Here is a 56,798-nt window from a genome sequence, read left to right on the forward strand (position 1 = left end):
CGGCGGGATGCGCGGCGTGCCGGTGGCGCGATCCGCGTCGGCCGTCGGAGGCGACGCCGGCAGGGCGGCCTCCGTCCGCACGTGGGCTGGCACGGGCGCCGCGGCCCCGCCTGGAGCGCGCCGCGCGAACACGTCCAGGCCCATCTCCCTGAGCCACTCCAGCTGCTGCGCCGACCAGGGCAGGCTCACCCGACGACCTCCGGCTGGTGCCGCAGGCGGCGCCAGATCCAGTAGCCGGGACCCGACAGCGCATACAGCGCGGTGATGCCCAGCAGCACGACCGGCGGGTCGATGGCGATCGCCACCAGCACCGCCACCGCCACCAGCAGCGCCAGGAAGGGCACCCGGTCGTTGCGCGGACCGCCGCCCTTGAAGCTGAAGTAGCGCAGGCGGCTGACCATCAGGATCGCGGCGGCCACCGTGACGGCGAGCGCGGGGTAGCGCAGGTCCTCGCCGCCGAGGCCGAAGCTGGTGCAGGCCCAGACGAAGCTCACGACCAGGCCGGCGGCGGCAGGGCTCGCCAGGCCGATGAACCATCGCTTGTCCACCTGCCCCACCTGCGAGTTGAAGCGCGCCAGCCGCAGCGCGGCGCAGGCGGCGTACAGGAAGGCGGCGGCCCAGCCGAGCTTGCCGGGCACGGGCCCGTCCAGCCGCATGGCGGCCAGCGCCCAGTGGTACATGAGCATGGACGGCGCCAGGCCGAAGCTGATCAGGTCGGCCAGCGAGTCGTACTGCACGCCGAACTCGCTCTGGGTGTTGGTCAGGCGGGCCACGCGGCCGTCGACGCCGTCGAGGATCGCGGCGACAAACACGGCGATGCTGGCGTCGGCCCAGTTGCCCTGCGAGGCGGCGATGATCGCGTAGAAGCCGGCGAACAGGCCGCCGGTGGTGAACAGGTTGGGCAGCAGGTAGATGCCGCGGGCGCGCGGCCGAGCCTGAACCTGCGGGGGCATGGATTCCATTTCGGCAGTGTATCGCTTGCCCCGCGCCGGGCGTGGTGCTGCAATCGGGCCATTCCGCGCCCTCCCGGACTCCGCCATGCGCCGGCCCGACCGCACCGCCCTGCTCCTCGCCCTCGCCCTGCTGCCGCTGGCGGCCCACGCCGGCGAGGTCTACACGTGGAAGGACGCCCGCGGCGTCACCCATTACTCGGACTCGCCGCCACCGGGCCGCAAGGCCACCACGCGCCCGATGAACGACCGGCGCCCGCCCGCGCCGGCGGCCCCCAAGCCCGTGGTGAATGCCGACTGCAGCAATGCCCGCAGCAACCTCGCGCTGCTGCAGGGCACCGCCAAGGTGGGCGTGGACGAGAACAAGGACGGCAAGCCCGACCGCGAGCTCACCGCGGCCGAACGGGCAAGCCGCCTGAAGCTGGCCGAGGCGCAGATCGAAACCTATTGCGACGCCCCTGCCGCGAACGCGGCCGGCGGCAAGCCCCGCGCGTGAGGGCCGCGCCCGGCCACGGCCGGGCCGGCGGCATCCGCGTGGCAGAATGGCCGGCTCCCGCGCCTTCAAAGCCACGCCGATGCGCCTGTCGCAGTTCCACCTCCGCACCACCAAGGAAACCCCCGCCGACGCCGAAGTCGTCAGCCATCGGCTGATGCTGCGCGCGGGCATGATCCGCAAGCTCGCCGCCGGCGTGTACACGTGGAGCCCGCTGGGCCTGCGCGTGCTGCGCAAGGTCGAGCGCGTCGTCCGCGAGGAGATGACGAACGCGGGCGCGATCGAGGTGCTGATGCCGTCGATCCAGCCGCGCGAGCTCTGGGAAGAGACGGGCCGCTGGGAAAAGTTCGGCGGGCAGCTGCTGAAGATCCAGGACCGCAAGGAGAGCTGGTACGCCTACGGCCCCACGCACGAGGAGGTCATCACCGACTTCGCGCGCCAGGAGCTGTCGAGCTACAAGCAGCTGCCGGTCAACTTCTTCCAGATCCAGACCAAGTTCCGCGACGAGATCCGCCCGCGCTTCGGCGTGATGCGCGCGCGCGAGTTCCTGATGAAGGACGCCTACTCGTTCCACGTGAGCGACGAGGACCTCGCCCGCGAGTACCGCAACATGTACGACACCTACGGGCGCATCTTCACGCGGCTGGGCCTGAAGTTCCGCGCGGTGTTCGCCGACACCGGCGCCATCGGCGGCAGCGCCTCGCACGAGTTCCACGTGCTGGCCGACTCCGGCGAGGACGCCATCGCCTATTCGACCGGCTCGGACTACGCCGCGAACGTGGAGCTGGCCGAGGCGGTTTCGCCCGGCGAGCGCGCGCCCGCCACCGAAACGATGCGGCGCGTGGACACGCCCACGCAGAAGACCTGCGAGGACGTCGCCGCGCTGATGGGCATCCCGCTCGCGCGCACGGTCAAGTCGGTCGCCCTGATGGGCCTGGACCCGGAGAACAACCCGCGTTTCGTGCTCGCGCTCGTGCGCGGCGACCACGTGGTCAACGAGATCAAGCTGGCCAAGCTGCCGGGCATGGGCGAGTACCGCCTCGCCACGGAAGACGAGATCCGCGCGCACCTGGGCGCCTCGCCGGGCTTCCTCGGGCCGGTCAGGCCGGCGGCGCCGATCTTCGTGCTCGCCGACCGTGCCGTCGCCGCGATGGCCGACTTCGTGGTCGGCGCCAACGAGGACGGCGCGCACCTGGCCGGCGTGAACTGGGGCCGCGACCTGCCTGAGCCGGGCCTGGTCGCCGACATCCGCAACGTCGTGGAAGGCGATCCCTCGCCCGACGGCACCGGCACGCTGGGCATCGCGCGCGGCATCGAGGTCGGCCACGTCTTCCAGCTCGGCCGCAAGTACGCCGAGGCGATGAAGTGCACCGTGCTGGACGAGACCGGCCGCGCCGTCACGCCCGCGATGGGCTGCTACGGCATCGGGGTCTCGCGCATCGTGGCCGCGGCGATCGAGCAGAACCACGACGAGAACGGGATCATCTGGCCGGAGGCGATCGCGCCCTGGCAGGTGGCGGTCTGCGTGATCAATCCCAAGGGCGTGGAGGCCGTCGACGAGGCCGCCCGGGCGCTCTACCGCGAGCTGCAGCAGGCCGGCGTGGACGTGGTGCTGGACGATCGCGGCCTGCGCCCGGGGGCGATGTTCGCCGACATCGAGCTGATCGGCATTCCGCACCGCATCGTGGTCTCCGAACGCGGCCTGGCCGCGGGAAGCTACGAATACCGCCATCGCCGCGCCAGCGAGGCCGAGCAGCTCGACCGCGAGGCCGCGATCGCGCGCGTGACGCGGCCGGGATAATCGCGCCGAGATTTACCGCATTAATCATGCCGGTTAGGATGGGCCGCCCGCGATTATCGGCGGCCCATTTTCATTTCCATTTCCGGAGAATCCCGTGGCATTCGATCTGAACAGCATGTCGGCGAAGGAGCTCGAGGCGCTGATCGCGCAGGCCAACAAGCGCCGCGCGGTACTCAAGAAGCGCAAGCCGGTGGCCACCGTGCGCAAGCGCCTGGAGCAGATCGCCCGCGCCGAGGGCTACTCCATCGCCGAACTCTTCGGCAGCCGCGGCACCGCGGCCCCCGCGCCGGCGCCGCGCGCCGCCAAGGGCACGCGCAAGCCCTCGAAGATGGCCGGCAGCAAGGTCGCACCCAAGTACCGCGATCCGGCCAACGCCGCCAATACCTGGAGCGGCCGCGGCAAGCAGCCCCGCTGGCTGGCGTCCTACACGGCACAGGGGCGCGCGCTGGAGGAGTTCCGCATCGCCTGAGGCGAGGCGGACCCGATATTCGACGCCGGCCCCGGGCCGGCGTCGTCGTTTTCCGGGCCGCGACGGGCCGCTCACCGCCGGCGCGCCAGCCTCGCCAGGGCCTGCTTCGCGGCGCCCGGGCGCGCCGACCGCCCCCGCGTCCCGCCCGCGTCCGGAGTTCCGCATGCTCGACCGCCTCCGCCCCATCGCCCGCCGCCTCAAGGCCCAGGCGCTGGTCGTGCATTTCGCCGCGCGCGATCCGCGCCTGCCCTGGACGGTCCGCCTGCTCGCCCTGCTCGTGGCCGCCTACGCGCTGAGCCCGATCGACCTGATTCCCGACTTCATCCCCGTGCTGGGCCTGCTCGACGACCTCGTGCTGGTACCGCTCGGCGTGGCGCTGGTGATGCGCCTGACGCCGCCCGAGGTGCGGGCGGACGCGCGCCGGCGTGCCGAAGCCGCCGCCGAACGCCCCGTCGCCCGCGGCATGGCGGTGGCGATCGTCGCCCTCTGGCTGGCGGTGGCCGCCCTCGTGCTGGCGTGGACGATGCGCCTTTCGCGCCCGGGCTGAGCTAGAGGTTGCGTCGCGGGGGCAGCAGCAGGTTGCCGAACAGCACGCCCGCGATCAGCGCGGCCAGCGCCGTCAGCACCGCCACCACCGCGGCCTGCCCGGCCCCCATGTCCTGTTGCTGGATCAGGCTCAGCAGCCCGCGCAGGCTGGTGCTGCCGGGCACCAGCATGATGATGCCCGGCACCCGGATGATCGCGCCCGGGCGATGCCACCAGCGCGCATACGCGTTGCCCGCCGCGGTCATCGCCAGCGCGGCGAGGAAGACGCCGGCTGGGCTGCCGGCCACCTCGCCCACCCAGCGCGCGATGAGGTAGCCCGAGGCCGCGGCACACATCACCCGCAGGTAGTCGCGCCGGCTCGCCCGGAACAGCACCGCGAAGGCCAGGGAGGCCAACGCCAGCGCGACCCATTCCACCGCGTCCGGCTGCGGACGCAAGCCCCGCACCTGCGGCTCCAGGCCCAGCAGTACGGCCAGCTCGATCGCCACCAGCGTGCCCACGGCCAGCTTGAGGACCGTGGTCAGGGCACCGGCGAAGCGCGCCGTGCCCGATACCAGCTGCTGGCCGGTGAGCTCGTTCAGGGCGTTGGTCAGCGCCAGGCCGGGAAGCAGCACGATGAGCGACGCGATGATCACCGTGTTCTGGTTCAGCGGCGCCACCAGGCTCGCCACCAGCACGGCGATGCCCGCGGCCAGCATGCCGGCGACCGCCTCCAGCCCCGAGGCAAGCCGCGGGCGCGTCGCCGAGGCCACCGCGAGCACGCCGATCAGCACCCCCGTCGTGCCGGCCACGCCGATGTCCAGCCAGGGCAACCGCAGCAGCCCTGCCACCGATGCCGCCGCCAGCCCGAACGCGCCCACCTCCAGCGCCTGCGTCGCACGCGTGGGCGGCGCGTCCAGCGCGCGCATCTGCGCCAGCGCGCCGGGCAGGTCGAGTTCGCCCGCGAGCACCTGCTCGGCGATACGATCGGTCTCGGCCAGGCGGTGCAGGTCGTGCTCGCCGGGCGACAGGCGCAGCACGCGCGTGGTGTCGCGCATGCCCGTCGCCCGCACCGGGTCGCTGAAGGTGAGGATCAGCCCCGTCGGGTTGGACCACGGCTCGCAGGCCAGGCCCAGCCGCGAGGCCACGGCGGTGAGCGCACCCTCGAGGCGGTCGGCCGTGGTGCCGTAACGGTGCAGGCGCTGCGCCAGTTCGACCATGAAGTCGACGCGTTCGGCGTAGCTGGCGGCGCTCAGGGGTTCGGGCATGCGGACAGGATGTCATGCAGGCGGCGTGTTCTGTACGTCCACGGCCGCCCTGTATGCTCCGCGCGAACGCATGACGACCTCCCTCCGCCCGCACGCGCCGCCCGCCGCCCACGTCGACGACGCGACGCCGGGGCACCTGCGCCTGTCGGGTGACTGGACGATCGAGCACGCCACCGCCCTGTCGGAGGCGCTGACCGCCGCGCCGACGACGTTCGATGCCGTGGACGCCACGGGCATCACGCGGCTGGACTCGCTGGGCGTGCTGCAGCTGCTGCGCTTCGCCCACCGCTGCGGCACCGATTTCCAGGCCTTCGACTTCCGCGAGGAGCATCGCGCCCTGGTCAGCGCCATCGAGGACGTGGCCGACGATCGCCCCCGCCGCCGGCGCGAGTTCGGCGTCGCAGCCGCGCTCGGGCGCATGGGCCATGCGGTGCAGGACAACGCACGGGAGGTGATGGCGCTGGTGGGCTTCCTCGGCGAGACGCTGGTCAAGCTCGTGCGCACGGCCAAGGAGCCGACGCGTTTTCGGCCTACCGCGCTGGTGCACCACATGGAGCAGGTCGGCTTCGACGCGGTGCCTCTGGTGGCGGTGCTCTCGTTCCTGGTCGGTGCCGTGATCGCCTTCCTCGGCGCCGACGTGCTGCGCGACTTCGGCGCGGAGATCTACGTCGTCGAACTGGTCAACGTGGCCTTCCTGCGCGAATTCGGCGTGCTGCTCACCGCGATCATCCTGGCGGGCCGCACGGCGAGTGCGTTCACCGCGCAGATCGGCTCGATGAAGAGCCGCGAGGAAATCGACGCGATCCGCACGCTGGGCATGGACCCCATCGACCTGCTCGTCATACCGCGGCTGCTCGCACTGCTGGTGATGCTGCCGCTGCTCACGTTCGTGGCCAACATCGCCGGCCTGCTCGGCGGCCTGGTGGTGGGCGCCTATGCGCTGGACATTCCGCCGGAGCAGTACCTGGCGCGAATGCACGACACCATCAAGGTGCGGCACCTGTGGGTGGGGCTGGCGAAGGCGCCGGTCTTCGCCGCGGTGATCGCGCTGGTGGGCTGCCTGGAGGGCCTGCAGGTTCAGGGCACGGCGCAGTCGGTCGGCGAACGCACCACGTCGGCCGTCGTGCAGGCCATCGCGCTGGTGATCGTGCTCGACGCGTTCGCGGCGTTGTGGTTCATGGTGATGGACTTCTGAGGCGGGGATTCGGGATTCGTGATTCGGGATTCGACAAAGCCAGAGCACGCCGCGACCTCGCGCGATATGCCGCGTGGGGAAGGCATCGTTTCCCCGGATCCCGAGTCCCGCACCCCCGCTTCCGTCGACCACGGGCCCGACCACCCCGGCTCGCCCGTCATCCGCATCCGCGGCCTGGTCAACCGCTTCGGCGAGCAGGTGGTGCACGACGGGCTCGACCTCGACGTCATGCCCGGCGAGATCATCGGCGTGGTCGGTGGCTCGGGCACCGGCAAGTCGGTGCTGATGCGTTCGATCCTGCAACTGCGCACGCCCGACGCCGGCGAGATCGAGGTGCTGGGCGTGGACGCGCGCAGCGACGATGCGCAGGCCCGCCGCCACATCGAGCGCAACACGGGCGTGCTGTTCCAGGACGGCGCGCTGTTCTCCTCGCTCACCGTCGGCGAGAACGTGCAGGTGCCGCTGAAGGAGCACCATCGGGAACTGCCGGACTCGCTGCGCTACGAGCTCGCGCTCCTGAAGGTCAAGCTCGCGGGCCTGCCGGCCGATGCCATCGACAAGCTGCCCTCGCAGCTCTCCGGCGGCATGCGAAAGCGCGCGGGCCTGGCACGTGCGCTGGCGCTGGACCCGCCGCTGCTGTTCCTCGACGAGCCCACCGCCGGGCTCGACCCCATCGGCGCGGCGGCCTTCGACCACCTGCTGCGCACGCTGCAGCAGGCGCTGGGCCTCACCGTGTTCCTCATCACACACGATCTGGACACGCTCTACGCTATCTGCGACCGGGTGGCCGTCCTCGCCGACCGCAGGGTCGTGGTGGCGGCGCCGATCGGGGACGTGGAGCGGTACGACCATCCCTGGGTGCAGGAATACTTCCACGGCCCGCGCGCTCGCGCCGCGCGCACGGCCCGCGAGAACGGGGGAACGCGCTGAATGGAAACCAAGGCCAACTACGTGCTGATCGGCGCGTTCACGCTGATCGCCTCGGTGGCGCTGCTGCTGTTCGCGCTGTGGGCGGCTAAGTATTCCTCCGAGAAGGAGTGGCAGCAGTACGCGGTGATCTTCGACGAGCCGGTCACGGGCCTGTCGGAAGGCAGCTCCGTGCAGTACAACGGCATCTCGGTCGGCACCGTGCAGACGCTGCGGCTCGCGCCCGAGGACCCGCGTCGCGTCATCGCCACGCTGCGCGTGCAGGCCGATGCGCCGATCAAGACGGATACGCGCGCCAAGATGTCGCAGAGCGGCATCACCGGCCCGCCCTTCATCCAGCTCACGGGCGGTTCGCCGAAGGCGCCGCGCCTGGTGGCGGTCGACCGCAGCGACGTCCCCGTCATCCGCACCGAAGCCTCGGCGCTGCAGAACATCGCCGACACCGCCAACCGCCTCGTCGCCCGGCTGGACGCGGTGCTGAGCGAGCAGAACATCCAGCGCGTGTCGAACACGCTGGCCAATATCGAATCGCTCACCGGCTCGCTCGCCGCGCAGCGCGAGGATCTGCGCCTGATCATCGCCGACGCCCGCGTGTCCAGCGCCGAGCTCAGGTCCACGCTGACGCGCGCCGACGACGTGGTGGCCGACGTGGACCGCGAACTCGCGGGCAAGCTGCCGGGGCTGGTGGGCAAGCTCGACAGCACGCTCTCGAAGCTGGAATCGGCCGCCGGCGGCGCCAATGCGATCGTCAACGAGAACCGCGCGGCCATCAGCGACTTCACCACCGACGGGTTGAGCCAGGTCGGCCCGACGCTCACCGAGTTGCGCGCACTGACGCGTGACCTGCGGCAGGTGACCGATCGCCTCGAAGGCGGCGCCGCGGGGTATCTGCTGGGCCGTGATTCGCCCAAGGAGTTCGAACCGGAATGAAGACGGTAACCGGGAACCGGAAGGCCGAGCGCGCACGCGCGTGGCCGCATGCAGCACTCGTGGGCGCGCTGGCGATGGCCTTGGCCGCGCCGGGCTGCGCGCTGCTGGGCGGGGGCAAGGACCCGGCGACGCTGTACGCGCCGCAGCCTGCGGTGCAGGCCGATGCGGCTTGGCCGCAGGTCGACTGGCAGCTGGTGGTGGCGTCGGTACAGGTCGCGCGACCGGTCGACAGCGTGCGCATCGCCGTGCGCCCGACGCCGCAGGAGCTGCAGGTCTACAAGGGCGCGCAGTGGGCGCAGCGCCCGGCGGAGATGGTGGAGCGCACGCTGCTGCGCCTGCTGGAGGACTCCGGGAAGATCCCCGCGGTCGCGCGCGCCGGCGCGGGCGTGGGTGCGGACTACCGGCTCGTGCTCGACGTGCGGCGCTTCGAGGCCGACTACGCCGGCGCGCAGGTGCCGTCGGCGGTCATCGAGGTCAATGCCAAGCTGCTGCACGCGCAGGACCGCGACGTGGTGGCCAGCCGCACCTTCCTCCGGGCCATGCCGGCCGCGGGCACCGCCGTGCCGCAGGTGGTGGAGGCGTTCGAGAGCGGGCTGGGTGCGATCGCCCGTGACGTGGCGGGCTGGACGCTGGCCACTGGCAGCGCGCACGACGGAACGGGGCACCCGTAAAGCGGGCAGGCATCGGGCTGGGGCAAGGGCGCGGACGTGTCCTTGCCCACCAGGTCGCTGCGGCGCCGCCGTGCCGGCGCTGTAGCGCGCATCGCGATCGGCGCCCCGCCGTAGCGGTGGGCCGTCGCAACCGATGCGCGTCCCCGATCCGCGTGGCTCTGCCTCGTAAGTGCGTGTCGTCCTCCAGCCGCGGGTCGGCTCACCTCCGCGGCGCGCCCCGCCCGGGGCTCCGCGGATGCGAACCTGCCCGCCGTCACGCATCCGCGTCATGCACGACGTGCCGGAACGTGAGGTTGATCCGCGGCCCGACGGGCCGGCGCGTACGCGGCAGCGCATGCCGACAGGCCGCCTGCGTGGCGCCGGCCATCACCAGCAGGCTCCCGTGCGGCAGGTCCAGCGCCAGCCTCGCAGGCCCCTGGCGCGTACGCAGCAGGAACCGCCGGGTCGCGCCGAGACTCACCGAGGCGATCACCGGGGCCGGGCCGAGTTCGGCCTCGTCGTCCGCGTGCCAACCCATGGCGTCCGCGCCGTCGCGGTACAGATTCGCAAGCACACTGTTGAAGGGCACGTCGAGCTCGGCCGCCAGGCGCGCGCGCAGCGCATCCAGCGCGGGCGTCCAGGGCCGGGGCGCGCGCACCAGGCCCGAATAGCGGTAGGCGGCGTCGCCCATCCAGCAGCTCAGGCGGGGCGCAGGCACTTCGCGGCCGAACAGCCGCACCGGGTGGTTCTCCCAGGGCAGGCCCGCGTGCAGCAGGTCGAACAGGCGGTCGGCCTCGGTGGCCGGCAGCCAGGCGGGATCCAGGCGCAGCTCGGCGCCCGGCAGTGTCAACGGCTCGAGCATGCGGCGACGCTAGCACGCGCTGCGGGCCACCCCACCGGCCACCACAGCCCCGCGCCGTCCCGTGATTGGCGCCCACCGCGCAAGGCGCGACAATGTCCGGCCAGCCCGCGGAGAGCCCCATGAGCCAGCCCGATATCGAACGCGACGTGATGGAGTACGACGTCGTCACCGTCGGCGCGGGGCCGGCGGGGCTGTCGTTCGCGATCCGCCTGAAGCAGCTCAACCCCGACATCTCGGTCTGCGTGATCGAGAAAGCCTCCACGATCGGCGCCCACATCCTGTCGGGTGCAGTCATCGAGACGGGCCCGCTGGATGCCCTGCTGCCCAACTGGCGCGACAACCCGCCGCCGATCTGCGTGCCCGCCACCGAGGACGAGTTCTGGCTGCTGTCGAAGACCGGCGCGCGCAAGCTGCCCGTGCCGCCGGGCATGAACAACCACGGCAACGTGATCGTGAGCCTGTCGGCGATGTGCGCCTGGCTCGCACCGCAGGCCGAGGCGCTGGGCGTCGAGATCTACCCGGGCTTCGCCGCGGCCGAAACGCTGCACGACGAGTCCGGCGCCGTGATCGGCGTGCGCATCGGCGACATGGGCGTGGCGAAGGACGGCTCGCACAAGCCCGGCTACACGCCCGGCATCGACATCCGCGCCAAGGTCACCGTGCTCGCCGAGGGCGCGCGCGGGCACCTGACCAAGCGTCTGGTCAAGCAGTTCCGGCTCGACGAAGGCCACGACCCGCAGACCTACTCCATCGGCATCAAGGAGCTCTGGCAGGTGCCGGAGGAGCGCGTGCAGCCCGGCAAGATCGTGCACACGCTCGGCTGGCCGGCCGACACGTCTACCTACGGCGGCAGCTTCCTCTACCACCTCGACAAGGGCCGCATCGCGCTCGGCTTCGTCAGTGGGCTCGATTACAAGGATCCGAACTACAAACCGTGGGAAGCCTTCCAGCAGTGGAAGAACCATCCGATGGTGAAGCCGCTGCTCGAGGGCGGCACGATCGTCTCCGCCGGCGCGCGCGCGATCGTCACGGGCGGCTGGCAGTCCCTGCCCACGTGCGAGATGCCCGGCGCGATCCTGATCGGCGACACCGCGGGCCTGCTCAACGTGCCGAAGATCAAGGGCACGCACCAGGCGATCCGCTCGGGGATGCTCGCCGCCGAACACCTCGTCGCGACGCAGCTCTCGCCCGCCGGCTGGGACGCCACCCTGCGCGGTTCCGCCGCGATGGCCGAGCTGCATACCGTCCGCAACGTCAAGCCCGGCTTCAAGCGCGGCCTCTGGTTCGGCCTGCTCAATGCGGCCTGGGAAACGGTGACGCGCGGCAAGTCCCCGTGGACACTGCGCAACAAGCCCGACTGGTGCCAGATGGAGAAGCTGGCCGAGTACGACAGCCCCGACCGCGGCTGGGGCGAACGCACGCTCCCCCCGCGCGACCGCCTCGCCGGCGTCTACTTCGCCGCCACCGAGCACGACGAGGACCAGCCCGTGCACCTCAAGGTGCTCGACACCTCGATCTGCGTCTCACGCTGCACCGAGGAGTACGGCAACCCCTGCACCCGCTTCTGCCCCGCCGGCGTCTACGAGATCGTCGAGGACGCCAGCAGCGAAGGCACCGGCCGCCGCCTGCAGATCAACGCGGCGAACTGCGTGCACTGCAAGACCTGCGACATCAAGGACCCCTACGAGATCATCAACTGGGTGACGCCGGAGGGTGGAGCGGGGCCGAATTACCAGATGCTCTAGCCATCGGAGCGGGGGCTGACCGGCGCGCATCCACAACAGGCATGTGCGCGATCTCTCGCACCGATTCGAAGCGCTGGGCATCCGCATCGATCAATGGCGCCGCGTCCGAGCCGCCGATGCTGCGGCGCGTCTGTTCGTCGCACACGTAAGGCGAGGGCGCGCGGGCACGCAACGTGATCGGTCATCAGCTGGTCGTGCACGCTGCGACGAACGCCTGACCGAACTCCGGCAGAACCGAAACCACCGAAGCCGAACCAGCGGACGCGTTCTAGCCTTTACGGACTACGCCGCGTTGAGCAAGCCCGCGCGCCGTGTCTTCACCGGATGCGCGGCTCGATCAATTGCCAAGGTGCCGCAGGCAGGACCTTGGTCGCTCGGGGTGCGAGATAGATTCCCGATGACGTCGCCAGGTAGATGTTGACGCTCCGGCTGGCATTCGGATTGAGCAGGTCGGCGAGGCCGTCACCGTTGGCATCGATAGCGCCATTCCAACGGCCGTCGACCGTCGTGCCGCCAGTCGCTGTATAGGTGGTGCCGTTCATTAGCCAGCTGTAAGCGTAGTTGGACAAGCTGAACGAACTGCGCGCCGTAAAAAACAGGTCGTCGCGGCCGTCGCCGTTGGCGTCACCCAGACCACCATACGAGTGCTTCTCGTATGGGTCATACATGCCCCGCGTCGGATACCAGTTGTGCTGGCCGACATGCACGGACGGCGCGAAGCTGCCGGTTACGAGCGATAGCGAGACGTTGTAGATGCTGTTGTACAGGCGGCTGAACCCGTTGGGTGGCGGGTTGGCGGCATCCACCCAACTCGACTCGTTGTCCACCGTCAGCACGTCCGCCATGCCATCGCCATTGAAGTCGCCAAGGGCAAGCGGGCGATGCGCCGCCTGCAGGAAAGCGTTGCCGCCCTTTCCGCCGACGATCTCCGCCCCGCTCATCAGCCAGGCATAGATCTCCTTCTTCTCCGTGTCGAACCAGAGCACGTCGACACGGCTGTCTGCATCGAGGTCGCCCAGCCCGCCGAACGACCATTTCGATTCGGGTCGATCGGCGACGCGGACGCTCGCAGCGAACCCCCCGTCCGGACGCGCGAGCGAAAGGCGTACCTCCGCGCCGTCGGTGGAGAACACGTCCACGCGGCCATCGCCGTTGAAGTCGCCGGTGGCCAGCGGTGCGAAGCCCGGCGGCAGGACCGTGCCGCCCTGCTCCTTCGCCACCGTGGCGCCGTCGAGGATCCACGCATACAGCTCGCGCGTCTGCGTGTTGAAGAACAGCATGTCGCCCTTGCCGTCGCCATCGACGTCGCCGCGCACGGCGGGCTTCGGGCGCTCGACGTCGTCGACGAACTTCCAGCCGGCGAACGGCACGCGGCCGATCGTCGTGGCTGCGCCGAATCCGCCGTCCGCGCGCGCGGTGGCGACGCGGATGTCGCCCTCACCCGTGTAGACCAGGTCCGCGCGGCCGTCGCCGTCGACGTCGCCGGTCGCCATCGTGCGGCCCCGGTCAGGCAGGAACGTGCCGCCCTGCCCACCCACGATGGTCGTGCTGGACATGAGCCAGCTGTAGACCTCGCGCGTGGCGGTGTTGTGCCAGAGCACGTCGGTGCGGCCATCGCCATTGAGATCGCCCGTGCCGCCGAAACGCCACTCCGACGGCGGACGCGACTGTACGAGTATCGGCTCGCCGATGATCCAACCGGTGCCAGCCCGAGGGCCGAAGGAGATGCGCACCTCGCTCGGGCTGGCGGAGAGGATGTCGCCGCGACCGTCGCCGTCGAAGTCGCCGCCCGCGAGCGCGGTATAGCCGGCCGGCAGGTAGGCGCCGCCCTGGCCGGCGAAGATCGCAGCGCCGTCCATCAGCCAGTAGTACAGCTCGCCGGAGCCACGGTGATGCCAGACGAGGTCGGACTTGCCGTCGCCATTGATGTCGGTGATCCCCGCGAGCGTCCACACGCCGGGTGGCCGCGCGGCCACCACCTGGCTCGCGGCGAAGGTCCAGCCCGATGCCAGGGCGATGCGGACTTCGCTGCTGCTCGCTGAAACCACGTCGGCGCGGCCGTCGCCGTTGAAGTCGCCGCTGCCCAAGGCGGTGTGGCCGATCGGCAGATGCGCGCCGCTGTTCTCGCCCACGACTCCACCGGGGCCCATCAGCCAGTAATAGAGCTCGCCGGAGTTGACGTTGTGCCAGACGATGTCCGATCGCGCGTCGAGGTTGACGTCGCGCGCCGCGCCGGCTGGGCGGGCCGCCATGGCGGTGCCGGATTTGGAAACACGCGCGTTCGCGACGATCGTACGCATGTCCGGGCCCGGCATGGGCACCGACTGCGCGGGGGACAGTGCGCGGGCACGGGACTGCATGGCCCGGCCGCCCTTCTCCTGGACCGATGGGGCCTCGCCCGGGTTCCCGGGACAGCCGGTGAGCAACAGCACGCCGGCGAAGACTACGAGCACGGGACGCATCATCTGCGGACCTTCCATGGAGGACTGCTCCGGATACTGCCCCGCGGCAGCTTCGGCTGCAAACCGCTTCAGTGCGGCCGACCACTCGGGTCGCAGCCGGTGATGGGCCGTAGATGGCCCTGCACCTGCAGTAAGGCGCTGAGTGCGGAGTCACCGTGTCGACGCCGCAGCGCTGACAGCGCCCGTGGACCTGCGGCACCCGCATGAAGAGAAGGGCGCGCCGTCCAGCGCGCCCTTCTGTCTTTCCGGTCGGACGATCAGCGCGGCGCCACGAACCGCCACGTCGACGGCGGGCGCACACGCACGACCGTGTGAGTGCCGAAGGACCCGTTCTGCTGCGCGAGCGAGACACGCACGTCCGCGGCACTGCCCGACAGCACGTCGGCACGCCCGTCGCGGTTGAAGTCGCCCAGCGCGAGCACCGCATGACCGACCGGAATCGCCGCACCGCTCGGCCCCGCTGTGGCGACGGCGCCGTTCATCGTCCAGTAGTACAGCTCGCCAGAGTTCCCGTTATGCCACAGCACGTCGCTGCGCGTGTCGGCATTGATGTCCGCCACGCCGGCAAAGACCCAACTTCCGGCCGGTCGCGCCGCGACCGCCGTCGACGGGCCGAAGCTTCCGCTCGCGAGCGCCAGCGAGACGCGTACCTCCGCTGCGTTCGCGGAAAGGGCGTCGGCCTGCCCGTCGCCGTTGAAGTCACCCATCCCGATGACCTGGTGGCCGATGGGGACGAATGCACCACCTTGCCCGCCGACGATGCTCGCTCCGCTCATCAGCCAGTAATACAGCTCGCCGGATACCGTGTTGTGCCACAGGATGTCGCCGCGACCGTCGGCATCGATGTCGGCCACTCCACCGAAGGCCCAGCTCGACGGCGGCCGGTTGGCGACGACCGTGGCAGGGCCGTAGCCACCGGCAGGCAACGCCAGTGACACCCGGATCTCGGCACCGTTCGTGGAAACGATGTCCGCACGACCATCGGTATTGAGGTCCGCGGTGCCGATGCTCGTGTAACCGGGGGGAAGGAACGTTGCACCGCGCTCGTAGGTCACGGCGCTGCCATTGAGGAGCCAGTAGTACAACTCGCCCGAGTCGACGTTGTGCCAGATGACGTCGGAGCGCCCATCGGCGTCGACGTCGTTCAACGGCATGCCGCGGTTACGCTCCACGTCGTCGACGAACTTCCAGCCGGCGAACGGCCTGGGATTGATGAGCGCGGCACTGCCGAATCCAGCAGCCGTCTGGGCAAGCGATACCCGCGTCTCGGTTGCGGATGTCGCCACGACGTCGGCGCGACCATCGCCATTGAAATCCCCCAGCGTTACGACCTCGAATCCGGCGGGTAGGAAGCTGCCGCCTTGGGTACTGGCGACCGCGGAACCGTTCATGACCCAGTAGGACAGTTCGCCACTGTTGACGTTGTGCCAGACGATGTCGGCGAGGCGGTCGCCGGTGACGTCACCCGCCCCCGCGAAGGCCCAGCCGGCTGCCGGCCGGTTGCCCACGATGTTGGGCGCCGTGTAGACACCGTTCGGGCGTGCGAAGGAGATGCGCACGTCGAACGCGTTCGCCGACAACACGTCACCCCGGCCGTCCCCATCGAAATCGGCGGTCGCGATCGCCGTATGGCCGATCGGCAGGAAGGCATTGCCATTGCCGCCGACGATGCTCGCGCCGTCCATCAGCCAGTAGTAGAGCTCGCCGGATCCGCGGTGATGCCAGATCATGTCGGTGCGGCCGTCCCCGTTGACGTCGGTGGCGCCCGCAAACGCCCATACACCTGGCGGGCGACTGGCGACCACCTGGGTGGCGCGGAACGAATTGGACTGACCGAACGAAATGCGCACGTCGGCGCTGCTCGCGGACACGACGTCCAGGCGGCCGTCGCCGTCGAAGTCGCCCGACCCGATCGCGGTATGACCAATGGGAAGGTACGCGTTGCCCTGCCCGTCGGCGATCGCGGCGCCATTCATGAACCAGGAATACAACTCACCCGAGTTCACGTTGTGCAGAACGATGTCCGAGCGTCCGTCCAGATTGACGTCGCGCATGGCACGGGACGGGTCAGGCGTCGGAGCCGGCGCGACGGCGGCGCGGAATGCCGCCACGGACGCGAACGTCTTCGTGATGCTCTGCGCGTTGTCCGCGGAGTTTGGGACGCCGCAGGCGATCCCGCCACAGTAGCTGATGCGTGGATTCGAGAACACGCGGTAACGCGTTTGCCCCGAGTCGCCATAAGCCATCACCGTGTAGAAGTTTCCGGCGGCGGCGGTCGTCTTGTAGCCGAACGAGTACTCGAAGACGCCGTACTCGTTGCTCTGCAGCACGTTGTCGTCGCCGTCAGCGGTATCGCGGTCGTGCGCCGAGCCCAGGTTGTGCCCGATCTCGTGCGCCAACGTCTCGTCGCGACAGAAATACGTCTTGCCGTCGGTACCCGCATCACGGCCATCGGCAACCACCGAATAGCCGAAGTACTCGCTGCTGGCGCTGATGCTGCCCCGACGTCCGCCCCCGATCATCCAGGCGATACCACATCCTTCGTTCTCGGGCGTGTTGAATCGCCGCACGAGCGATACCAGGTCAGCGCCGTACTGGTCCCTGGCGGCACGCAGTGCATTGAAGGCCGGATTGGGCGTGGTCTGCGTGCTTGGCGCCTTGAAGCCAGTAAGCTCCTCCAGCGCCGTGTCGTTGGCATTCGCGTCGGTGTAGTTGACCACCAGCGTCTTGACGAGGCGGACGCGCGTGTCCATCTGGCTGTTGACGTAAGCCTCGTTGGTGATGTCCACCATGTTGTTGAGGCGGGTCACGGCCTGCGACTCGCCACCGTAGTAGCTGACGAACCCCGGTGTGTACCCGAGCAGCAGATCGACCTGACCGGTCGATGTCACCGTGGCCGCCTCGGCTGACGCCGCCGCGGCACCCGGCGTCCCAACGCGTTCGGCCGGAGCGCCCATGGCACGCGGTGCGATCTGTGGCGGGATCAGGAAGTCGGGCTCCGCAGGACGCGTCGCGGCGCTGTCGATGAGCGCAATGCGCCGCGGATCGGTTTCGACCAGCCACGCCACGCCGTCGCGGATCGTCAGGCGCAACGCCTCCCTGCCGGGCTGCGCGATCGAGCCAAAGGCCGCCTTCGGGCCGAAGGTGATGATGGCCTCGTTGGCAGCCGCGCCCACCACGGAGCCGATCCAGGTCCAGTCACCGGAGGCATGCTCGACATGCCGCTCGTATCGAAACTGGAGGTGCTCTCCGGCAGGGCTGGTAAAAGACAAGACTCCGCCTATGGCGGCACGGGCGTGGGACTCGCTGAGGTCGGCGCGATGCCAGGTATATGCCCCGTCGCGGCGAACGACCCGTGCCTTGGGATAGGCGACGAGGCTCCCGCGGTCGGGCACCGCTGCGAACCGGCGCGACGACTGCGCATCGAGGATCGATGCCGAGGACGGCCGGGGGACGGCCGCGGCCGGCCCTGGCGCTTCCGCGGCAGTCGCAGAGGGGGCCTGATCGGAGGGTCCACCCCCCGAACAGCCGGCCATTGCCAGCGCCGCCGCGAGCAGCAGCAGGGAAAGACGTGCCGTCATGGTGGCCCCCGGAGGTCAGAACTGGGGGCATCTTCTCGTCAAGGGATGGTGAATTCAATGCCACACGTCGCAACTGCACGGCACCACGCAAGGTAGTTGCCGCCAGTTCATCCGCGTACCGGCGGCACGCACGGCTGCGGCGGGCGTCCTGGTCAGCGAACCACGAAGTCGGCAATCCCGATCGGTCGGTTGCGGACCTGGACCTCGACGTTGTAGCTACCCGGCTTCATGCCATTGGCCTGCGAGAACCGGTAGTGGGCGAAATCCCCACCGGCGGGCAGCTTGGTGCGCTCCTCATGGTGGGTTCGGCCGTCCTGGTAGGTCCAGAAGACCGTAACGGGCGCCCCGGGGGGCTGACCGCGCATCACGAAGGACACATGGACGGTGTCCGAAACCGCAAAGGTGTTGGTGGGCTGGGCGACCGCGCCGTTCGGGCCAACGGCAGTGCCGAGCTTCAGGGCATCCGCAGGCACCGTGGCCGGGACCGCGCCTGCCGGATCCTTGCGGGGATCGGAGAAGAACTCGTCGTCACTGTCTCGGGCCGCGTCGGTCTGTGGCGCGACCACCTGCTGGTCGTCCGAACCGCAGCCTGCGAGTGCGAACACACAGATGAGTGTACCGAACACGGCATTGCGCAGCTTCATCGAGATCTCCAGCGTGGGGCGAGGCATGATGCGGTCAGTGCGCGATTATGCAGCCGGTGCGGGCGGCAAGCTCGTCCGCCGTGACCCCCGGCGCCAGCTCCACCAGCCTCAGCCCCTGCTCCGTGACGTCCATCACCGCCAGGTCCGTGATGATCCGGTCGACCACACCCACGCCGGTCAGCGGCAGCGTGCACTCGGGCAGGATCTTGTGCTCACCGTTCTTGGCGGTGTGCTCCATCAGCACGACCACGCGCTTGACCCCGGCCACCAGGTCCATCGCCCCGCCCATGCCCTTGACCATCTTGCCGGGCACCATCCAGTTGGCGAGGTCGCCCCTGTCGGTCACCTGCATGGCGCCGAGGATGGCGAGGTCGATGTGGCCGCCGCGGATCATCGCGAAGGAGTCGTGGCTGCCGAAGAAGCTCGCGCCGGGGATGGCGGTCACCGTCTGCTTGCCGGCGTTGATGAGGTCGGCATCGACCTCGTCTTCGGTCGGGAACGGGCCGATGCCCAGCAGGCCGTTCTCGCTCTGCAGCCAGACGTGCATGCCGTCGGGAATGTGGTTGGCCACCAGCGTCGGCAGGCCGATGCCGAGGTTGACGTAGGCGCCGTCGGTGAGTTCGCGGGCGGCGCGCTGCGCCATCTCGTCGCGGGTCCAGGGCATGTCGTTTCTCCGTTCGGCGGCGTTGCCCGCCGGTAGATTCAGTAGGCGGTGGGACGACGGCTCAGGCCGCGCGGACCGTGCGCTGCTCGATGCGCTTCTCGGGCGAAGCGTTCACGACGATGCGGTCGACGTAGATGCCCGGCAGGTGCACGTGGTCGGGGTCGATGGCGCCGATCGGCACCAGCTCCTCGACCTCGGCCACGCAGACCTTGCCCGCCATCGCGCAGGCCGGGTTGAAGTTGCGCGCGGTCTTGCGGAACACGAGGTTGCCCGCCTCGTCGGCCTTCCACGCCTTGACCAGCGAGACGTCGGCGCGCAGCGCGGTCTCCATGACGTACATGTGGCCGTCGAACTCGCGCGTCTCCTTGCCCTCGGCCACCACGGTGCCGTAGCCGGTGCGGGTGAAGAAGGCCGGGATGCCCGCGCCACCGGCGCGCAGGCGCTCGGCCAGCGTGCCCTGGGGATTGAACTCGAGCTCGAGTTCGCCGGAGAGGAACTGGCGCTCGAATTCCTTGTTCTCGCCCACGTAGGAAGAAATCATCCTGCGGATCTGCCGCGTCTCCAGCAGCAGGCCCAGGCCGAAGCCGTCGACGCCCGCGTTGTTGGAGATCGCGGTCAGGCCCTTGACGCCCGAGTCGCGCAGCGCGGCGATCAGCGCCTCGGGAATGCCGCAGAGGCCGAAGCCGCCGACGGCGAGTGTCTGGTTGTCGGCGACCAGATCGGCGAGCGCCGTCTTGGCGTCGGGATAGACCTTGCTGCGCGCGGCCATGCAGGCACTCCGTGTTCGGGACCGGCGGATTCTAGCGACGCACATGCTGCGCTGCACCGTACGTTCGGACGATGCGCCGGGTGGATGGCCGCGGCGCACCGGGCCGCGTGGACGTGGCAAGCCGGAAGGGACGGACCGACCCCGGCGGCGGCGCGAGCGCGGGCCCTCGGCCCGCGGCGGAACGGCCGGCCGCGCTCAGGACCGCCCGTAGACGTCCTCGAGCCGCTCGATGTCGTCCTCGCCCAGGTAACCGCCCGACTGCACCTCGATCAGCTCGACCGGCGTCTTCCCGCGGTTGCGCAGGCGGTGCACGACGCCGCGCGGGATGAAGGTGCTCTCGTTCTCGGCGACCTCGTACACGCGCTCGCCGCAGGTGACCTCGGCCACGCCGGACACCACGACCCAGTGCTCGGCGCGGTGCGCGTGGCGCTGCAGGCTGAGCGCCGCGCCGGGGTTCACCACGATCCGCTTGACCTGGAAGCGCGGGCCGACGGCGAGGGAGTCGTAGCTGCCCCACGGCCGGTAGACCTTGCGGTGCACCAGGTGCTCGGTGCGTCCGGCGGCCTTGAGCCGGTCCACCAGCACCTTCACGTCCTGCACGCGCTCCTTGCGGGCGACCAGGGTGGCGTCCGGCGTGTCGACGATCACCAGGTCCTCGACGCCGAGTGTCGCGATCATCCGGTGCTCGGCCGCGCGCACGAGATTGCGGCGGCTGTCCACCGCGATGACGTCGCCGTCGATGCGGTTGTCGTCCGCATCGCGCCCGGCCACCGCCCACAGCGCCGACCAGGAGCCGATGTCGCTCCAGCCGCAGCTCACCGGCACGACGGCGGCGCGATCGGTCTTCTCCATGACCGCGTAGTCGATGGAGTCGCTCGGGCTGGCGGCGAACGCGGCCGCGTCGATGCGCACGAAGTCGAGGTCGCGCCGCGCATCGCCGTAGGCCTGGCGCGCGGCCTGCGCGATGGCTGGCGCATGGCGCTCCAGCTCCTCGAGGTAGCGCGACGCGCGGAACAGGAACATGCCGGAGTTCCAGGAGTAGCCCCCGTGCGCGAGATAGCTCTCCGCCGTGGGCCGGTCGGGCTTTTCGACGAAGCGCTCGACGGCGAAGCCCGCGCCATCACGCAGCGGCGCGCCGCCGAGGATGTAGCCGTAGCCGGTTTCGGCGTAGTCGGGACGGATGCCGAAGGTGACCAGCCAACCGTCCGCGGCCAGTCCCACGGCGTGCGCCACCGCGTCGCGGAAGGCGGCCTCGTCCTCGATCAGGTGGTCCGCCGGCAGCACGAGCATGAGCGCGTCGGGGCCGCGGGCGACCAGGTGCAGCGCCGCCAGCGCGATCGCCGGTGCCGTGTTGCGCGCCGCGGGCTCGAGCAGGATGCCCCCACTGGCGATGCCCACGGCCTGGAGCTGCTCGCCGACCATGAAGCGGTGGTCGTCGGCACAGACGGTAACGGGCGCGGCCGCACCGGGCAGCCGGCTCGCGCGCAGCACGGTCTCCTGGTAGAGCGAGTGGTCGCCCATGAGCGCGAGGAACTGCTTGGGCTGGTTCTGGCGCGAGAGCGGCCACAGCCGCGTACCGCTGCCGCCGCTGAGCACCACGGGATACAGCATCGGATCGTCCGCGAGGTCGGGGCCGAACAGGATACCGCCCCGGCGCCGGCCCGCCGCCGCGAACGGGCCGCCGTGGGCTAAAATCCGCGGTTCCCGGGCGCGCGAGGCGCGCCGCTCACGGAAGCCCCATCCGATGAAGATCCTCGTCGCCTACAAGCGCGTGGTGGACTACAACGTCCGCATCCAGGTCAAGCCCGACGGCACCGGCGTCGTCACCGAGGGCGTCAAGCTCTCGCCCAATCCGTTCGACGAGATCGCGCTGGAAGAAGCCCTGCGCCTGCGCGACAAGGGCGTGGCGAGCGAAGTGATCGTCGCCACCATCGCCCCGGCCGATGCCCAGGCGCACCTGCGCAATGGCCTCGCGATGGGCGCCAACCGCGCCATCCACGTGGTCGTCGACGCGGGCGCCGAGGTGCAGCCGCTGACCGCCGCACGCACGCTGCTCAAGCTGGTCGAGCGCGAGCAACCCGACATCGTCATCCTCGGCAAGCAGGCCATCGACGACGACGCCAACCAGACCGGCCAGATGCTGGCCACGCTGTGGGGCCGTCCGCAGGCGACCTTCGCCTCCAAGGTGGACGTAGCCGACGGCAAGGCCACCGTGGTGCGCGAGGTGGACGCCGGCCTGGAAACGCTGGAAGTGGACCTGCCCGCCGTCGTCACCACCGACCTGCGCCTCAACGAGCCGCGCTTCATCAAGCTGCCCGACATCATGAAGGCCAAGAGCAAGCCGCTGGAGACGCTCGCGTTCGCCGATCTGGGCGTCGAGTCCGGCGCGGGGCTCAGGACCACGTCCTACGCGCCGCCGGCCAAGCGCTCGCGCGGCATCATGGTCAAGGACGCGGCCGAGCTCGTCGCCACGCTCAAGCAGCGCGGCCTGCTGTAATACGTCGTCCCCGCGCAGGCGGGGACCCAGCGACTTCCGCACTGCGAGACGCCAGCGTCGGCCGTGCGGGAACCCCGCAAGAAACGAGGATCCAACGATGTCGAAGGTCCTGATCGTCGCCGAACACCTCGGCGGCCACCTCAATGCCTCCACCGCCAAGTGCGTGACCGCCGCGCAGGCGCTCTCGCCCGAGGCCATCGACCTGCTGGTGCTGGCCGACGCCCCCGAGGCCGTCGCCGCCGAGGCCGCCACGCTCGCCGGCGTCACCCGCGTGCTGACGATCGCCAATCCGGCGAACGCGCAGGCGATCGCGCAGGTGCTCGCCCCCCAGGTGGCCGGCATCGCCGCCGCCTACAGCCACGTCTTCGGCCCGAGCACCACGTTCGGCAAGGACCTGATGCCCTGCATCGCCGCGCTGCTCGACGCCCCGCAGGTCTCCGACGTGATGGCGGTCGAGGGCACGCACGTCTTCAAGCGCCCCATCTACGCCGGCAACGCCATCGTCACCGTCGAGGCGCCGCAGGACCGTCCGGTCGTGGCCACGATCCGCACCGCGTCCTTCGCCGAAGCCGCACGCGGTGGCAGCGCGCCGGTGGAGGCGCTCACGGTCGAGGCCGTGCTGCCCACGCACACGCGCTTCGTCGGCCTCGCCGCCGGCTCCAGCGACCGCCCGGACCTGCAGTCCGCCCGCCGCGTGGTTTCCGGCGGCCGCGGCGTGGGCTCGGCCGAGAACTTCAAGGTGATCTACGACCTCGCCGACAAGCTCGGCGCCGCCGTCGGCGCCTCGCGCGCGGCGGTCGACGCCGGCTACTGCCCGAACGAGATGCAGGTCGGCCAGACCGGCAAGATCATCGCGCCCGAGCTCTACATCGCCGTCGGCATCTCCGGCGCGATCCAGCACCTGACCGGCATCAAGGACGCCGGTACGATCGTCGCGATCAACAAGGACCCGGATTCGGCGATCTTCGAGATCGCGGACATCGGGTTGGTGGGGGATCTGTTCCAGATCCTGCCGGAACTCGAGGCTGCGCTCTGACGACGATGCGCCTTCTCGTCACGGGAGGCACCGGGTTCATCGGTTCGCACGCCTGCGCCGATCTCCTGGCCCGTGGCCACGAAGTGACGATTGTCGACAATCTCGCCAACAGTCGCGCCGATGTCGTCGAGCGCATCGCGGCGGTGGCGGGACGACGCCCGCGGTTCATCATGGGCGACGTGCGCGACCGCGATGCGATGCTTGCAGTGCTCCGTGGTCAGGGCATCGAAGGCGTACTTCACTTCGCCGCCCTGAAGGCGGTCGCGGAGTCCTGGGAAAAGCCGTTGGCCTACTACGACAACAACGTCGGCGGCTCGCTCGCGCTCTTGCATGCGATGCAGGAGGCATCGGTCGACCTCCTGGTCTTCAGTTCCTCCGCAACCGTTTACGGCGACCCGGAGCATTGTCCGGTTGACGAGACGGCACCGCGCCGGGGTACCAACCCGTACGCGCGCACCAAGCTCATGACCGAGGACATCATTGCGGACATCGCGTCGCAAAGGCGCACGTTCCGTGCGGCGACGCTGCGCTACTTCAACCCCGCCGGTGCGCACCCGTCCGGGTTGCTGGGCGAGGAGCCGTCCGGAGTACCCAACAATCTGATGCCCTACGTCGCGCAGGTCGCGGCGGGCGAACGCAGCGAGGTGCAGGTCTTCGGCGGCGATTACCCCACCCCAGACGGCACCGGCGTACGCGACTACATCCATGTGGTGGACCTGGCCCGCGCCCATTCGGAGGCGCTGGAGTACCTGGTACGCGAACAGCGCTGCCTCACCGTGAACCTGGGGACGGGGCGCGGCTACAGCGTGCTGGACGTGATCACTGCCTTCGAACGGGCCTGCGGCCGAACGATCCCGCGCAAGCTGGTACCGAGGCGGTCAGGCGATGTTGCCGCCTGCTATGCCGACGCCTCGCGGGCATTCGAACTGCTGGGCTGGCGCGCCCGGCTCGGCATCGAGCGCATGTGCGAGGATGCCTGGCGCTGGCAGTCGCGCCGCGCAGCCCGCGACTGATCCGCCGATTCAGCCGCCGCGCGTGATACGCACGTGCAGTTCGTTGTAGACGAAGACGTCCCCTACGCGGTCCCAGTCGAAAGGGAAGCGGAAGGCACGCTCGACTCGCCATGGCGCATGGACGATGTCACGCACCATGGATTCGTCGACGTACACCCGGTGCGTCGGGTCAATCCGGAACCCCGCACGCCCGGGGACGATGACGAGGACGTTGCGGACGCCCAGCCGCTCGCCCGCAACGAGGAGTTTGCGCAGGATGTCGGCCGGCGCATCGAGGTGCTCGAGCACGTGGCTGATCACCATCGATTCGAAGCGCACCGCCGGATCGAACAGCGAAAGGCTCCACTCGTCGGCGCAGCCGTCGTAGAACTCCACAGGCAGGCCCTTGGCGCGGCAGTGCTCCACAGTGGCGCGGTTGTACTCCAGGCCGAGCGATCCCTGCGGGAGCCAGCCCAGCAGCTCCCCGACGCCACAGCCAAAGTCGAGCGTGGGCCCGCTGAGCTGCTGCGCCGCTCGGCGCAGGTAGATCTGCCGCACCCACTTGCGCAGCGCACTGCGCTCAGACTGGTAGCGGGTGTAGCGGTCGTCGAATTCGGTCGCCATGTGATCCTCAATCCGCTGGCCCGCAGCGCTTGTCGTCGCCAGGCCCGGCCTGTCCGGGAACCCGCGGGTTCGCGAGGGAAATCGATCGCGCCAAGTCGGTGATCGACCGGTGCAGCTCCCGCTGCTTGAGAGCAAGATTGAGCAGCATGACGAAGCTGGTCGCGCTATAGCAGTAGAGGACCAGGTCTGCACCCCGACCCACGCCCGCGATCGCGGCGAAGCGATCGGCCATCTCCGGGAACCACACGAAGAACGTCCCCACAAGGCTGATGAGGATCAGCGAAAGGCCGACGGGGCGTGAACGCCGCCACTCGCGCAGACCGTAGGCGATGACCAGTAGCGCGAAAACGGTGAGTACGTAACGGATCACTTGCGCAGCCTCGCGAGGAAGAGGTCGAGCACGATGTTGAATGCACCGAAACCGGACTGCCCCTTGGCCATCGAGTATTCCGTGTACCGCACCACGACCGGAACTTCGACATAACGCAGTCCGTGCCTTGCGATCTCCTCGAGTATCTCCGAGGCGTGCGCCATGCGGTTCTGCCGGATGCGTATGCGCGCCGCCGCATCCGCCCTGAGCGCGCGCAGGCCGTTGTGTGCGTCGGTGACGCGGAGGCCCGTGGTGAGGCGCGTAAAGACGGTCGCAGCCCGGAGCAGCCAGCGACGGGCTGCCGGTATCGATTCCGCAGCACCGAGGAAGCGGCTGCCGAGCGCAACCTGCGCACCGCTGTCCTGCAGGGCATGCACCATGGCGACAGCATCCTCGGGCCTGTGCTGCCCGTCGGCGTCGAACGTCACGATGTACTCGTACCCTTCGCGACAGGCATAGGCGATACCCGTCTGCAGGGCTGCGCCCTGGCCCAGGTTGATCGGATGAACGAGCACGGTCGCACCGGCAGCGAAGGCATCCCCGGCAGTACTGTCTCGCGAGCCATCGTCGACGACTACCACGGTGCTGAAGAGGCGCCGCGCGTCGCGCACCACGTCTCCGATCACGGCCGCTTCGTTGTACGCGGCGATGACGACCGCGGTCCGCGAGGCAAGATGGTCCATCCCACCGCTCCCTGTTCTTTACCGCTGGTAAGCGACAAACATCACGCCCAGCGAAATCATGAGAATCCCGGTCCATTGCAGCGCGGTCAGGCGCTCGCCGTAGAAGTACCAGGCAGCGAGGGCCGTGATCGTGTAGATCATCGCGCCGCTGAGCGCGAACGAGACCGCCAGTTTCTCGCGCGTGAGGACGAAGAACCAGACGACGTAGCCCAGGACCTGCAGGGACAGCGCCAGCCATACCAGGGGATGCAGCGCAGCGGCCAGGATGAAGGGCACGGGCCCCTCACCCAGCGCGAGCCTCATGGCCGGCATGTTCACGGCCTTCTTGAGGATCATCTGGGCGACGAGGGTGCAAATGGTCGTCGTCGCAATCAGCAGATAGGTCAGCGGCACTAGATGTATTCCTGGTACGAGCGGCTGTACAAGCGGCCGAGTATGCTGGCCACGGGTGCCGGCCACAGCCGGTTGAAAACGAGCGCGTCCTCGGCGCGCCGGCTTCCGTCATCCAGGCAACGTGCGGTCTCGCTCCGGGTGTGAACGCGATGCGCCATGAGGCGACCGGGAACGCGGGCAATCGCTCCTCGTTCCGACAGGTCGAGCCACGCCAGCCAGTCCATGTTGGTCCGCAGGTCCTCGCGGAAGCGGAAGTCCGGCGCCAGCCCGCGGTTGAGGGTGACCGCGGGGCACACGATCGAATTGCCGAGCCCGAGCAGCAGACGGCGTGCAACAGGGCCATGGACCGACCGTCGCCCGATGAATGCGGCTGCGACGAGCATGCGCTTCACGCGCGCGTTCATCCCGTCGGCACGCGCGTCGCCATCCTCCGTGATTTCCTCGGCATCACAGAAATACAATGCCGCGCCCGGGCGCGCACGGTAGGCGTCGAGCATGGCAGCCGAGTAGCCCCGGTGGTAGGTATCGTCCTGATGGGCGATCGTGACCAGCGGAGTGTCGGCCGCGTCGAGGGCGCGGTTCCAGTCGTTGCCGATGCCGCGGTTGGGCGCGTGTACAACGAGACGCGCGCGGTGTGCCCGGCACAGGTCCTCGATTCCGTCGAACGGCGTGGACGTCGCGACGACGATGGGGCTGGGCGCCTGCTGTGCGGCAAGCGAGGCCAGGCACGCCGCCAGGTAGGGCGAACGGCCGTATGCCGGCACCACGAAACTATGCAGATCCGTCATGCCATCGGTTCCCCTGCCGCCGCAGGCATCGATACGCCGGCCTTCATCGGCGCGAGGAGTCAGTCCCGACGTACCACCTGCCAAGCCGGGGCCGGCCCCGGGCATCGGCCACGTACACGATCCAGAGCAGCGAGACCAGGCATACGGCAGGAAACAGGTACCTGAAATCGCAGGCAATGGAGGTTGGGAGGTAGGAGGCGTAAAGCAGCAGCGTTGCCAGCGCAATCGCCATCGATGCCCGTTTCACCCGCGGCCGCATGGCCGACGCCAGGATCAGGCCCGACACCACTGCAAATGCCGCCAGGTACACCCAGTGCCGGTAAATGGGCCACCGGATTATCTTCTGCGAGAAGTGATAGATGTCCTGGTCGTAACGATCCAGACCCGGCTGGAAACCGATCTCGCGCAGGTAGCGATGATCGCCGTCGATGCCGACATGGATGGGCAGGCAGGCCTTTACTCCGTCCGCGTTGAGAATGGCGCGGAACACTTCCCACCGATGCTGCAGGTAAGCGCGCGGCTCGGCGCGGACCAGCGTCCACCAGTGCCCACGGATGCCGTCATATCCAGGCAGGGACAGCCATTGGGTGACCGTCGGACTGTACCAGAGGAAGTCCCCACGATCGGGGGAATAGACCCGGCGCACTTCCGTGCGCAGCGCGTCGGTCATCGGGACCGGGAAGCGGTCGCTGGGCGTCTTCGAAAGTGCAGTGATCCCGGCGACGTCGTACTGCATCAGCCCCCGAAACCCGACCTGGTTGCCCAGCTTGGGGTCGGTTTCGATGGTCCGCGCGACCAGATGGCTCCCCAGCACCAGACTGAGCAGGAAGCACGCGACCAGCCCGACGCCTCTCGCAACTACCTGTGTACGCCGCAGGCCGCGCCCGACTGCAAGTGCGACGAAGGGAACCGCAAGGAGGACGGGGGCCATGAAGATGCCCTGTTGCCGGACCTTCATGCCGATCGCGAGAACCACCGTACTTGCAAGAGCGAACAGCACGGCCCGCCTTCCATCCGTGACGCAAGCCAAGATGCCGCAGCCCGCCCCAAGCGTCATGAAAGTGGAGAAAACGATGTCCTTCCACACGATCCCGACGAACAGGAACAGGATCGGATTGAGCAGGATCAGCAGGATCGCCACGCACCTCGACACGACGGCCCGCCGCTCCCCACCCCGCGTGGCGAGCAACGCGGCACCGCTGACGGCAAGCGACAGGTAGGTCAGAACGACGTTCAACGACATCAGGCGTCCGGCCGCGTCAGGACCGGTGCCGAGCCACCTCAGGATCGCCGTCATGTGCGGCGGGTTCCAGGTCACCGACTTGCCGAGGGTTGCCTCGTAGAGCTGCATGCTCGAGTCCATCGAGACGTGCCCCGGGTAGTGAATCGCGATTGCGAGGGTGCTCAGGAGTATCGCGACAACCAGCAGCACTGCCGCGGCGCGCCCGCTGTCGGCACTGGCTTCGACCCTGGCGGAACCGGTTCCCATCGGCACGGCAGCAGGGCCCGTCAGTGGATCGTTATGGACTGGTTGGTCGCACAGTACGAGCGTGCGTTACCCTCGCCCTCTACGAAATAGAGTGCGTAGTCGCCGGGCTGGACGTCAGTGAAGGCGACGTCGACCATATAGCCGGCCTTCGCGAACGCGGGGTTCTTGAAGTAGTCGGCGACATCCCCGCGGGGCCGGCCCGTCTGCACCGGCACGCGATAGCTGGAAATACCCGAGAGCAAGAGCTCCACGTTCTGCGGAACCACGCCCCGGTCTTTGTTGACCACGAAACCTACGAGCCGGTAGCCCTTGTCCCGTGAAGCCTTGTAGGTGTTTGGCCGATCGCCAGGGCTCGCGGCTTCGTCAGGGACCGTGACCACGTTCTCCACGGAGCAGACGCCGCCCGTCAGCGCCGCAGCAATCACCTCCGGGGTCTCAGTCGCGGGTTGCAGCTTCATGCCGGGCGCGGCCGCCGGCGCAGTTGCCGCTGGATTGCCCGCCGCGGCAGGCACCGGTCCCTGGCTCGGCGCCTGGTCGGCCTTCTCGCTGCACGCAGCGAGCGAGCCCGCGATGGCCAAGGCAGCAAGGATTCGGAACGCATCACTCATGGATCGTCTCCTGGTGGGACAAGGGGGCGCACCGTTGAAATACGCGCCGCCGACAGGCACGCGGCCACACCGCACGGCCGCAAGCGCCGATCGGCCGGGCGGCGAACGGACCCGCAATGATCGCAGCTGCCGTCCGGCGTGAGCAAGGCACGCGATCAGCGACGCGGTCGCGCGCCTGGCGAACGGCCGGTCGCGATAGCGCGCAATGTGACAAGCGCGCCATGGGTCCGCAGCAGCTCAGACACCCGTCGCCACCGCGCACCGAATGCCTCGCGAGACCTGAGGCTGGCCGCTAGGGCTGACGCCAGCGACCGGATGCGCCGGATCAGGAAGGCTTTTTTTTTGCAGGCAGCCAGTCGTATTCAAGCGGCCCCTGGTGTTCCATCCATCCCCGAAGTCCCGGCTGACCCGGCGAGGTGGCGAACGGGTCAGGGAACGCTTCCTGCAGATCCGGACGGCTGCGATAGACGCGGCGATGTTCAAGGGGGATCGCGGTGCCGTCGCTGTAGGATCCGAATGCCCATGGCAGCCGGGAAACCGGCTCGTCGCCATCGAAGCGGGCTTCCGAGGCGTACCAGTCGACGAGCGCTTGCACGGCATCGTTGCCTGCCGCGTTCTTGTGCGCCATGGCGCGATGCGCGCCGCTGTCGAAACCAGTGAAGTGATAGAACCCCAGCGGCTCGCCATCCACCGTGAAACCCGCCGCCAGGCTCCCGGCCAGCCTCCGCTGCGTCAGGTTCCACGTAGCGACATTGAAGCGCGGGCTCTTCAGTATGTCGACGCCCTCGAAGAACGCCGGGGCCAGGTCGATCCAGCGCTGGTCCGTGAACAGGCCGTTCGCGATGTCCGCTACACAGAAGTGATAGATGCGCTCGGCCCACCAGCCCGCGAATCGCCGCCCCTCGGCGGTGTCGCGCACGCCGAGGAAGCCGAGGTTGTAGACCCCGTGCTTCAGCGCGGCGATCTCGTTGTCGCGGATCGCCTCGAGTTCGACTTCCGGAGTCGTCAGGTGCGGCGTGAGGACTACGCTCGCGCCGTCGAGCCGCCCGAGCATGTCGTCCAGGCGCGAGAACAGCACCATGTCGGGATCGAAGTAGATTACGCGCTCGACATCCTCGCGCGCGAGCAACTCCACCAGGGCAAATGGCTTGATTGCGGTGGCGAGCTCGACGATCGTGTGGAAATAGGTCCACCGGCGTCGGTCGGGGATATCTAGCTCGGCCAGCGCGAAGACCCGGTCGATGGGCTCGCTGGAGAAGTCAACGACGTCGCTGCGCTCGTCGGCGAGTGCAAGCACGACCTCGAACTCGGGATGGAACCGCTTGATCGAGCTGCAGAGCTTGCGCACCTTTGGCAGGTAGTTCAGCGCAGCCGATGTGAATGCAACGGTCTTGCCCACTCGTGACTCCTCAAGCTTCGGTCGCGTCGGCCTGTCCGACGCGTCGAGCGAGCCGCATGATACCGTCAAGCGCCGCATCCGCTGTGATGTCGGCGATTACCTCGCCGTTCGCGTAGCGGGCTACCCGCTCGGCAGGTGCGCCGATGTTGAACACCGCCAGCGGCAATCCCATGGCCATGATTTCGTCCGTTACGAACGAATACGTTTCCGGGCAGATCGACGGCATGAGACAGACGCCAACGCCATAGCGTTCGATCAAGTCCGGCAGCTCGTCCGGCGTGAAGGGTCCATGCACCAGCAGATGCGGACTGGATTGACCGCTGGACTGCAGCGTTCCGAACACCACGATACGCAGAGGTAGCGCGCGATCGTGTATGAGTCGGGCGAGATCGCCGACGATCCCGGCGCCCTTGGCCCGGCTGATGTTGCCGATGACGCCAACGGTGGTCACGTCACGACGCCCCGTGCTCACTGCCCGAAGATGCATGAGGTCGTGATCGTGCGGACGGACCTCGGCACGGCCTGAGGCCGCCAGCCACGGATAGGCGCGGTCGAGGATCTGCGCCGATGACTCGGAGAACACGATGACGCGGTCCGACGAGCGCAGCAGGCCGGCCCACGCCTCCCGCCACTGCCCCGGGTCGACATGGTGGCTGAGCCCGAGCGTATTAGGGGCGTTACGGGGCAGGCAGGCGCGGCAGGCGTCCAGCGACGGCACTCCGCAGTAGCGACCCGTGGCATCGATCAGGGTGAACGCCGGGCACACGGAGTGGAAGTCGTGGAGATGGAAGACGAGCGAGCTTCCGCGCGCCTTGCTGTCGACGCACCATCGGACCAGCTTCAGCGGATCCCCGAAGCCGACAAGATTGTTCACATCAACGGATGCGATCGTCATGCGGTCTAGCGTCGCAAGGACGGCATCCTCATCGGGCTCGCGCCAGCATGCGAGCACACCCGAAGCGCCTACGACGCGCACTTCGCATTCGAGCGCGGCGAGCTGCGGCGTGACGATCGCCACCCTCCCATGCCTCGCGAGACGCTCGGCAACAAGCCGGGCGCGATATACGTTCGCGCCTCCGCCCATGTCGTGGTCGAAGACGACAGCGACCGGCCTGGCTGAACTGCGCTGCCGGACACGTCGCCAGCGTTCTCCCAGCATGCGCACCCCTGCGATCGCGCGCCTCAAGACAGCCCTGGAGCCCCCCTTGATACCGAGCTGCCTTGCCTTGGCGAACAGGCTGCGTGCCTCCATGGGGATGCCCGGCGATGCGGACGGGAGCGAATGCATCCGTATCTCGTGGCGACTTCCGTCCGCCAGTTCGGCGACGAACCGCGCTCCGCGGCCGCGATCGACAGCACCTGCAAGCGAGCCGACCAGCATGAAGCCGCAGTTGCGTGCATGGGGCACGTCCGGGAACACGGCGGCCACGTCGTCGCGCGCGCCGCCCTCGATGCAGGGAATGGCCGCCTCGCTCCCGTCTTCGAGCCAAAGCAGCAGTTCACCCCGGGCCAGCGTCGTTCCGCGATCGAGGAACCAGCCCCAGCCGAACACACGGCCATTGCGTATGGCCAGCGAGTCGATCGCGAAATGACTACTCATGCCCCTGCCCCCGGGGCAGGCCGGCCAGGCGCGCGTATGCTCTCCACAGGCGTGCCCTGCGGATGCGTTCCAGGGCCGTCCTCGCGGCATCGCGCTCCAGCATGAGCTGGTCACGGGCAGCCTCCGTGTCTGCGAGCCTTCCTTCGATCGCCTCAAGGCGCGCTTGCAGTTCGCGGCGCGCAAGCCCATCGCATTCGAGCCGCAGCGCCATGCTCTCGACTTCCGATGCCCGCTGGAGCACGAGCTTCTCCGCCGCAACGAGAGCGACCTGCGTCCTTTCGAGCTCCCGCGCATAAGCCACACACTCGCTGAGCCGCTCGGCCACGATCCGCTGCGCGTCCGCCAGGGCCGCTTGCGTCCGCGCCAGCTCCGCCCCGAGTGCCTCCGCCTCGGCTGTCCTCGCTGCAATGAGCGCCTCGGCACGGGAGAGCGCCGCATCGCGGCCGGACACGTCGGCGGTCAGTGATGCGACGTCTTGCTCCCTCTGGCGAACCAGTTCCTCGGCCGCCCCCAAGGCACGCTGGGTGGCCTCCAGCTCATCGGCCACGATCCGCTGCGCGTCCGCCAGGGCCGCTTGCGTCCGCGCCAGCTCCGCCCCGAGTGCCTCCGCCTCGGCTGTCCTCGCTGCAATGAGCGCCTCGGCACGGGAGAGCGCCGCATCGCGGCCGGACACGTCGGCGGTCAGTGATGCGACGTCTTGCTCCCTCTGGCGAACCAGTTCCTCGGCCGCCCCCAAGGCACGCTGGGTGGCCTCCAGCTCACCGGCAAGACGTCCTGCCTCGCACATTGAACGTGCAACGAGTTCCTCGGCGGCGGCCTTCGCGCGCTCGAGCGCTTCCAGCTGGCCGCGCATCGCTTCCATCTCGGCCAGCCGGGCGTGGGCCAGCGCCTGGGCCTCGGCCAGTGCGGAGGCCAATTGCCGATCACGACGGTCGAGGTCGGCCAACGCGGAAGCGTGCTGCCGGGCAAGTCCGGTGGCCTGGTCGAGGGCTGCCTGCAACGTTTCGGCGCGCCGCTGCGACTGCAGCGAAACTTCCAGCGCACCGCGCCGCCGCCGCTCGGCCTCGCGCGACGCCATGCCGAGAGCATCGATCCAGTCCCGGTGCGCGTCGTCCACGGCGGCGAGCTTACAGGCGATCTCCGCCGCCGCCGCGCGCCACCCCGGCGACACAAGCACTTGGTACGCCTCCAGTGCGAGCGCGTGCCATTCGTCGTCGGCATCCACACTGTCGAAGCGGTGATGGCGTGCCTCGGTCCGTAGGAATCGCCGCAGCCGCGCTTCATGGAGCTCCAGGCCCAACCCCAACGCATCGCTTATGGACGCCATGCGAGGCATCGGATCACGCAGGATCTCGTCGTACCGCACGACCGCCGAGCGCACGGGCGCCGCCGTCGCCGCCTCGACGACGTGACGGAGCCAGAGCAGGCGCGCGGTACGCAGGTGCATGCCGTCGCGTCTCGCGAGCGAGGCCGCGACCTCGTCCGGGTGACGCAGCACCAGCAGCCCCAGCGGCTCGACCCGGGCACTGACAAGTTCGTGCATCCACAGCGGCAGCAGCCGACACATGCGCGGGTCCTTGATGACCCAGGGACGCGCCCCCGCGAAGTCGGGCAGGACGGTGGACCGGATGGCCTCGCCCGCCTGGCCTGCACCAGCCGAGGCGAGCCAGTCCCGCGGCATCGGCCGCACGTCGTCCCATGACCGGTCCAGCGCGTCGAGCAGGCGCTCGTCCGTTGCGACCGCTTCGGCATGTTCGAAATAGCCCAGCGGATTGTCTGGCGCGGCCTCGATCAGGCGGCTGCCGAGGTCGAGGCCGCACTCGGCGAGCGCACCGGCCACCGCGGAGGTGCCTGACCGATGCATGCCGAGCACCAGCACCGCACGGCCGGGGGATGCCGCCAGCGGCGATCCGTCTGCCGTGCCCATCAGCGCGGCGGCGCAGGTCCGCCCACCTGCGGGTGCGCCGGAGACGCCACTGGCGCACCCTCCGCGGGAAGCTCGAGGAGCTCGAAGCGCTCGCCGATGGACCGGGTCAGCGACGTGGCCTGCGAGTCCGATTCCACGATGTACGGCACGATCATCAGGACCAGCTCGGTGCGCCGACGATTCTTCGTACGCGACTTGAACAAGTTGCCCACGATCGGGACGTCCTTGAGCAGCGGTATGCCGTTGTCTGCGTTGCTCGAGCGCGTGGACATGAGCCCGCCGATCATGATGGAACTCCCGTCCCGCAGGCTGAGATTCGTGCTGACCGCGCGATTGAAGATGGATGGCGAACGCACCGCATCACCGGGCTCGAGCGGAAGTGCCTCGCTGACCTCCTGGCGAATCCTGAGATCGATACGGTTGTCGGAGTACACGATCGGCTCGATATTCAGGATGATGCCGGTCTTGCGGTACTGGATCGACTGCAGGATGTTGGAGTTCCCGTCGGTCTGCTGGACCGCCGCGGTCTGCGAGGTGATCGTCGGCACCTCGGTTCCGACGTCGATACTTGCTTCCTCGCCGCTCTTAACTAGCAGTCGTGGCGTTGAAAGCACGGTCAACCGGTTGTCGTTCGCGTAGGCGCGCAGCTGCGCTCTGGCCTGCCCCGCGACATCGAGCAGGTACGTCAGCCCGGGCGCGCCGCTGCCCGCGATAGCGCCCAGGGTTCCCGAACGCACCGTGCCGTTGAAACGCCCAATATCGTTCTTGGCCAGCCAGCTGACGCCGAACTCCTCGCCGTCCTCCAGCGAGACTTCCGCGATGGTCACCTCGATCATGACCTGCCTGGCAGCACGGTCCATCTGCCGCACCAGCGGGAGCAGCCGCGACCACTCCGCCGCCGTACCCTGGAAGATGATCGCGTTGCGCGGCGCATCGAGCACGAGTTGGCCGGAGACCCCGAGCGCCCCCGTGCCTGCGACCGCAGGCTGCGACGCGGGAGCCGATGCGCCCGCCGTGACGGCAGGCTGCGGCGAAGCGTTCGCATCACGCGCCGAAGCCGTCCTGACGCCGTTGAGCGTGGCAACGAGATCTTCCGCGCGCGTGTTCTGCACCTGGTAGTAGAAGAGCCCGGCGCCTGCCGCGGTGGGGTTGGGCCGGTCGATCGACCGTGCCCATTCGATCGCGTGCGCCAGCACCTCGTTGTCGGAGGCGAAAATGACCACGGTGTTGGCGGATGCGACCGGCAGCACGATCACGGCCGCCGACTGCACAACCCCCTGGCCGGTATGCAGGGACGCGCCGTAGCCTTCCGCCGTCAGCACGTCGACGAGACGCCTGGCGAGCTCGTCCGCGGAAACGAAGGCCGGTTCCAGCCGTGTGCTAGCACGACCGCGCATGTAGGGCCTGTCGAGCACGCGAATGGCCGCGGCGGCCTGCGCAACGATGTCCGGACGCCCATAGAGGACGACGGCATTGCGTGCGAGATCGTCTTGGATCTCCAGGGCCTCCGTCTTGAATGCCGTCCGCAACCACTGGTTGACATCCGAAGTCCGTACCGATTGCAGCTCCACCAGCTGGAAGATCGGCCGATGGCTGATCGGAACGTCAGGCAATGCGCGGCCGCTCATCACGAGAGGAGGGTCGAAAGCGCCGCCCTTGGAAGCCGGGGTGAAGTAGACCCGCCCGCCTTCGTAGCTGGTCACCACGCCATAGGTGCGCAGCACCCTGGAGGCAAGGCGGTAGAAGTCCTGCGGCGACTGCGGCCCGGACGTGCGCAGCGTGACCAGGTCGGTCATCTGCGCGACAGCCGGGTCCATCTGGAACGAAACCTTCAGGATGGTGCCGAAGAACTCGTTGATGAACGCCGGGACCGGCACGCCCTCGATGTTGACGTTGATCGGCTCGCCGCGTACCGGCGGCATCCCGGCATCGGCCCGTGTACCGGAAATGGCGGGCCCGGTATTGGGCGGAGTCGGGGTGGGGCTTTGCGTCAGCGCCGTCGGCCGGCGCCCGGTATCGCCGAGCAGGGATACCTCGGCCGGTGTGGGGGCAGGCTTGGCCGGGGTTGGCACGGGGTCGGGAAGGTCCACCCGCACCGGCTGCGCGCATGCGGCCAGCAACGTCACGGCGGCTGAGATCGAAGCAAGGCGCAGTGTGGTCATTTCCTGGGGGTCTTTGGTGGTGCCTGGGCGGGCGCGGATGCACTGGCGGCGCATGCGTCGCCCAGCGGGGTTTCGCTCGCGGTATAGAGCCTGCGCTCGAAGCTGCAGCCCTGCCTCGAATAGACAAGGCCATTGGCAGCCACGGCGGTGACGACACCCCCGTCAGGCAGGGAATCGCCCGCCCTGAGCGGCAGTACCTGGCGGCTTCCGTCCACGGCCACCAGTGCCACCGGCGCCGGGCGGGTGATGATAGCGGTAAGCCTCCACGACGGTGCCTTAACACCGGACTTCCCGGCAGCGGCTGGCGCGCCGAAGATGGAAGCGGATCGCACCAGGTCGAACTCTGCGTCGGTTACTGGCACGGCGGCAGACGGCGGCGGCAGCCGCCAAGCGGCCGAATCCGTCGTGTCCGCCCCAGCCCGGGGCGGCGGCACCAGCGCGCCGGCGGCACCGCCGGCAAGAGCGGCTCCCAAGAGCGTCACGGCGACGCGGTGCCGCTTGAACCTCTCGACGAGAGTCATGGCCTGGCCCCGATCCGGTAGTGGAAGACCACGGTCATCGAAAAGGTGCGGTTCTCGCGGTTGAGCAGGCTCGCTTCCTGGATGACCGCCAGAGTCGGCGAGGTTTCCACCGTCTGCATCAGCTGTACGACCTGCTGGGGCGCTGCCGCGCCCGACAGGGTGACCGGGATGCGCCACAGCCCCCCGCCGGCCTCGACCTCCGCGGGGGGGGCACCCGCGATCTGCACCTGCCCACCCAGTGCCGCGGCGCGCTCCCTGGCCCAGGACTGCACCTCGGCCTGTGCCAGGCCCAACGATGGCGCCGACGCGATCGTCGCATCGAGTCCCTTGCGCATGCGCTCGGCCGCCTGTGCGCGTCGCAACCACTCGGGCTGGGCGGCGAGCGAGCGGAGCCGTTGCATGTACTCGCTGCGGGTCCGGTATCCCTCGGCGAGTGCATCGCGCCAGTCGCGGAAGACGAGCAGCAGCCACAGCCCGACCAGCAGGCCCGCCAAACCGACCGCTATGCGCAGCCTGACATTGGCCTGCCACTGGCGACTGATTCCGGCCAACTGCATCGACAGACTCATGAACGCGGGTCCTGCTGTGCCGGAACGAGCGTGGCCTTCACCACGATCTCATCGGGCCGCGCGCCCATCTCCGCACTCACCGCGTCGAAGATCCGCGCGGCCTCCAGACCGCGCACGACGGCACGCGGATCCGGGGCATCCACCCGTAGGACCGCCTCCAGGCGAACGCCCTCCAGCAGCCTCCACTCGAGCAAGGTCCAGCCGGCCGGCAGGGCGCGCAGCATCGCGGCGAGCGTGCGCACCTGGCCGACCGGTGGGCGCAGCGCAAGATGCGCCTGGATCGCTGCGGCGTCGCCCTCGGCCTTCTCGCGCGCGGCCATGATCTCGGCGACCAGGACCTCCTGGCGCGCGATGGCCCCTTCCAGGCGGCGCGCCTCGCCCCACAGGCGCAGCGCCGACCCGAGCGGCACGCAGATGGCGAGTACCCCGAGGGCGGCAATCGCCAAGACGATCGACGCGCGGTGACGCCCGAGGTCGAGCGCTACGCCCGCGTCTCGGCGCGCATGCCATGCCGCGGTACGCAGCGGGGCTTCCAGCGCAACGGGAACCGTCTCCTGCGCAGGTCGGCCGGTGCCGCGCAGGAAAGCGCTCCACTCCGCGGCGGAGGGCTCAGCGGCCCACCAGGCGGACGCCTGCAGCACTCCGTCCGACCATGCGCGCCCCTCGAAGCCTTCGTCGACGCGAACCAGTTCCGCACCCCCGTCGCGCGGCTCGGCGCGGAGCACGGTTTCGGGGAGGACGCGCCGCGGGCGGCGTTCGCCCTGCAAGGCCGGCGCGAGTGCTTCGGCCGTGGACCAGCTCCACACCATGGCCGCCGACCCGCTCCATGCGACGTAGAACGACGGGTCCGCGAACGGCGCCCAGCGTTTCGCCTGCGCAAGCACGAAGGCTCTGCGCTGGGGGACGGGCACCTGGGACGCGTCGACGAGCGTATATGCGCAAAGGCTGCGCCCCACGGCCCAGTCGCAGACATGGCCGGGAACGACGGTCGCTAGCCCGTCAACGCGCCGCAGCTTCAGGCCTGGCGAGAACCTTTGCCGCAGTCGGGCGGGCCACGCCGTCATCGGGCCGGTCATCTTGGGAAAGGGCAAATTCGTAATCCTCGCGCCACGGACGACCCTCGCGGTCGAACAGGGTGAGCGTCCAGTGCAGCACGCGTACGGCCCCTCCCCCGGGAGCCCACATCTTCAGCGTGCCCGAATCCATAGGATACAGGGAGAGATACTCCTCGCCCCCGGGCGCTCCCCCCACGATCTGCCTGACCTCGGCCATGGCCGTGAACGGCTTGAGCTGCCGCGCATCGACAAGACGCCTCGCCAGCGCTTCGTCGATGCCGGGCAGCGCGACCAGGGCGTCGGACGGCGCGGTATTGACGTTGATCTGTGCCGAGCGGGCACTGGTCACCACGTCGAGCAGGCGCCCATCGGACATGCGGGCGAGCACCTCGCCCCATCCCGCCACACGCCGCAGCTCGAGCGGCGTCACCAACGCCCGGTTGGACGGCGGCGGGCGTCCGCGCGCGCGATACCCGTCACGCTCGAGACTGTTGAGACGGTGCAGGTCGTCCGCATCCTGGTAGTCCTCGAGCAGGTTCTGCAGCGTCGCGACGGGTACCTGCTGCCCTGCCTGGCGGGCGACGAAGCGCTCGATCACCGGTGCAGGAGCCCAGTTGACGGCGATACGGCCACGGTCGTCCTGCAATGCGAACCTGGCCTCACCCAGGCCGCGATGCGGAGTGCCGTCCAGCGTGATCTCGTTGCCCACGGGAACCAGCGAGAGCGTGTCGTCTCCGTCGCGGGCCGCGATACGCTCATCCAGACTGAGCACCACGCGGTCGTCCACGGTGAGGCCGCCGAACGTGCGCCTCTGCGTCAGCAGCAGATAGAGCACCGACGCGCGCGTGTCCGCCATGTCCACGGCAGCCCGCAAGGCGGCCTGGCGCTCGTCTTCCTGCCGGCGCAACCGGTCCGCGGTCACGGCCACGCCGGAGGCCAGCAGTGAGAGGATCACGAGGATCGCCAGCACGAGCACCAGGACGAAGCCGTCCGCCGGCCGCCGGCCCCTCCCTGCTATTCCGTTTCCAGTTGCCACGGGTCGATCCTCTCGCGCACGGGTCCCAGCACCGAAGCGATCTGCACGCGCGTGCCCTGCACCAACGCCACCGAGCCTGGAAGCAGATCCTGCACGCCAAGCTCAGGCGGCCAGCGCGGCGTGTCGCCGCCTGCGCGCGCGAAGTACACGAAGCGGGGTCGCTCGTCCCCGCGGAGCGGAAGGCGCCAGCGCTCAACGTCGTCTTCGCGATAGACGAGCACCCAGCCGTCGCCGTCCCGGACGATGGCCCATTCCACCGCTGTGGGGGCGCCGGGCGCTGAAACGACCGGATTGAGCGTCCTGCCCGCAAAGCCACTGTCGTGCCCCTCGAATGGGGCGTCGCGCAATGCCTGGAGGCCACGCACGCTGTCAGTCAGCCAGGCACGCACAAGCGCCTGCCGGTCGATGTCGCCGGCGTGCATGGCGACGCGCTCTCGCGCGAGCCGGTAGCTGCCCAGCATCTGGAACATCACGAGCACGGTCAGCGACACGATGACGAGCACCACCAGTGTCTCCATCAGCGTGAAACCGCGACGCGGCCGGCCGTACCCCGGCCACCGGCTAGACGTCGTCATCGCCCGTGCCTCCCACATGCCGGTAGCCGACCTGCCGTGCCTTCATGCGGTGCACCTCGGCACCGCCACGCAGGATTCGCAGGTCAAGCTCGTACAGGCCGACCTCGAAAGGCGCGGGTACGCCGACTTGTGTGACCGCGCGTCGTACCGGCTCGACAGGGCGCGCCGCCCACTCGACGCGCAGCGTCCCGACTTCGCGCCCACCCGTGGGTTCTGCCATCGGATTGACATGGCGGACCACGTCCAGCGCCGCCTCGACGAGGGCGACGCGATCCTGGCTGGCCTGAACGCGCTCGAGCGCCTTGAGGTTGGTGGCCAGCCATGCATACAGGGTGACACTGCCCAGGCCGAATACGACGAGGGCGACGATGGCCTCCAGCAGGGTGAATCCGCGCGCGGGTCGTCTCATTCCGTCACGCGCTCCACGTCGCAGAACGGGGGGATGGCACGGAGGCGCCAATCCCGGCCGGCACGCGCAAGCACGAGTATCCCGCCCTCGCAGTAGCCGTTGGCGCGCACCGTCCAGGGATCCGGCGTCGTGACCATCCATCCGTCCGCTGCGGAGACGGGTCCATCCGGTGATGCCAGGACGTCGTCGTCGATCAGCAGCGGTCGGCCGTGCGCCCGCGCCCGTGCAGGTAGCGCGCGGATCTGGTCGGTGACGCGGTCCACTTCGGACTGCGCCCGCCAGCTCTCCACGCTCTTCACCAGGGCCGGCGCCACCAGCCCGGCAACCAGCCCCAGGAGGGCGAGCACCACCAGCAACTCGAGAAGGGTGAAGCCGGTCGACCGGTCAGCCGCCGGGAAGATGGCCAACGTCCGCATCATTTCCTTCGCCGCCCGGCTTGCCGTCGGCCCCCAGGGAGTACAGGCTGAATGGCTGCGTGCCGCTCGGGGACGGTGAATAGCGATACGGGTTGCCCCAGGGATCGGTAGGCAGGCCCTCTTCGAGGTACGGCCCCGACCAGCTGCGGGCCAGCTTGGGGTCGGCCGGCTTGTTCACCAGCATCTCGAGCCCCTCCTGCTCGGTAGGCAGTCGCCCGATGTCCAGCCGCATGGTCTGCAGGGCCCCGCGCAGCATCTTGACCTGCGTCTCGGCCGTCTGCGTCTTGGCCTTGTCGGCCTGGCCGAAGAGTCGCGGGCCGACCAGGCCCATGATCAGGCCAATGATGACGAGGACGACGATCATCTCGAGCAGGGTGAAGCCGCGCGTGCGCGATCGGGGGGTGCTTCGGTTCCGCATGATGGCTCCTTGACTAGATGGCGAGGTCGTTCGCGCTCGTGATCGCGAGGATCACGCCGAGGATGATGGTTCCGATGACCGATCCGATCAGCAGGATCGCGATCGGCTCGATCAGGATCAGCACGCGTTTCATGCGCGTGCGGCCGGACTCCTCATAGAGGCGGGCCAATGATTCCAGCATCGAGGCCAGCTTTCCTGAGCGCTCGCCGACGCGCACGAGGTTGTAGCCCGTGGCCGTCAGCGCCTCGTGGTCCTCGAGCGCGTCCGCCAGAGCGCTGCCGCCGCGCACCGCGCGCGCGACATCCGCCAGCCGAGCGCGGCGTCCCGGAATGAGCAGTCCTGCCTGCGCGAGCTCCAGCCCCTGCAGCAGCGGCACGCGGTTGGACAGCAGCGCCGAGAGCATCTTTGCCCACCGGGCCGTATCCGCCTCGATCAGCCATGGGCCCAGAAGCGGCAGGCGGGCCGCACGCTCGACTGCCGCAGCGCGGAATGCCTCGCGCCGCCACAGCAGGACCCCGCCTGCGACCGAGGCAGCCACCACGAGCGTCGTGGCCAGGAAATGCGCGCGCAGCCACGTGCCCGTTGCGAGCACCGCCCACGCAAGCAGGGGAAGGTCATCGGAGCGGTCGAGGAGCGAGGCGAACTTGGGAACTACGAACACGAACATGATCGCCACCGCCAGCGTGCCCGCGATGACCAGTATGGCCGGATACACCATCGCGTTGCGCATTTCCGTCCGCAGGCGCTGCTCGTAGTCCATCTGCGCCGCGGCATCGGCCAACGCCCGTCCCAGCTCGCCCGTGAGCTCTCCGGCCCGCGCCAGCTGCACGACGTAACCCGGCATCGGCAGCCCACTTGCCGCCAGCGTCGCCGAGAACGGCTGGCCGCGCTGCAGATCGCGCGCCATGATGGCGAAGGCCCCGCGCATGCGCGGGTGGGCGGCCGACGCGGACTGCGACGCCACTGCGTCAGCCACGCTCACGCCCGACAGCAGCATGGTCGCCACCTCCTGCAGGGCAAGCGCGACGTCCGCTTGCCGCAGAGTACGGCTGCGCGCACCGCGTGCGCCGCCGGCCCCGTCCTCGGCGACTTCGACCACAAGCAGGCCGCGCTGTTCCAGCTGGCGGGCGGCCGCCCGGTCGCTGGCCGCACGGACGGCGCCCGAGACGGGTCGGCCATCGCTGTTGATCGCCTGGTAACTGAAGCGCCGCATCGCCTTACGTACCGGTCACGCGCAGCACTTCCTCGACGGTCGTGAGGCCCTGCCAGGCCTTGAGCAACCCGTCTTCCCGCAGGAAACGATGTCCCTCGGCCCGCGCCTGCGCCTTCATGTCGCTCGCCGGCGCGCCTTCGACGATCAGCTGGCGCATGCGGTCGGAGACGGGAATCATCTCGTAGATGCCCAGTCGGCCGCGATAACCCGTGCCCATGCAGGCCGGACAGCCGACAGGCTCTTGCCATCTGGCCGGCGCGGCATTCCCCAGCACGCGCTCCACGATGCGGGATGCCTCCTCGTGCACCGCCGTGGATGCCGTGGCCGGCCGGGCGCAGGAACACAGGCGGCGCACCAGGCGCTGCGCCTGCACCGCCCGTACCGGCGTCGCGACGAGGAAGGGCTCCACTCCCATGTCGACCAGGCGCGTAAATGCACTCACGGCGTCGTTGGTATGCAGCGTCGACAGCACCAGGTGGCCGGTGAGAGCCGCCTGTACCGCGATCTCCGCCGTCTCCAGGTCGCGGATCTCGCCGATCATGATGACGTCCGGGTCCTGCCGCAGGATCGAGCGCAGTGCGTTGGCGAACGTCAGCCCGATGTCGGCATGGGCCTGGATCTGGGTGATGCCCGGCAACTGGAACTCGACCGGATCCTCGACCGTGATGATCTTCTTGAGTCCGTCATTGGCCGCGGCAAGGGCGCCGTACAGCGTGGTCGACTTGCCTGAACCGGTCGGCCCCGTGACCAGCACGATGCCGTGCGCCTCCGCAGTCCACTCGCGGAGCATGCGCAGGTGGTCGGCCTCGAAGCCGAGCCGCTCCAGACCCAGCTCCCGGCGCTCCTTGGGCAGAAGGCGCATCACGATCGACTCGCCGTGCACGCCAGGAAGCGCCGACATGCGGATGTCCATGTCCTGGCCGCCGACACGGGCAGACAGGCGTCCGTCCTGCGGCAGCCGTCGCTCGGCGATGTCCATGCCGGAGATCAGTTTCAGGCGGGACGCCACGGCGTCGAAACGCTGGCGCGGCAGGTTCAGGCGCGAGTGCAGCACACCGTCGATGCGGAACCGGACGACGAACTGGCGCTCCTCGGGTTCCAGATGGATGTCGGACGCGCGCTGTTCCACCGCCTGCGCCAGCAGGTTGTTCACCAGTTCGACGACCGGAGCCTCCTCGGCCATTTCGCGCAGATGCTCGACATCGCCCGCCGCTGCGCCGGTGGACTCGCGACCCAGCGCATCGAGCAGGCGCTCGAGATCCTGGGCCCGGCACAGCGCGTACCGAACGTCGAGGCCAGGACACGCCAGGCGCATGGCATCGCGCAGTGGCGGCGCCAGCGGATCGCGTGCCGCGCACCAGAACACATCGCCCTCCTGCCAGACCACGACCTGCTGGTCGAGCAGCCAGTCCACTCCGGCCGGCACGCGCGCGGCGGCCTCGCGGATCGCGGCGACGTCGGGGAGTGGCGGCTGCTGCCCTGCCACGGGCAGTTCCAGCTGGGTCGAGAGCACCTGCAGCAGGTTGTCCTCGCTCACCGCGCCAAGTCGGGTCAGGACGCTGCCGATGCGCCCACCGACCTGCGCCTGCAGTGCTGCTGCACGCTCGATATCGGCCTCCCCGGCGAGCCCGCCTTCGAGCAGCAGATCTCCAAGTCGACGAAGGTCAGATGACATCGGCGAACCCCTTCCTCAGCATGGAGAACAGCGCCAACCCGCATACATATATGAGTAAAGCGGCGCACGCATAGCCGGCGAGCGCGTCCCACGCCGGCCACTGGTGCTCGAACAGCATCCTTCGCGCTTGCTCCACGGGCACCGTCACCGGATTCAGGAGCAGCCAGGGCTGCAGGGGGCCGGGCATTGCCTCGCGTGGGTAGAACACCGGGCCCAGGAACATCGCGACCATCAACAGGGGCCCGGTCGCCTGTCCCAGGTCGCGCACGTAGACGCCCAGCGCGGCAAAGATCCAGACGAGCCCCGTCACCAGCAGGCACAGCGGTGCAAGGGCGAGCGGGAGCGCCAGCTGCGGCCAGGCCATGCCCGCACCCCAGATGCCATTCGCCGCCACGAGCACCACGATGCCGACGGCCGCATGGAAAGCCGCGGACAGCATGTTCACCCAGCCCAGGACCTCGAGAGGGAACACCACCTTCGTTACGTAGTTGGGCTGCGAAATCACCAGCTGCGGCGCCCGGCTGAGCGCCTCGGCAAGCAGCCCGTGCACCAGCAACCCAGCCAGCAGCCGGAGCGCGAAGACGGCCAGCCCGCCACTGTCGCCCGCGCCTGGCCACCGGGAAGGCAGCACGACTCCGAAAACGAGCGTGTAGACCGCCAGCATGGCGACTGGAGTGACCACGGCCCAGGCATGGCCCAGCACCGACCCGCGGTAGCGTCCTGCGAGCTCCCTCCGGGTGAGGACGCGGATCAGGTCGCGCTGCGGCCAGGGCGATGGCAGCAGCACAGGCGGGCGTCGGTCGCTCATGCAGGGGTTTTCCGGGCGGCCGGCAAGTGTAGACAGCACATCCCGGCGCCGCGAGCCACCGCCGGGACGGGCCAGCCGGTGGCCCGCGATGTACAGCAACCGTTCACGTATGTTTCATTGACGGACCTTGAACGCTGGGTTAATTTCGCCTCCGCGTGGTCTGAGCGTCTCCGGGAACAGGGAGAGTATCCAGAGCGATCTGGGCCGTTCTTCACCCTGAAACCTTGGCCTGAGACAACTGGTAGCCCAGGCGGAACGCCTCCTGGTACCAGGCGGAATGCGGGCAACCAGTTCAGCTGCGCACTCGGCTTCACAATTCCTGACAGGAGCTAAACCTAAATGTCCATGAAGAAGAACGCTCTCGCCGTCGCCCTCGTGGCTGGCCTGAGCCTGGCGGGCGCCGCCACGGCGTACACGATCCAGACCAACGACGACGACGTCCCCGAGCGCGTCGCGACCGCCGACATCACCAGCAACACCACTGTCATCACGATGACGGAAGCGGTGAACATCGAGGTCGACAACCTCGACAACATCGTCGCCCGTACCACCGGCTTCAACGTGCGCGTCGAGCTGTCGGCTGGCGTGTTCAACGCCGACCCGACCATTAATCCGGGTGCCGACCTGCCGGCCGGCTGGACGGTCGTTCTTGCCGCCGGTGGCGCCAACAATACCTATGCCGTCTTCGCGGTGCAGCCGCCGAGCACCAGCCCGGTCCCGGGCATCCAGCCGGGCGAGATCTTCAACCTGACCAACGTCCAGCTGCGCGGCCTGTCCTCGCTGCAGACCTCGGGTAATTCGATCACGGGTATCGCCCGTTTCATCGACCCGGTCGGTGCGACGGAGATCGGCTCGGATACGACGGTCCTCCTGCAGTCGGGCAACCCGGTCCAGCTGGGCTGCGACACCACCAACGGCGACTCGGATGTCCGCATCGACGTCGGCCAGGACGAGACCCAGGGCTCGAAGACGTACTTCTCGTCGACGGGCGAGATCGGCATGCTGGACGAGGACACCGCCGACCTCGGCGAGATCGTCGTCACGCGTGATGCGTCCTTCGGCTCGTTCGCATACACGGGCACCGACGCCTTCACGACCGTGGTGACGGGCGACTTCTCGGCGTTCGACGTGGCCGGCAACTCCCTGTACCTGTCGGACGACAACTGCGCCACGTCCATCGGCGCCGTTGCCGACATCGACACGGCGACCAACACGGCGACCTTCGAGTACACCGCCGCCGACGCCGGCTTCACCGCGACCGGTGGCCGCCTGTCGCTCTGCGCCCAGGTCGCTCCGGGCAACGACACCGTCATCGACGCGACCAACGTGTCGGTCCGCACCACCTTCGAGCGCACGGGCGTCCCGGCGGTCACCGGTGCGGCCTGCTCGCTGCTGCCGCTGCAGTACAACGGCTCGGTCGTTCGCGTCTACAACGTGAACCCGGCCGGCAACTCGACGGCGCAGTCGTTCGTCCGCGTCATCAACCAGAGCGAGACCTCGGGCCGCGTGAGCATCGTCGGTATCGATGACAACGGCGTGCAGCGTGGTCCGGTGTCGTTCAACCTCGACGCCCTGAAGTCGATGCAGATCAACTCCGAAGACCTCGAGAACGGCAACGCCGCCAAGGGTCTGACGGGTTCGCTCGGCGACGGTGCTGGCAAGTGGCGCCTGTTCGTCACGGGCGAGTTCTCGGGCATGGTGGTCCAGAGCCTGAACCGCAACGCGACCGACGGTACGGTGACCAACCTCACCGACGCCGACACGCGTGGCGAGCAGGTGCTGAATGACCTGTTCGAGAGCGGCAACCCGGGCCCGGCTCCGCTCTGATCGGCGCGAGTGGTGGCTGATGTAATGGGGGAGGGCGGCTTCGGCCGCCCTCCTTTTTTGTGGCGACCCGCGGACATGGCATGGCAACGGACTACCTTTTCCTGAACGGCATCCCGGACGACCGCCGGGTGCTCTGTCTCTATTCCAGGCGTACACAGGGACCCGCCTACATTCCGACGGGCACGGCATCGTTCCTGAGCGAGGTTGCACCGGTACTTCCCGGCTGCGAGGTCGCCCTGCTGGGGCCGGATTTCCACGTCCGGTTGCATCCTGAACGCCTTCCGCGGACGCTCGTGAACCACATCGGCGACCAGGATCGGTGCAGTGCAGCCCTCCGCGGCGCGGCGGCCCTGCATAAGGCGTCCGGCCTGCCCTGCTTCAATCCTCCGGCGAACGTGCAGCGCGCCACCCGCGACGGCGTGGCCTCGCTTCTTGCCGGCATCGACGGCCTTCAGGTCCCCCGGACCATACGCGTCACGCCACGGCACCCCCGCGAGTTGCATGCAGCGGCCGCGGCCGCGGATCTGTGCTACCCCCTGATTGCACGCATCGCAGGCGATCATGGCGGGCTGTCCATGGTGAAGCTCGATGTGCCCGGGGACTCGGAGCCGCTGCACGCGATCCCGTGGGGTGGGCGCGAGATGTACCTCACCGAATTCGTCGACTATGCCGATGCCGACGGGCTGCATCGCAAGGTCCGTCTGGCCGTGGTCGGCGACGGGCTGTTCGCGCGCCACCGCGTGAGGGCGCCGCACTGGCTGCTCCATGCCGCCGACCGCGACCACGAGTCGCTCGAGGAAGAGGCCGAGTTTCTCGATGGGTTCGATGCGCGTTGGCGACCTCGGCTGGAACCCGTGGTCCACGCGGTCAGGCAGCGCCTGGGGCTCGACTACTTCGGCATCGACTGCAGCCTGCGTCCGGACGGCACGGTACTGCTGTTCGAAGCCAACCCCTGCATGCAGATCCTGCGCAACACCTCCCCGTCGCCGAACATCTGGGACCGGCCGATCAGCCGCATCCTGGACTCCCTGCTGAGGCTGCTGCAGAACCCTGCGCGCTGGGTGGCGCCGGGTGGGCAGTCGTGAACCTCGACTACGCCGACATCTTCCGGGTCCGCGGGCACCTGTACCACGCGGCGATGCGTGCGGCACCGGCGGCACGCCGCCTGGAGTTCCTCAGGGCGTTCGACCGGTTCGCGGTATCGCCGGGCCAGTCGGTGCTCGACCTGCCGGCCGGCGGCGGTTACCTCAAGGCCCACCTGCCCCGCGGGGTGGACGTCACCGAGCGCGAACTCACGCCAGGCTTCGACGCCATGACGCCGGTGCTGGGCCCCGGCGCCTGGGACCTGGGCCGCTACGACCATGTCGTCTGCCTGGCGGCTCTGCACCACATCGACGACCAACCCGGCTTCGTGGCCCGCCTGGCGGCGCACGCCGCTCCGTCGGGCACGCTGCATGTCGCCGACGTACGCGCGGGGTCTGACATCGCCCGGTTCCTGGACGGGTTCGTCGGACGCTTCAACGAGACCGGCCATGAGGGGCGGTACCTCGACCCCGACGCCCTGCCCCTTCCGCCCGCCATGCGCCGCAGCGTGGCACGGGTGGAAGAAGTGGACTGCCCTTGGCACTTCGACGACGAAGGCCAGATGCTCGCGTTTTGCGGCGCGCTGTTCGGGCTGCGCGGGTGCTCTTCTTCCCAGCTTCTCGACGCGCTGGCACGGATCGGAATCGAGAGGCAGCCACACGGCGTGGCGCTGCAGTGGCGGCTGCTCTACGTCGACATCCGCCCCTGCGACCCGGTGCCTTAGACTTGCCGCCGGCTTTCGGAACCCGGCTACGATGGTGTCCAGCGCTCCCGCGCTTTCGGTTTCACATGTCAGCAAGACCTACCGGATGTGGCCCAGCCCGGCAGCGCGCCTGGCGGCCCCTCTGCTGTTTCGCCTTGGAGGCATGATCGAGCCGATCGCGCCAGGGGCCGCCCGCCACCTCAAGCACCGGGCGCAGACGCGCCTGCATGTGCACCAGGCGCTGCAGGACGTCAGCTTCACCCTGCCGCGCGGCGAAGCACTCGGGATCATCGGGCTGAACGGCAGCGGCAAGAGCACACTGCTGCAGATCGTCGCCGGCGTACTGGCTCCCAGCTCCGGGCACGTTGAGGTCGATGGCCGCGTCGCAGCCCTCCTCGAACTCGGTTCCGGGTTCAATCCCGAGCTCAGCGGGCGCGAGAACATCTACATCAATGCAGCGATCCTCGGCCTTCCGCGCGCTCGCATAGACGCAGTGCTCGAAGACATCATCGCATTCGCCGACATCGGCGACTACGTGGATGAACCGGTCAAGACCTACAGTTCCGGCATGGTGGTGCGCCTGGCCTTCGCGGTGCAGGTCCACACGGAACCCGACATCCTCATCGTCGACGAGGCACTCGCGGTCGGCGACGCCGCCTTCCAGGCCAAGGCCATGGCGAAGATGGAGGAGATCCTCGGGCGCGGTACGACGTTGCTCTTCGTGGGCCACGACCTGAACGCCGTGAAGGCATTCTGCCACCGTGCGATGCTGCTGGAGCGCGGCAGGATCGTCACGGAAGGACTGCCCGATGAAGTGATCACAGAGTACTTGTTGCGCATCCACCGCAAGGCGCTGGAGCAGAGGCCCTACGCCGCCGCGATCGAACGGTTCGATGACGGCTATGGCACCTGCAATGCGCGGGTGACCGCAGCGAGCATCAATGGCGCGACCCATGCGACGCTTCGCCACGGCGACTCCGTCGAACTCGAATTCCGCGTGCAGTTGGACGCGTCCATCTCAAGTCCGGGGCTGATCGTCGACATCATGGACGGGAAGGGCCTTCAGCTGACCGGGAGACGCATCGCGCTGCCGGCCGAGCATGCGCGGACGCATGTCGTGACGTTGCGGCTGAATGCCTCGTTCCAGCAGGGCGTCTACCGCATCCGCACGCGGGTCGTGGACGCGCCATCCCTCGATCAGACGACGGTTCTCTCGCGGCAGGAGGGGACCTTGTCGTTCGAGATCGTGGACGACTGCCGGGCGATGTTCACCGGATTATTTCCCGTACCGATGGAGATCGAGGTCCGCACGCCATGAGGGACCTCCTGTTCCACCGGGATTTCCGCGGCTACAGCGGCGGCCACGGCAAGGTATTCGACTACTTCATGCATGCGCGCGCGCATCCGGGGTTCCAGCCGCGCATCTGGTTCACGCCGGAGAGCATCGACGTCGACAATCCATGGCGCCACGCAGGCGTGCCCGCGGAGACGGCCTGGCGGCCATCGGGTGCAGCGGCCCTTTTCATTGGCGGCATGGACTGGCTGGCACTTCACGGCGACGCCGCTACGCCGCCGGTGATCAATCTCGTCCAGCACGTGCGCCATGCCGATCCGACGCAACCGCTGCGGCGCTTCCTTCGACGACGCGCCATTCGGATCTGCGTAAGTTCGCCGGTGGCCGAAGCGATTGCATCGACCGGCGAGGTCAATGGCCCGGTACTCGTGATCGATGCGGGCCTGCGTCTACCCGACCGGATGCCTCGGGGCGACCGCCAGCCCCGGCACGTCTTCATCGCCGCCGCCAAGCAGCCGGCAATAGGACGGGACCTGGCCGACGCACTGCGGGCCGAGGGCAGGTCGGTGGACCTTTGCGTGGACTGGGTGGAGCACGCAGCCTTCCTCGAACGCATGGCACGGGCGGAAATCGCCGTGGCGCTGCCCTTCCCTACTGAAGGGTTCTTCCTTCCGGCGCTGGAAGCGATGACCTTGGGTTGCGCGACCGTCGTGCCCGATTGCGTGGGCAACCGCGCGTATCTGCGACCCGGGGTCAACGCACTGGCACCTCGCCTGGAGCTGGACGCACTCCGTCAGGCTGTCGCCCGGCTGGACGACGCAGCGCTGCGTGGGCGCCTGATCAGCGCCGCCACCGCCACCGCCGCCCGTTTCGATCTCGAGCGCGAGCGCGCGGCTTTCCACCGTGTGCTCGATGATCTGGACGCGCTGTGGCGCAGCTGATGGGGCGCGACATCGTCCTTACGGGAGTGCCCCGTGGTGGCACGACGTTGGCGTGCCGCCTGCTCGGGACCTGCCCCGGCGCCGTGAGCCTGTTCGAACCCATCGAGGTCATGCGTCTTCCGGCGGACAACCCGCCGGCCGCCGTGAGCGAAGTGGAGGCGTTCTTCCGCTCGGCACGCGCCTCCCTTCTGGCGACGGGACGCGCGCCGAGCAAGCAGCGATCCGGACATGTACCCGACAACCCGTTTGGAGCTCGCGGAAGTGACGGCCGTCGCGAACTGCTGGCAGAACCCGGGTGGATCCGGGTCGATGCGCCGCCCCCCGGGTTCGCGCTCATCGTCAAGCACAATGCCGCGTTCACGGCGCTGCTTCGCTGGCTGCAGGCGAGATTCGAAGCGTTCGCGATCGTTCGCAATCCCGCGGCCGTTCTGGCCTCCTGGCACTCGGTCGAACTACCCGTCGCCCAAGGCCGCGTGCCGGCAGGCGAGCACTTCGACCCCCTGCTTCGCGCGCGCCTCGAACGGGAGCCGGACTGCCTGCGCCGTCAGCTGATCGTTCTGGACTGGTTCTTCTCCGCGTTTTCGAGGCACCTCGATCCTTCGCACGTCATACGCTATGAGGATGTCGTGGCGACGCGAGGCGCTGCGCTAGTGGACCGTACCGGCCTCGTGCCGGGCGCATTGCCGGCGCTCGACAACCGCAACGCCAACCCGCTCTACGCGCACTCGCAGGGACGGCTTGCCGAGGCCCTGGACGCGCTGGCCGCCAGTCAGGGGGCGTGGCAGGCATGGTACCCACGGGAGGCAGTAGAGACTGCCTGCGACCGGCTTCGGGAGGCTCGGCCCCGGTGAGCCCCCCCCGCGTGCAGTTCGTCATCGGCGGCGTACAGAAGGGCGGCACCACCGCGCTGGCCCGCTATATGGCGCAGCATCCGGACGTTCGCCTGCCCCATGGCAAGGAAGCACACGTGTTCGATGCTCCATCATTCGACGAGTCATGGGACGTCGCGCGCGTCGATGCCGCGTATGCGCCTCACTTCGCTGGCCAGCCGCCGGGTGGCGTGCATGGCGACGCGACGCCGATATACATGCTGCATCCTCTGCTGGTGGAACGCATCGCGCGCTACAACCCGCAGATGCGCTGGATCCTGCTGTTGCGTGATCCCGCCGAGCGCGCGATCTCGCACTTCAACATGGAGCGCAGGCGTGGTCTCGAACACTGGCCGCTGCTGCCCGCACTCCTGCTCGAACGCTTTCGCCTGAGCGGGCATGGCGACGACTTCAGCGACCGGTCGCCACTACGCACGTACAGCTACCGCCTGCGCGGCGACTATGTCCGCCAGCTCGATGCCATCCATGCCCACTTCCCGGCCGCGCAGGTCAAGCTGCTGCGCAGCGACCGGCTTCGTCGTGCTCCGCAGAGCTGTCTCGAGGAGATTTTCGACTTCCTCGGCCTTCCACCTCCACGCTCGCCTATCGACGTCGCGCCCGTGTTCGAGGGAGGCTACCGGGCTCCCGGCCCCTTGCTTAGCGGCTTCGTGCGCTGGCTGTTCCGCCGCGAGCGGCGCGAGCTGGCGCGCCGCTACGGCATCCGCTTCTAGCCGCCGAGCGCGCGCCCGATGTCGGCACGCAGGTCGCTCGGGTCCTCGACACCTACACTGAGTCGAACCAGGTTGTCGGACAGACCCAGCTGCGCCCGCCGCTCCGGCGGCACCGACGCATGGGTCATGATCGCGGGGTGGTTCACGAGGCTCTCCACGCCACCCAGGGATTCGGCCAGCGCGAACAGCTCGGTACGTTCGCAGAAGCGCCTGGCGTTCTCGAGCCCGCCCTTCACGAAGATCGTGACCATGCCGCCGAAGCCGTGCATCTGGCGCCTGGCCAGCTCGTGCTGCGGATGGGAGGCGAGGCCCGGGTAGATCACGCGTTCGATCGCCGGATGCGACTGTAGCCACTCGGCCAGCGCAAGCGCGTTCTCGCAGTGCGCGCGCATGCGCAGGTGCAGCGTCTTGAGGCCGCGCAGGGCGAGGAAGCTGTCGAACGGGCCCTGCACGCCGCCGACGGCGTTCTGCAGGAATGCCATCTTCTCGGCCAGCTCCGCATCGTCGCCGACGATCGCAAGGCCGCCGACGATGTCGGAGTGCCCGTTGATGTACTTGGTCGCCGAGTGCATGACGATGTGCGCGCCAAGCTCCAGCGGACGCTGGATCACGGGCGAGCAGAAGGTGTTGTCGACGACCACGATGAGGCCGCGCTTGCGGGCGATGGCCGCGATCTGTTCGATGTCGACGATCTTGAGCAGCGGGTTGGTCGGCGTCTCGATCCAGACCATGCGCGTCTCGGGGCGGATGGCGGCCTCGAACGCGGCGGGATCGGTGAGATCCACCCAGCTGAAGTCCAAGCCCGCGCTGCGACGGCGCACGCGCTCGAACAGGCGGTAGGTGCCGCCGTAGACGTCGTCCATCGCGATCACGTGGCTGCCGGTGTCGAGCAGCTCCAGGATCGTCGACGTCGCCGCCAGGCCCGAGGCGAACGCGAAGCCGCGCGTGCCGCCTTCCAGCGCCGCCACGCAGCGCTCGTAGGCGAAGCGCGTGGGGTTGTGGCTGCGCGAGTACTCGAAGCCCTGGTGCTCGCCGGGGCTCGACTGCACGTAGGTTGAGGTGGCGTAGATCGGCGTCATGACGGCGCCGGTGCTGGGATCCGGCGACTGGCCGGCATGGATCGCCAGCGTGCCGAGCCCGTAGCGCTTGTCGTCGTTCTGCATCGACCCGGGTCCTTCTGGGGGGCCGCGGATTTTAGCATCGCCCGACGCCGCCACCGGTTCAGCCCGACACCCGCCGGGCGCGAGAATTTCTCTTCACGCCCGCGTCGACGGACGCGCACATCGGCCGGCACGGCGCGTCGGCAGGCCGGGCGGGCGTCGGCGCCGACGTGGCCAGGTGGACGAGCATCCTGGCGCATGTCCGGGCCGCGCCGCGCCGCGCCGCGGGTCCGGGCCGCTACTGCACGCGGCGTCGCAGGTAGTTCAGCAGGTCGATCCGGGTGATCAGCCCCAGGAACTTAGCACCGTCCATCACGATCGCCACGTGCCCACGGTCGAACACGGGCAGCAGCGCCTCGATCGGCGAGCGCACGTCGACCTTGTCGAGCTTGCTCACCATCGCGGTCGAGACCGGGTCGCGGAAGCGCTGCTCGTCGCCGTAGACGTGCAGCAGGATGTCGGACTCGTCGACGATGCCGATCAGCTCCTCGCCGTCCATCACCGGCAACTGGGAGACGTCGTAGAGCTTCATGCGCTGGTAGGCGGTGACCAGCAGATCCTTCGGACCGACCACGACGGTGTCGCGCTGGGAATACGGGCGCAGGATCAGGTCGCGCAGGTCGCCGGTCTTCTCGCGCTCGAGGAAGCCGTTGTCGAGCATCCAGTAGTCGTTGTACATCTTCGACAGGTACTTGTTGCCCGTGTCGCAGACGAAGACCAGCACCTTCTTCGGCACGGTCTGCTCGCGGCAGTAGCGCAGCGCGGCAGCCAGCAGGGTGCCGGTCGACGAGCCGCCGAGGATGCCCTCCTTCTCCAGCAGCTCGCGCGCGGTGAGGAAGCTCTCCCTGTCGGAGATCGCATAGGCCTTCTTGACGCGCGAGAAGTCGGAGATGCCCGGCAGGAAGTCCTCGCCGATACCTTCGACCATCCAGCTGCCCGACTTCTCCGACAGCGTGCCGCGGTTGATGTACTCCTCCAGGATCGAGCCGACGGGATCGGCGAGGATCAGCTCGGTGGCCGGCGATTTCGCGGCGAAGCAGCGCGACAGGCCGGTCATCGTGCCGGAGCTGCCGCAGCCGAAGACGATCGCGTCGAGCCCACCCACCTCGGCCATCTGCTCGAGGATCTCCGGCCCGGTGCCGAACTCGTGCGCGGCCGGGTTGTCCGGGTTGCCGAACTGGTTGATGAAGTAGGCGCCGGGCGTTTCCGCGGCGATGCGCGCGGCCATGTCCTGGTAGTAGTCGGGATGGCCCTTGGCGACGTCGCTGCGGGTGAGCACCACCTGCGCGCCCATGGCCTTGAGGTTGAAGATCTTCTCGCGGCTCATCTTGTCGGGGACCACGAGCACGAGCTTGTAACCCTTCTGCTGCGCGACCAGCGCCAGGCCGATGCCCGTGTTGCCGGCGGTGCCCTCGACCAGGGTGTCGCCGGGCTTGATGTCGCCGCGCTGCTCGGCGGCTTCGATCATCGCCAGGCCGATGCGGTCCTTGATCGAGCCCCCGGGGTTCTGGCTCTCGAGCTTGAGGTAGAGCTCGCAGACGCCGGTGTCGAGTCGCTGCGCCTTCACGATCGGCGTGCGGCCGATGAGCTCGAGGACGGTCTGGTGGATGGGCATGGCGGATCCGTGCGGCAGGAATCGCGCCATTCTAGCGGGGTGCCCGCCCCCGCCCGCCGCGCCATCGCCACCCGCAGGCGGCGACGGCGCGCGCACGTGGGTGCCTCAGTGCAGACTGATGGAATCGGCCATTCGGACCAGGCGGTCCTTCGCGGCGAGCTTCTGGCGCTTGAGCTGGCCCAGCGTCAGGTCGTCGACCGGACTGATGCCGAGCTCAGCGTTCATGACGCGGCGGTCGAGTTCCTTGTGTTGCTGGTAGAGCTGCTTGAACTCGGGGTTGGACTTGAGCAGGGACTCGAGCTCGTCCGCGGACCGTTCTTCGAACATGCAAACCTCCTCGACAGCGCAGCCCGGCGGCATCGACCGCCGGGGACGGTGATGGCCGTGCCGCGACCGCGGGCGGTGCCGGCGGCCGGGATCCGGCCTGATGCGGGTGCGGGTGCGCACCCTCGACTCGACCGTACTCCCGCGCCGGGGACGGGGCAAGCACTGCCCGCACAGGACCGACGGCCGGTCGCGGCGGCATTCATGCGGCCGTGACCTGCACGTTAAGCTCTTGATCGAAAAGCGTTATTTCGTCTGGACGACGATTTCGACGCGCCGGTTCTTCGCCCGCCCCGCCGCCGTGGCATTGTCGGCGACCGGCTGCGCGGCGCCGCGGCCCACGGCCTCGATGCGGGCCGCCGGGATGCCCGCATCGGCCAGCGCCCGGCGCACGGCGGCGGCGCGCCGCTCGGACAGGGCGAGGTTGGCCTGGGCGTCGCCCTGCGCGTCGGTATGGCCTTCCACGCGGATCGCACCGGCTTGCGCGAGCTCCAGGTAGGTCGCCAGCGCCTTGAGGCTCGCGGCGGCACCCGCGGTGAGGCTGGACTGCCCGGAGGCGAAGGCATCGCCGGCCAGGGTGAAGACCTCGCCGCGCTCGGTGCGGCGCACCGGCGGCAGCTTCGCGCCGGCCACCAGTTCGGCCTCCTGGCGTGCCAGGGCCAGCTCCTTCTCGCGGGCGGCCGACAGCCGGGCCGCCTGCTCGGTCGCCGCGCCCTGCAGGGCCTGCTCGGCCTGCTGCCGCGCCTGCTCCTCGGCCAGGGCCTGCTGGCGCAGCCGCTCGGCCTCCTCGGCGCGCATCTGCGCCTCCATGCGCAGGCGCTCGGCCTCGGCGCGCGCCTCGGCGGCCTCGCGCCGGGTGGCCTCCAGCTGCAGGTCGCGGGCCTCGCGCTCCAGACGCTCGGCGTCGCGCTCCACGGCCTGCGCCCAGGCGGCGGTTTCGGCGGCCTGGACGCGGCGCTCGGCGATCGCCTCGGCCTCGGCGCGCTCACGGCTGCGGGCATTGGCCACGGCGTCGACCGCCTGCTGGGCCTGCCAGCGCTCGAGCGTGGCGAA

The 56,798-nt window shown here is 69.1% G+C and carries 55 protein-coding genes (1 of these 55 running past the window's edge); 19 read left to right on the top strand and 36 right to left on the bottom strand.

Annotation, left to right across the window (positions count from 1 at the left end):
* The coding region (locus tag EYQ95_RS26600) for a hypothetical protein (RefSeq protein ID WP_207916514.1) at positions 1-189 on the bottom strand (189 nt) is incomplete at its 3' end.
* Complete coding sequence (gene pssA, locus EYQ95_RS18315) at positions 186-953, bottom strand: CDP-diacylglycerol--serine O-phosphatidyltransferase (RefSeq protein WP_132329086.1); 768 nt, start codon at positions 951-953, stop codon at positions 186-188. The genes pssA and EYQ95_RS26600, both read right to left, overlap by 4 nt.
* Before the next feature lie 85 nt (positions 954-1,038).
* Between pssA and EYQ95_RS18320 the strand changes: the two genes are divergently transcribed.
* From EYQ95_RS18320 to EYQ95_RS18335, 4 genes are all read left to right on the top strand, one after another.
* Positions 1,039-1,446, top strand: coding sequence for a DUF4124 domain-containing protein (locus EYQ95_RS18320; RefSeq protein WP_132328990.1), 408 nt, complete (start codon positions 1,039-1,041; stop codon positions 1,444-1,446).
* 79 nt (positions 1,447-1,525) lie between these two features.
* Positions 1,526-3,244, top strand: a complete 1,719-nt coding sequence (locus EYQ95_RS18325) for a proline--tRNA ligase (RefSeq protein WP_132329088.1) — start codon at positions 1,526-1,528, stop codon at positions 3,242-3,244.
* Positions 3,245-3,338: 94 nt separating this feature from the next.
* Positions 3,339-3,713 (top strand): H-NS family nucleoid-associated regulatory protein, encoded by a 375-nt coding sequence (locus tag EYQ95_RS18330; RefSeq protein ID WP_132328992.1) that lies wholly within the window; start codon positions 3,339-3,341, stop codon positions 3,711-3,713.
* Positions 3,714-3,876: 163 nt separating this feature from the next.
* The gene (locus EYQ95_RS18335) at positions 3,877-4,260 is read left to right on the top strand and encodes a DUF1232 domain-containing protein (RefSeq protein WP_132328994.1); all 384 of its coding nucleotides are present in this window, start codon (positions 3,877-3,879) and stop codon (positions 4,258-4,260) included.
* A 1-nt stretch (position 4,261) separates the two neighbouring features.
* Here EYQ95_RS18335 and EYQ95_RS18340 read toward each other — a convergent pair whose 3' ends face one another.
* On the bottom strand, positions 4,262-5,506 hold the full coding sequence (locus EYQ95_RS18340; protein WP_132328996.1) for a threonine/serine exporter ThrE family protein: 1,245 nt from the start codon (positions 5,504-5,506) through the stop codon (positions 4,262-4,264).
* 70 nt (positions 5,507-5,576) lie between these two features.
* On the opposite strand from EYQ95_RS18340, the gene EYQ95_RS18345 reads away from it, so the two are divergent.
* The 4 genes from EYQ95_RS18345 (at position 5,577) to EYQ95_RS18360 (ending at position 9,229) form a co-directional block, all read left to right on the top strand.
* Complete coding sequence (locus EYQ95_RS18345) at positions 5,577-6,701, top strand: MlaE family lipid ABC transporter permease subunit (RefSeq protein WP_132328998.1); 1,125 nt, start codon at positions 5,577-5,579, stop codon at positions 6,699-6,701.
* Between the two features lie 66 nt (positions 6,702-6,767).
* The gene (locus tag EYQ95_RS18350; protein WP_132329090.1) at positions 6,768-7,631 is read left to right on the top strand and encodes an ABC transporter ATP-binding protein; all 864 of its coding nucleotides are present in this window, start codon (positions 6,768-6,770) and stop codon (positions 7,629-7,631) included.
* Complete coding sequence (locus EYQ95_RS18355) at positions 7,632-8,558, top strand: MlaD family protein (RefSeq protein WP_132329000.1); 927 nt, start codon at positions 7,632-7,634, stop codon at positions 8,556-8,558.
* Entirely contained in the window at positions 8,555-9,229 is a 675-nt protein-coding gene (locus EYQ95_RS18360; protein WP_132329002.1) for an ABC-type transport auxiliary lipoprotein family protein, read from the top strand. Before EYQ95_RS18355 ends, EYQ95_RS18360 begins: the two co-directional genes overlap by 4 nt.
* 253 nt (positions 9,230-9,482) lie before the next feature.
* Here the strand turns inward: EYQ95_RS18360 and EYQ95_RS18365 are convergent, their stop codons facing one another.
* On the bottom strand, positions 9,483-10,070 hold the full coding sequence (locus EYQ95_RS18365; RefSeq protein ID WP_132329004.1) for an alpha-ketoglutarate-dependent dioxygenase AlkB: 588 nt from the start codon (positions 10,068-10,070) through the stop codon (positions 9,483-9,485).
* 119 nt (positions 10,071-10,189) lie between these two features.
* Here EYQ95_RS18365 and EYQ95_RS18370 point away from each other — a divergent pair, with 119 nt between their 5' ends.
* On the top strand, positions 10,190-11,815 hold the full coding sequence (locus tag EYQ95_RS18370; protein WP_132329006.1) for an electron transfer flavoprotein-ubiquinone oxidoreductase: 1,626 nt from the start codon (positions 10,190-10,192) through the stop codon (positions 11,813-11,815).
* Positions 11,816-12,132: 317 nt separating this feature from the next.
* On the opposite strand, the gene EYQ95_RS18375 is transcribed toward EYQ95_RS18370, so the two are convergent.
* The 6 genes from EYQ95_RS18375 to EYQ95_RS18400 all read right to left on the bottom strand — a co-directional run bounded on the left by EYQ95_RS18375 (position 12,133) and on the right by EYQ95_RS18400 (position 21,546).
* Entirely contained in the window at positions 12,133-14,295 is a 2,163-nt protein-coding gene (locus EYQ95_RS18375; protein WP_132329008.1) for a VCBS repeat-containing protein, read from the bottom strand.
* A gap of 239 nt (positions 14,296-14,534) precedes the next feature.
* Positions 14,535-17,858, bottom strand: coding sequence for an FG-GAP-like repeat-containing protein (locus EYQ95_RS18380; protein WP_132329010.1), 3,324 nt, complete (start codon positions 17,856-17,858; stop codon positions 14,535-14,537).
* Positions 17,859-18,010: 152 nt separating this feature from the next.
* Positions 18,011-18,502: a hypothetical protein gene (locus EYQ95_RS18385; protein ID WP_132329012.1), complete on the bottom strand. Its 492-nt coding sequence runs from the start codon at positions 18,500-18,502 to the stop codon at positions 18,011-18,013.
* Positions 18,503-18,536: 34 nt separating this feature from the next.
* Positions 18,537-19,166 (bottom strand): CoA transferase subunit B, encoded by a 630-nt coding sequence (locus EYQ95_RS18390; RefSeq protein WP_132329014.1) that lies wholly within the window; start codon positions 19,164-19,166, stop codon positions 18,537-18,539.
* Between the two features lie 61 nt (positions 19,167-19,227).
* Positions 19,228-19,935 carry a CoA transferase subunit A gene (locus EYQ95_RS18395; RefSeq protein ID WP_132329016.1) on the bottom strand — a complete coding sequence of 236 codons (708 nt, stop codon included), beginning with the start codon at positions 19,933-19,935 and terminating at the stop codon, positions 19,228-19,230.
* 195 nt (positions 19,936-20,130) lie between these two features.
* On the bottom strand, positions 20,131-21,546 hold the full coding sequence (locus EYQ95_RS18400) for a mannose-1-phosphate guanylyltransferase/mannose-6-phosphate isomerase (protein WP_132329018.1): 1,416 nt from the start codon (positions 21,544-21,546) through the stop codon (positions 20,131-20,133).
* A gap of 133 nt (positions 21,547-21,679) precedes the next feature.
* On the opposite strand from EYQ95_RS18400, the gene EYQ95_RS18405 reads away from it, so the two are divergent.
* The 3 genes from EYQ95_RS18405 (at position 21,680) to galE (ending at position 24,481) form a co-directional block, all read left to right on the top strand.
* Complete coding sequence (locus EYQ95_RS18405) at positions 21,680-22,432, top strand: electron transfer flavoprotein subunit beta/FixA family protein (protein WP_132329020.1); 753 nt, start codon at positions 21,680-21,682, stop codon at positions 22,430-22,432.
* A 97-nt stretch (positions 22,433-22,529) separates the two neighbouring features.
* Complete coding sequence (locus EYQ95_RS18410; protein WP_132329022.1) at positions 22,530-23,468, top strand: electron transfer flavoprotein subunit alpha/FixB family protein; 939 nt, start codon at positions 22,530-22,532, stop codon at positions 23,466-23,468.
* A 5-nt stretch (positions 23,469-23,473) separates the two neighbouring features.
* On the top strand, positions 23,474-24,481 hold the full coding sequence (galE, locus tag EYQ95_RS18415) for a UDP-glucose 4-epimerase GalE (RefSeq protein WP_132329024.1): 1,008 nt from the start codon (positions 23,474-23,476) through the stop codon (positions 24,479-24,481).
* Between the two features lie 9 nt (positions 24,482-24,490).
* On the opposite strand, the gene EYQ95_RS18420 is transcribed toward galE, so the two are convergent.
* The 22 genes from EYQ95_RS18420 to EYQ95_RS18525 form a co-directional block, all read right to left on the bottom strand.
* The gene (locus EYQ95_RS18420; protein WP_132329026.1) at positions 24,491-25,084 is read right to left on the bottom strand and encodes a bifunctional 2-polyprenyl-6-hydroxyphenol methylase/3-demethylubiquinol 3-O-methyltransferase UbiG; all 594 of its coding nucleotides are present in this window, start codon (positions 25,082-25,084) and stop codon (positions 24,491-24,493) included.
* A 7-nt stretch (positions 25,085-25,091) separates the two neighbouring features.
* Entirely contained in the window at positions 25,092-25,454 is a 363-nt protein-coding gene (locus EYQ95_RS18425; protein WP_165924777.1) for a DUF2304 domain-containing protein, read from the bottom strand.
* Positions 25,451-26,137 carry a glycosyltransferase family 2 protein gene (locus EYQ95_RS18430; protein ID WP_132329028.1) on the bottom strand — a complete coding sequence of 229 codons (687 nt, stop codon included), beginning with the start codon at positions 26,135-26,137 and terminating at the stop codon, positions 25,451-25,453. The genes EYQ95_RS18425 and EYQ95_RS18430 overlap by 4 nt, the downstream gene beginning before the upstream one ends.
* Before the next feature lie 18 nt (positions 26,138-26,155).
* Positions 26,156-26,530 carry a hypothetical protein gene (locus tag EYQ95_RS18435; RefSeq protein WP_132329030.1) on the bottom strand — a complete coding sequence of 125 codons (375 nt, stop codon included), beginning with the start codon at positions 26,528-26,530 and terminating at the stop codon, positions 26,156-26,158.
* Positions 26,530-27,318: a glycosyltransferase family A protein gene (locus tag EYQ95_RS18440; RefSeq protein WP_165924778.1), complete on the bottom strand. Its 789-nt coding sequence runs from the start codon at positions 27,316-27,318 to the stop codon at positions 26,530-26,532. The genes EYQ95_RS18435 and EYQ95_RS18440 overlap by 1 nt, the downstream gene beginning before the upstream one ends.
* Positions 27,319-27,361: 43 nt before the next feature.
* On the bottom strand, positions 27,362-28,669 hold the full coding sequence (locus tag EYQ95_RS18445) for a hypothetical protein (RefSeq protein ID WP_132329034.1): 1,308 nt from the start codon (positions 28,667-28,669) through the stop codon (positions 27,362-27,364).
* A gap of 158 nt (positions 28,670-28,827) precedes the next feature.
* Positions 28,828-29,415 carry a hypothetical protein gene (locus tag EYQ95_RS18450; RefSeq protein WP_132329036.1) on the bottom strand — a complete coding sequence of 196 codons (588 nt, stop codon included), beginning with the start codon at positions 29,413-29,415 and terminating at the stop codon, positions 28,828-28,830.
* Between the two features lie 325 nt (positions 29,416-29,740).
* Positions 29,741-30,814, bottom strand: coding sequence for a glycosyl transferase (locus EYQ95_RS18455; protein WP_132329038.1), 1,074 nt, complete (start codon positions 30,812-30,814; stop codon positions 29,741-29,743).
* Positions 30,815-30,824: 10 nt separating this feature from the next.
* Positions 30,825-32,414 (bottom strand): glycosyltransferase family 1 protein, encoded by a 1,590-nt coding sequence (locus tag EYQ95_RS18460; protein ID WP_132329040.1) that lies wholly within the window; start codon positions 32,412-32,414, stop codon positions 30,825-30,827.
* Positions 32,407-34,341, bottom strand: a complete 1,935-nt coding sequence (locus tag EYQ95_RS18465) for a hypothetical protein (protein WP_132329042.1) — start codon at positions 34,339-34,341, stop codon at positions 32,407-32,409. Before EYQ95_RS18465 ends, EYQ95_RS18460 begins: the two co-directional genes overlap by 8 nt.
* Positions 34,341-36,503: a type II secretion system protein GspD gene (locus EYQ95_RS18470; protein ID WP_132329044.1), complete on the bottom strand. Its 2,163-nt coding sequence runs from the start codon at positions 36,501-36,503 to the stop codon at positions 34,341-34,343. Before EYQ95_RS18470 ends, EYQ95_RS18465 begins: the two co-directional genes overlap by 1 nt.
* The gene (locus EYQ95_RS18475; protein ID WP_132329046.1) at positions 36,500-37,024 is read right to left on the bottom strand and encodes a hypothetical protein; all 525 of its coding nucleotides are present in this window, start codon (positions 37,022-37,024) and stop codon (positions 36,500-36,502) included. The genes EYQ95_RS18470 and EYQ95_RS18475 overlap by 4 nt, the downstream gene beginning before the upstream one ends.
* Complete coding sequence (locus EYQ95_RS18480; RefSeq protein WP_132329048.1) at positions 37,021-37,593, bottom strand: hypothetical protein; 573 nt, start codon at positions 37,591-37,593, stop codon at positions 37,021-37,023. Before EYQ95_RS18480 ends, EYQ95_RS18475 begins: the two co-directional genes overlap by 4 nt.
* Entirely contained in the window at positions 37,590-38,684 is a 1,095-nt protein-coding gene (locus EYQ95_RS18485; protein ID WP_165924779.1) for a hypothetical protein, read from the bottom strand. The genes EYQ95_RS18480 and EYQ95_RS18485 overlap by 4 nt, the downstream gene beginning before the upstream one ends.
* Positions 38,593-39,624: a helix-hairpin-helix domain-containing protein gene (locus tag EYQ95_RS18490; protein WP_132329052.1), complete on the bottom strand. Its 1,032-nt coding sequence runs from the start codon at positions 39,622-39,624 to the stop codon at positions 38,593-38,595. Before EYQ95_RS18490 ends, EYQ95_RS18485 begins: the two co-directional genes overlap by 92 nt.
* Positions 39,625-39,662: 38 nt before the next feature.
* Positions 39,663-40,277 (bottom strand): type II secretion system protein, encoded by a 615-nt coding sequence (locus tag EYQ95_RS18495; RefSeq protein WP_343142645.1) that lies wholly within the window; start codon positions 40,275-40,277, stop codon positions 39,663-39,665.
* On the bottom strand, positions 40,246-40,668 hold the full coding sequence (locus tag EYQ95_RS18500) for a type II secretion system protein J (protein ID WP_165924780.1): 423 nt from the start codon (positions 40,666-40,668) through the stop codon (positions 40,246-40,248). The genes EYQ95_RS18495 and EYQ95_RS18500 overlap by 32 nt, the downstream gene beginning before the upstream one ends.
* A complete protein-coding gene (locus tag EYQ95_RS18505) occupies positions 40,665-41,075 on the bottom strand; it encodes a prepilin-type N-terminal cleavage/methylation domain-containing protein (RefSeq protein ID WP_165924781.1) in 411 nt (136 codons plus the stop codon). Before EYQ95_RS18505 ends, EYQ95_RS18500 begins: the two co-directional genes overlap by 4 nt.
* Positions 41,053-41,502, bottom strand: coding sequence for a type II secretion system major pseudopilin GspG (gene gspG / locus EYQ95_RS18510; protein WP_132329060.1), 450 nt, complete (start codon positions 41,500-41,502; stop codon positions 41,053-41,055). The genes EYQ95_RS18505 and gspG overlap by 23 nt, the downstream gene beginning before the upstream one ends.
* A gap of 13 nt (positions 41,503-41,515) precedes the next feature.
* Entirely contained in the window at positions 41,516-42,715 is a 1,200-nt protein-coding gene (locus EYQ95_RS18515) for a type II secretion system F family protein (protein WP_132329062.1), read from the bottom strand.
* A gap of 4 nt (positions 42,716-42,719) precedes the next feature.
* On the bottom strand, positions 42,720-44,390 hold the full coding sequence (locus EYQ95_RS18520; protein ID WP_132329064.1) for a GspE/PulE family protein: 1,671 nt from the start codon (positions 44,388-44,390) through the stop codon (positions 42,720-42,722).
* On the bottom strand, positions 44,380-45,198 hold the full coding sequence (locus tag EYQ95_RS18525) for an ABC transporter permease (protein WP_132329066.1): 819 nt from the start codon (positions 45,196-45,198) through the stop codon (positions 44,380-44,382). Before EYQ95_RS18525 ends, EYQ95_RS18520 begins: the two co-directional genes overlap by 11 nt.
* 339 nt (positions 45,199-45,537) lie before the next feature.
* Here EYQ95_RS18525 and EYQ95_RS18530 point away from each other — a divergent pair, with 339 nt between their 5' ends.
* From EYQ95_RS18530 to EYQ95_RS18560, 7 genes are all read left to right on the top strand, one after another.
* Positions 45,538-47,025 (top strand): hypothetical protein, encoded by a 1,488-nt coding sequence (locus EYQ95_RS18530; protein WP_132329068.1) that lies wholly within the window; start codon positions 45,538-45,540, stop codon positions 47,023-47,025.
* Between the two features lie 80 nt (positions 47,026-47,105).
* On the top strand, positions 47,106-48,110 hold the full coding sequence (locus EYQ95_RS18535; RefSeq protein ID WP_132329070.1) for a RimK family alpha-L-glutamate ligase: 1,005 nt from the start codon (positions 47,106-47,108) through the stop codon (positions 48,108-48,110).
* Positions 48,107-48,832: a bifunctional 2-polyprenyl-6-hydroxyphenol methylase/3-demethylubiquinol 3-O-methyltransferase UbiG gene (locus EYQ95_RS18540; protein ID WP_132329072.1), complete on the top strand. Its 726-nt coding sequence runs from the start codon at positions 48,107-48,109 to the stop codon at positions 48,830-48,832. The genes EYQ95_RS18535 and EYQ95_RS18540 overlap by 4 nt, the downstream gene beginning before the upstream one ends.
* A 142-nt stretch (positions 48,833-48,974) precedes the next feature.
* Entirely contained in the window at positions 48,975-50,129 is a 1,155-nt protein-coding gene (locus EYQ95_RS26400; protein WP_165924782.1) for an ABC transporter ATP-binding protein, read from the top strand.
* Positions 50,126-51,046: a glycosyltransferase family 1 protein gene (locus EYQ95_RS18550; protein ID WP_132329074.1), complete on the top strand. Its 921-nt coding sequence runs from the start codon at positions 50,126-50,128 to the stop codon at positions 51,044-51,046. Before EYQ95_RS26400 ends, EYQ95_RS18550 begins: the two co-directional genes overlap by 4 nt.
* An 83-nt stretch (positions 51,047-51,129) precedes the next feature.
* The gene (locus EYQ95_RS18555) at positions 51,130-51,897 is read left to right on the top strand and encodes a hypothetical protein (protein ID WP_132329076.1); all 768 of its coding nucleotides are present in this window, start codon (positions 51,130-51,132) and stop codon (positions 51,895-51,897) included.
* An 11-nt stretch (positions 51,898-51,908) separates the two neighbouring features.
* A complete protein-coding gene (locus tag EYQ95_RS18560) occupies positions 51,909-52,646 on the top strand; it encodes a sulfotransferase (RefSeq protein WP_165924783.1) in 738 nt (245 codons plus the stop codon).
* On the opposite strand, the gene EYQ95_RS18565 is transcribed toward EYQ95_RS18560, so the two are convergent.
* From EYQ95_RS18565 to EYQ95_RS26605, 4 genes are all read right to left on the bottom strand, one after another.
* Positions 52,643-53,809 (bottom strand): cystathionine gamma-synthase, encoded by a 1,167-nt coding sequence (locus tag EYQ95_RS18565; RefSeq protein WP_132329080.1) that lies wholly within the window; start codon positions 53,807-53,809, stop codon positions 52,643-52,645. The genes EYQ95_RS18560 and EYQ95_RS18565 overlap by 4 nt on opposite strands.
* A gap of 235 nt (positions 53,810-54,044) precedes the next feature.
* A complete protein-coding gene (locus tag EYQ95_RS18570) occupies positions 54,045-55,421 on the bottom strand; it encodes a pyridoxal-phosphate dependent enzyme (protein ID WP_132329082.1) in 1,377 nt (458 codons plus the stop codon).
* Positions 55,422-55,526: 105 nt separating this feature from the next.
* Positions 55,527-55,748: a YdcH family protein gene (locus EYQ95_RS18575; RefSeq protein ID WP_132329084.1), complete on the bottom strand. Its 222-nt coding sequence runs from the start codon at positions 55,746-55,748 to the stop codon at positions 55,527-55,529.
* A gap of 243 nt (positions 55,749-55,991) precedes the next feature.
* Positions 55,992-56,798: part of an OmpA family protein coding region (locus EYQ95_RS26605; protein ID WP_343142667.1), annotated on the bottom strand (this coding region is incomplete at its 5' end). The annotated region continues 195 nt past the right edge of the window; the window shows 807 of its 1,002 annotated nt.

Source organism: Lysobacter sp. N42, assembly GCF_004344885.1.

Coding starts and splice junctions, on each gene's coding strand:
- EYQ95_RS18385 (WP_132329012.1), bottom strand. CDS start 18,502: ATGAAGCTGCGCAATGCCGTGTTCGGTACACTCATCTGTGTGTTCGCA.
- EYQ95_RS18390 (WP_132329014.1), bottom strand. CDS start 19,166: ATGCCCTGGACCCGCGACGAGATGGCGCAGCGCGCCGCCCGCGAACTC.
- EYQ95_RS18515 (WP_132329062.1), bottom strand. CDS start 42,715: ATGCGGCGCTTCAGTTACCAGGCGATCAACAGCGATGGCCGACCCGTC.
- EYQ95_RS18375 (WP_132329008.1), bottom strand. CDS start 14,295: ATGGAAGGTCCGCAGATGATGCGTCCCGTGCTCGTAGTCTTCGCCGGC.
- EYQ95_RS18565 (WP_132329080.1), bottom strand. CDS start 53,809: ATGCAGAACGACGACAAGCGCTACGGGCTCGGCACGCTGGCGATCCAT.
- EYQ95_RS18340 (WP_132328996.1), bottom strand. CDS start 5,506: ATGCCCGAACCCCTGAGCGCCGCCAGCTACGCCGAACGCGTCGACTTC.
- EYQ95_RS18500 (WP_165924780.1), bottom strand. CDS start 40,668: ATGAGACGACCCGCGCGCGGATTCACCCTGCTGGAGGCCATCGTCGCC.
- EYQ95_RS18400 (WP_132329018.1), bottom strand. CDS start 21,546: ATGCTGTATCCCGTGGTGCTCAGCGGCGGCAGCGGTACGCGGCTGTGG.
- EYQ95_RS18395 (WP_132329016.1), bottom strand. CDS start 19,935: ATGGCCGCGCGCAGCAAGGTCTATCCCGACGCCAAGACGGCGCTCGCC.
- EYQ95_RS18460 (WP_132329040.1), bottom strand. CDS start 32,414: ATGAGTAGTCATTTCGCGATCGACTCGCTGGCCATACGCAATGGCCGT.
- EYQ95_RS18525 (WP_132329066.1), bottom strand. CDS start 45,198: ATGAGCGACCGACGCCCGCCTGTGCTGCTGCCATCGCCCTGGCCGCAG.
- EYQ95_RS18445 (WP_132329034.1), bottom strand. CDS start 28,669: ATGCAGCTCTACGAGGCAACCCTCGGCAAGTCGGTGACCTGGAACCCG.
- EYQ95_RS18365 (WP_132329004.1), bottom strand. CDS start 10,070: ATGCTCGAGCCGTTGACACTGCCGGGCGCCGAGCTGCGCCTGGATCCC.
- EYQ95_RS18380 (WP_132329010.1), bottom strand. CDS start 17,858: ATGACGGCACGTCTTTCCCTGCTGCTGCTCGCGGCGGCGCTGGCAATG.
- EYQ95_RS18535 (WP_132329070.1), top strand. CDS start 47,106: ATGGCAACGGACTACCTTTTCCTGAACGGCATCCCGGACGACCGCCGG.
- EYQ95_RS18570 (WP_132329082.1), bottom strand. CDS start 55,421: ATGCCCATCCACCAGACCGTCCTCGAGCTCATCGGCCGCACGCCGATC.
- EYQ95_RS18345 (WP_132328998.1), top strand. CDS start 5,577: ATGACGACCTCCCTCCGCCCGCACGCGCCGCCCGCCGCCCACGTCGAC.
- EYQ95_RS18325 (WP_132329088.1), top strand. CDS start 1,526: ATGCGCCTGTCGCAGTTCCACCTCCGCACCACCAAGGAAACCCCCGCC.
- EYQ95_RS18420 (WP_132329026.1), bottom strand. CDS start 25,084: ATGGCGACCGAATTCGACGACCGCTACACCCGCTACCAGTCTGAGCGC.
- EYQ95_RS18370 (WP_132329006.1), top strand. CDS start 10,190: ATGAGCCAGCCCGATATCGAACGCGACGTGATGGAGTACGACGTCGTC.
- EYQ95_RS18355 (WP_132329000.1), top strand. CDS start 7,632: ATGGAAACCAAGGCCAACTACGTGCTGATCGGCGCGTTCACGCTGATC.
- EYQ95_RS18360 (WP_132329002.1), top strand. CDS start 8,555: ATGAAGACGGTAACCGGGAACCGGAAGGCCGAGCGCGCACGCGCGTGG.
- EYQ95_RS18550 (WP_132329074.1), top strand. CDS start 50,126: ATGAGGGACCTCCTGTTCCACCGGGATTTCCGCGGCTACAGCGGCGGC.
- EYQ95_RS18335 (WP_132328994.1), top strand. CDS start 3,877: ATGCTCGACCGCCTCCGCCCCATCGCCCGCCGCCTCAAGGCCCAGGCG.
- EYQ95_RS18450 (WP_132329036.1), bottom strand. CDS start 29,415: ATGAGTGATGCGTTCCGAATCCTTGCTGCCTTGGCCATCGCGGGCTCG.
- EYQ95_RS18405 (WP_132329020.1), top strand. CDS start 21,680: ATGAAGATCCTCGTCGCCTACAAGCGCGTGGTGGACTACAACGTCCGC.
- EYQ95_RS18470 (WP_132329044.1), bottom strand. CDS start 36,503: ATGACCACACTGCGCCTTGCTTCGATCTCAGCCGCCGTGACGTTGCTG.
- EYQ95_RS18520 (WP_132329064.1), bottom strand. CDS start 44,390: ATGTCATCTGACCTTCGTCGACTTGGAGATCTGCTGCTCGAAGGCGGG.
- EYQ95_RS18465 (WP_132329042.1), bottom strand. CDS start 34,341: ATGGGCACGGCAGACGGATCGCCGCTGGCGGCATCCCCCGGCCGTGCG.
- EYQ95_RS18440 (WP_165924778.1), bottom strand. CDS start 27,318: ATGACGGATCTGCATAGTTTCGTGGTGCCGGCATACGGCCGTTCGCCC.
- EYQ95_RS18575 (WP_132329084.1), bottom strand. CDS start 55,748: ATGTTCGAAGAACGGTCCGCGGACGAGCTCGAGTCCCTGCTCAAGTCC.
- EYQ95_RS18430 (WP_132329028.1), bottom strand. CDS start 26,137: ATGGACCATCTTGCCTCGCGGACCGCGGTCGTCATCGCCGCGTACAAC.
- EYQ95_RS18480 (WP_132329048.1), bottom strand. CDS start 37,593: ATGAGTCTGTCGATGCAGTTGGCCGGAATCAGTCGCCAGTGGCAGGCC.
- EYQ95_RS18410 (WP_132329022.1), top strand. CDS start 22,530: ATGTCGAAGGTCCTGATCGTCGCCGAACACCTCGGCGGCCACCTCAAT.
- EYQ95_RS18320 (WP_132328990.1), top strand. CDS start 1,039: ATGCGCCGGCCCGACCGCACCGCCCTGCTCCTCGCCCTCGCCCTGCTG.
- gspG (WP_132329060.1), bottom strand. CDS start 41,502: ATGCGGAACCGAAGCACCCCCCGATCGCGCACGCGCGGCTTCACCCTG.
- pssA (WP_132329086.1), bottom strand. CDS start 953: ATGCCCCCGCAGGTTCAGGCTCGGCCGCGCGCCCGCGGCATCTACCTG.
- EYQ95_RS26400 (WP_165924782.1), top strand. CDS start 48,975: ATGATCGAGCCGATCGCGCCAGGGGCCGCCCGCCACCTCAAGCACCGG.
- EYQ95_RS18530 (WP_132329068.1), top strand. CDS start 45,538: ATGTCCATGAAGAAGAACGCTCTCGCCGTCGCCCTCGTGGCTGGCCTG.
- EYQ95_RS18495 (WP_343142645.1), bottom strand. CDS start 40,277: ATGTGGGAGGCACGGGCGATGACGACGTCTAGCCGGTGGCCGGGGTAC.
- EYQ95_RS18350 (WP_132329090.1), top strand. CDS start 6,768: ATGCCGCGTGGGGAAGGCATCGTTTCCCCGGATCCCGAGTCCCGCACC.
- galE (WP_132329024.1), top strand. CDS start 23,474: ATGCGCCTTCTCGTCACGGGAGGCACCGGGTTCATCGGTTCGCACGCC.
- EYQ95_RS18475 (WP_132329046.1), bottom strand. CDS start 37,024: ATGACTCTCGTCGAGAGGTTCAAGCGGCACCGCGTCGCCGTGACGCTC.